The organism is Caulobacter sp. P1_D6 (assembly GCF_056406095.1).
Window position 1 is genome coordinate 1 of record NZ_JBFUAW010000006.1, and the last position, 55,231, is coordinate 55,231.

Below are 55,231 nucleotides of genomic sequence, written 5' to 3' on the forward strand. Positions count from 1 at the left end.
GCGCCGACACCTCCCCCACAGGGGGAGGACCTTGGCGGCACGCTTCGCCGCCTCACGCAGGAAACCCGCTGAGCTGAATGGGAAGGGTGCGAAGCGCCCGGGCCTCGCCCGGATGATTTGCAGTTTGAGTACCGTTTCGACGAAGTTCAGGCGCTTCGCGCGGCCGTTATCCGGAAGCCTTCGGATCGCGGATTTTTAACCCGCTCCGATGGAGGCCCCCGACGGGCGGAGCATTGGCTTGCTCCGGACCGCACGGGCGATTTCAGCCCGTGCCTGCCGCACTCGCCGATCCCTCGCCGCCAGGGCTTCGTCCCGTGTTTCAGGGAACCTGCCCAGGACGCCCGAAGCGTCACTCAAGACCATCGACGAACGCTTCCCGCTCGACCACCCCCGAAAGCCGCATCGGTCGCCGTACGTGCGCCCTTCCCGTGCTTTCAGGTGAGATCAGGATACGGGCGGTCCGGGAGGGTGAGGACCAAAACGGGTCGAGAAAGTTCAGGGCGTTGAAATCGTGGTGGTTTGTTCGCTATCCGCAGAGCGTAGACGCCTCTTGAACCCTCCCTCATGGAGAGAGGGCTCAAGAAGGCGCCCTTTCCGCCATCACCCCTGACGTCATCCACCAAGGCTTTAAGGCGTGGCCCCATCCGGGGCGGATGGGGCTCACCTACGAGTGGACGTTCCGAACGTCTGACATGGGTGGTTGTCGGACAGCGGGGTGATACCTTCACCATATCGCAACTGGAGGTATGAGTGGCCTACGCAACGATCGACGCCGTGATCCAAGAATGGTCCGAGCGGCATAGCCTAGTGCTCAGCACAGAGTTTGGCGGCCGAGAACGTCGCTTTTGCTATGTCTCAGGCGGCCCACAAGAATGCTTTCAGGTGTCCATCGAACCTCCTGAAGCAGCAAAGGTTCTCGTGAACGCTTGGTCGATCGAGACGATTGATGACGCAGAGTTGCACGCGTCTTGGACAGTTGACGCTCATGATCTTCCACAGGCATTGGACGCAGCTTTGAGGCAGGTCCGTGCTTGGGACGCACGGCCTAAAGGTGCAGCCACATGGCACCCGCCTGCAAGCTGGGAAAAGACCGACTAGGGTCGAAGGTGCGATCAAGGCGCCCCCAATTCTCATTGGGAGCGCCCGGCCGTATCCCTCGGGGGGCGAAGCCGTAGTAACGCCCGTTTCAGGCAACGACATTCCCCAATAGCAGACCTATCGAAACGGCGTAGATGGGTCGAAAGCCGACTTCGGCGCCCGGCCCCAAGCCCCCTACCGCGCCACGCTGGCCCGCGCCCGCTTCAGGCCCGGACGCGTGTTCGGCGCCCCCGCCTCGTTCTGCTCCAGCGCCGCCAGCAGGTCGGCCTTCAGCGCCGTGACCTTCTTGGCGTCGGCCACCTTCCCGCCCTCGGACGTCTGGACATAGAAGGCGTCGACCGCCCGCTCGCCGTAGCCGTCGATGTGGGCCGACTGGATGGACAGGCCGTTGTCGGCCAGGGTGCGGGCCAGGGCCTGCAGCAGGCCCGGACGGTCGCGGCCCGAGGCCTCGACCACCGTGGCCTCGTTGGAGGCCTCGTTGTCGATCACCACCGTGGGCGCGATCGAGAAGGCGGCGGTGCGCGACAGCTCCGCGCCGCGCCGGGGCTCGACGGCGATCGGCTCGCCGCGGCCGGCGGCCTCCAGGGCGTCGGCCAGGCGGCGCAGGGCGCGCGGGTTCTCGCAGCCCAGGGCCGCGCCGGTCACGTCCTGCACATGGAAGACGTCCAGGGCCTGGCCCTGGCGCGAGGTGAAGACGCGGGCCCCGACCACGTTGCCTCCCAAGGAGGAGATGGCGAGAGCCAGGTCGGCGAACAGGCCGCGACGGTCCTTGGCGGCGATCACGATCTCGGCGGCGTTGGCGCCGACCGGCACCCGGCCCTCGGCGGCGGCCCCGCCCTGGATCGCCGCGCGGCGGGCCAGTTCGGCGTGGGCCTTGAGGTCGTCCTGCGAGAAGGCGCCGAAATAGGCGGCCTCCATGGCCTGGGCCCAGCCCTTGGCGGCGGGGTCGGCCTGGACCAGGGCCTCGCGCGCGGCCTCGGCGGCGGCTTCCTGATGGCGCTGGACGCTGGCGGCGGCGTCGCTGCCGCGCCCACCCCGGAACACCGCCTCGGTGGCGTTGTAGAGCTCGCGCAGCAGCTGGCCCTTCCAGCCGTTCCAGACGCCCGGACCGACGGCCCGGATGTCGGCCACGGTGATCACCAGCAGCAGGCGCAAGCGCTCGGGATTCTCGACGATGCGGGCGAAGGCGGCGACGGTGCTGGGATCGGCCACGTCGCGCTTCTGGGCGAAGTCGCTCATGACCAGGTGGTTCTCGACCAGCCAGGCCACCAGCTCGACCTTCAGCCGGTCGACGCCCAGCCGTTCGCAGGCGCTGCGGGCGCTGCGGGCCCCGGCCTTTTCCTGGCCTCCCACCCCGCCCTTGCCGGTGTCGTGCAGCAGCATGGCCAGGAACAGGGCTTCGCGGTCCTCGATCAGCGGCATGATCGACACGGCCAGCGGGTGATCGTCGACCAGCCGTCCGGCGGCCATGTCGCCGATGATGCCGACCGCCCGCAGGGTGTGCTCGTCCACCGTGTACGAGTGGTACATGTTGAACTGCATCTGGGCGACGATGCGGCCAAATTCCGGGATGAACCGTCCCAGCACCCCGGCGTCGTTCATCAGGGTCAGGGTGCGGTAGGACCGCTTGCCCCGGGCCAGCAGGTCCAGGAACGCCCCGGTCGCCTGCGGGTCGCGGCGGACCTTGGACGTGATCAGGTGCAGGTTGCGGGTCACCGCGGTGAAGGCGTCCGGATGCAGGTCCAGGTCCCGCTCGTCGGCGGTCCTGAACAGCCGGATCAGGTTGACCGGATCGGTCTCGAACACCTGCGGGCCGTCGATGTTCAGCCGGCCGCCGTCCTCGTAGAAGCCGGCCACGTCCAGCGCCTTGCGCTTGGGTCGGCCGCCCCCCGGCAGGAAGCGGGAGATGCCCTTGGGCTCGTGCTTGAAGTGCTCGGCCTCCAGCTTGGCCGAGAAGGCGCGGGTCAGGGCCCCGACCTCCTTGGCCACCAGGAAGTAGCGGCGCATGAAGCGCTCCACCGCCGGGGCGTCGCCGCGGTCGCCGTAACCCATGCGGCGGGCGATCTCGGGCTGCAGGTCGAAGGTCAGGCGCTCTTCCGGACGGCCGGTGGCGAAGTGCAGGTGGGCGCGCACGGCGTGCAGGAAGTCGAAGGCGCGGATGAAGCCCTTGGCCTCGCGGCGGTCGAACACCTCCAGCTTGAACACGTCTTCCGGCCGGTCGACCGGATGCAGGTACTCGGCGATCCACATCAGGGTGTGCAGGTCGCGAAGACCGCCCTTCCCTTCCTTGACGTTGGGTTCGACCATGTAGCGGCTGGCGCCGGCCCGGGCCTGGCGGTCGTCGCGTTCCTTGAGCTTGGCGGCGACGAAGGCCGCGCCGGTGCCCTTCATGACATCGTCGCGGAACCGCTTCTTCAGCTCCTCGCCCAGGCGCTCGTCGCCGGTCAGCCGGCGGGCCTCCAGGATCGAGGTGCGGATCGTGTAGTCTTCCTTCGAGAGCCGCACGCACTCCTCGATGGTCCGCGAGGCGTGGCCGACCTTGAAGCCCAGGTCCCACAGCGCATACAGCATGAACTCGATCACGCTCTCGGCGTGCGGCGTCTGCTTGTAGGGCCGCAGGAACAGCAGATCGATGTCGGAGAACGGCGCCAGGGTGCGCCGACCGTAGCCGCCCACCGCCAGAAGGCACAGGCGCTCGCCCTCGGTCGGGTTGCGGGCCCGGAACACGTGGACGGTGGTGAAGTCGTAGAGGGCGGTGATCACCTCGTCGGTGACGCCGCTGAGCAGGCGGGCCGTCTCCAGGCCGCCGGCCCCGTTCTCCAGCCGCTCCTTGGCGATCATCCGGCCGCGAAACAGCGCCTGTTTCAGGATCTCGATGGCGCGAGCCCGCTGGCCGGCCTCGTCGCCGATCAGGTCGAGGGCGGCGGCCGACAGCCGGGCGCGCAGGGCGTGGCCGTCGACGACGTGTTCAAGAGGCGTGGGGCGAAGGCGGCGGGGCATGACGGCTATATGGTGTTCCAAAGCGTGTTCGCCGAACGGTTAGGCGACCCGCGCGCCCTCTCTATAGGATCTCAGGTCTTGAGCAGAGCTTTAAGGCGATAGAGCGCGTCCAGGGCCTCGCGGGGGCTCATGCCGTCGACATCCAGCTCGTCCAGCGCCGCGTCGGTGCGGCTGGGCGCCGCCATGACGGGCGCCGAGACAGGCGCGGAGGCGGCGAACAGCGGCAATTCGTCCAGCTTGGCCGGCGACTCGGTCTTGCTCTCCAGGCGGTCCAGCACCTCCTTGGCGCGGGCCACCACCTGGGGCGGCACGCCGGCCAGCTTGGCCACCTGCACCCCGTACGAGCGGTCGGCCGGTCCGGCGGCGGCCTCGTGCAGGAAGACCAGGTCGCCGTTCCACTCCTTGGCGCGCAGGCTGAGATTCGAGACGTGGGCCAGGCGCGTCTCCAGCGTGGCCAGCTCGTGATAGTGGGTGGCGAACAGGGCGCGGCAGCGATTGACGTCGTGCAGGGCCTCGGCGCAGGCCCAGGCGATGGCCAGGCCGTCATAGGTGGCCGTGCCCCGGCCGATCTCGTCCAGGATGACCAGGCTGCGCGGGCTGGCCTGGGTCAGGATGGCGGCGGTCTCGACCATCTCCATCATGAAGGTCGAACGGCCCCGAGCCAGGTCGTCGCCGGCCCCGACGCGGCTGAACAGGCGGTCCACGACACCCAGGCGCAGGGACTTGGCCGGCACGTAGCAGCCCGACTGGGCCAGGATCGCCAGCAGGGCGTTCTGGCGCAGGAAGGTCGACTTGCCGGCCATGTTCGGGCCGGTGACGATCGACAGCCGCGCCCCGGCCTCGCCGGCCGCGTCCAGGCGGCAGTCGTTGGGGGTGTAGGGGTCGCCGGCCCGCTTGACCGCGGCCTCGACCACCGGGTGGCGGGCGGCGCGGGCGTCGAAGGCCAGGGACTTGTCGACGGTGGGGCGCACGGCCCCGGCGTCCTCGGCCCACTCGGCCAGGGCGGCGGCGACGTCCAGCTTGGCCAGGGCTTCGGCCGCCAGCTGGATCGGCTCGGCCAGGGCGACCGCTTCGGCGCGCCAGTCCTCGAAGGCCGCGACCTCCATGGCCAGGGCCCGCTCGGCGGCCTGGGCGATGCGGGCGTCCAGGTCGGCCAGCTCGACGGTGGTGAACCGCACCTGGTTGGCCAGGGTCTGGCGGTGGATGAAGACAGCGTTCAGCGGCGGCTGGAACAGCGGGTCGGCCTTGCCGGCCGTGGCCTCGACGAAATAGCCGAGCACGCCGTTGTGGCGGATCTTCAGCGGCACGCCGCTTTCCTGGCACAGACGGGTTTCCAGGGCGATGACCACCCGGCGGCTGTCGTCGCGCAGGGCGCGGGCCTGGTCCAGCTCGGGACGCACCCCGGCGGCCACGTAGCCGCCGTCGCGGGCCAGGGCCGGCAGGTCGGGACCCAGGCCGACTTCCAGCTGGGCCAGCAGGCGCGACAGACCCTCCTGCAGCGACGGCGTCAGGGCCTTCAGGGCGCTTTCCAGCTCGGCGGGCGGCGGCGACAGCGGGTCGCCCGAACCGCCGACCATGCCGGCCAGCTTCTCGCCGGTCTTCAGGCCGTCCTTGATGCAGCCCAGGTCGCGCGGACCGCCCCGGCCCAGGGCGAGGCGCGACAGAGCGCGGGCCATGTCGCCGGCGCCTTTGAGCACCTCGCGCAGGCGTTCGCGCAGGGTCCGGTGGTCGACGAACCATTCCACCGCGTCCAGGCGGGCGTCGATGGCGTGGGGGTCCAGCAGCGGCCGGGCCAGGCGCGAGGCCAGCATCCGGGCGCCGCCGGCGGTGACCGTGCGGTCGATGACGGCCAGCAGCGAGCCGTTGCGGTCGCCCCCTTGGGTGCGGTCGATCTCCAGGCTGGAGCGAGTGGCAGGGTCGATGGCCATCACGTCGGCCTCGGCGGCGCGGCGCGGCGCGCGCAGGGCCGGCAGCTTGCCGGCCTGGGTCATTTCCAGGTGGGCGGCGATCAGGCCCAGGGCCCCGATCTCGGCCGACGAGAGACCGCCGAACCCGTCCAGGGTGTCGACGCCGTAGAGCCGCTTCACCCGGGTCTCGGACGCCTGGGGCTCGGACAGGGCCGACGGCATGGGCTGGATCAGCCCGCCGCAGATCTTCAGGGTCTGGGAGAGGTGCTCGTCGGACAGCAGGCGGTCGGCGACCAGGGTCTCGGACGGGGCCAGGGCCGCCAGAATCGCCGCCACGGCGTCCTTGGCGACCAGGAAGCACTCCACCTCGCCGGTGGACAGCTCGACGGCCGCCACGGCCGCCTGGCCGGCCCGCATGGCCACGGCGGCCAGGCGGTTGGCGCCCCGGGCGTCCAGCAGGCCGTCCTCGGTGAGAGTGCCGGGCGTGACGACGCGGACGATGTCGCGACGGACCACCGACTTGGAGCCGCGCTTCTTGGCCTCGGCCGGATCTTCCATCTGCTCGCAGACGGCGACCTTGAAGCCCATGCGGATCAGCTTGGACAGATAGGCCTCGGCCGCGTGCTGCGGCACGCCGGCCATCGGGATCGGCTGGCCGTTGTGGGTGCCCCGGAAGGTCTGCGAGATGCCCAGGGCGGCGGCGGCCTTGTAGGCGTCGTCGAAGAACAGCTCGTAGAAGTCGCCCATCCGGAAGAAGATCAGGGCGTCGGGCTGCCGCGTCTTCATCTCGAAGAACTGCTGCATCACCGGGGTCGCGCCGGTGGCGTCATAGGTCTGGACGGTGGGGGAGGCGGGGGCGTTCATCCGGCCGGAAACTACAGTGCGTCGGGCGCCGCGTTAAGAGAAAGCGACATTGCCACGACGCCAAAGAGCCGCTTAGTTCCACTCAAGCTTGATCGGGGGATTGAATGGCGGCGCAGACGTTGCAGAAAGCGGACGCGGACGTCGAACCGGCCCCGCGCTACAAGCCCGACTGGCTGCGCAAGCCGTCCAGCGAGGACATGGCGTGGGCCTATCCCAATCGGGCGCAGCGGGAAGAGGTCGGCGGCAAGGCCGTGCTCCATTGCCTGGTGGCGCCGGACGGCGGGCTGATGCGCTGCGAGGTGGCCAGCGAGGCGCCGGCCGACTACGGCTTCGGCGCCGCCGCCCTGGCCCTGGCGCCGCAATTCCAGATGACGCGGCCGCCCAGCGACGCCAGGAACCCCTCGGAAGTCACCATTCCGATCAGTTTTCTGACGCCCGGCTCCAGGTCGTCGGCGCCGGATTCCGATGCGGCGCCGCCGCGCCCCGCGACGCCTTCGCCGCTGGGCGTGGTCGTCTCGCGCGGATGGGATTGGGTCGCCGATCACGCCAAGGCGCAGTCGGGTCCGCTCATGGCGATCGCCGGCGTGGTGATCCTGGTCGTTCTGGTCGGCGTCGCCCTTCGCCGCTGGTCGCGGCGCGCCGACGGCAGGGATCTTTCGGGACCCAACAGCGAACGCCGCTAGACGCCGGAAACGAACAAGGGCCCGGAGCGACGCCGCTCCGGGCCCTTGCCATGTCTCGCGAGCGTCGCCGCCTAGCTGCCGGTGACTTCTTCCCAGAAGCGCTTGGCCTTGCCGACGAAGTTGGCCGACTTGGGGTTCTGCTTCTCGCTGCACAGGCCGGCCAGCTCCTGGAGGAGCTCTTTTTGCCGTGCGGAGAGGTGGGTCGGGGTTTCCACGAACAGCTCGACCACCAGGTCGCCGCGCTGGCGGCTGCGCAGGGACGGCATGCCGCGGCCTTTCAGGCGGACGGTCTTGCCGGTCTGCGAGCCTTCCGGGACCTTGACGGTCTGGCGGTTGGAGCCGTCGCAGTTCTCGCCGCCCAGCAGGCAGGGGGCCTCGATCTCTCCGCCCAGGGCGGCCACGGTCATCGGCACCGGCACGGTGCACAGCAGGTCCAGGCCGTCGCGCTCGAACAGCTCGTGCGGGATCACCGACAGGAACAGGTAGAGGTCGCCGCGCGGGCCGCCGCGGGCTCCGGCGTCGCCTTCGCCGGCCAGGCGGATGCGGGCGCCGTCATCGACGCCGGCCGGGATGCGCACCGACAGGATGCGCTCGCGGCGCACCTGGCCGTGGCCATGGCAGGTGGTGCAGGGGTCGAGCACCAGGCGGCCCGTGCCGCTGCAGCGGGGGCAGGCGCGCTCGACCGCGAAGAAACCTTGGGTGGCCCGCACGCGGCCGGCGCCGCCGCAGGTGCCGCAGACCGTCGGGCTGGTGCCGGGCTTGGCGCCCGAGCCGTCGCAGACCTCGCAGGTGATGGCGGCGGGAACCTTGATCTCGACCTCGGCGCCGGCATAGGCCTGCTCGAGGGTGATCTCCAGGTCGTAGCGCAGGTCCTGGCCGCGCTGGGGACCGTTCGACTGGCGACGGCCGCCGCCGAACATCTCGCCGAACACGTCGCCAAAGACGTCGTTGAAGATGTCGCCGGCGTCGGCCCCGCCGAAACCGCCCGGTCCGCCCTGCTGACCGTTCACCCCGGCATGGCCGAAGCGGTCGTAGGCGGCGCGCTTCTGGGCGTCGGACAGCACCGAATAGGCTTCGTTGATTTCCTTGAAGCGCGAGGAGGCGTTCTCGCAACCGCCATTGCGGTCGGGATGGTGCTCCATCGCCATCTTGCGGAACGCGGCCTTGAGGGCGGCGTCATCGCAGCCTCGGGCGACGCCCAGGACTTCGTAATAGTCGCGCATCGTCAGGGTCGATCACTAGCCATGTTGGATAAGGAGGTGGGAGCGCTCCCGCCCAGCCGCAAGCGGCGGGCAGGAGCCTTGTTCCCGAAAGGCGGCGTGGGCGAAACAGCCGTTAAGGGTTTCGCCCCGCGACCCATGGTCACGCCGACGGCTTGGAGTCGTCGACTTCTTCGAATTCGGCGTCGACGACGCCGTCATCGGCGGCGGCTTCGTCGCCGCCTTCAGCGCCTTGCTGGGCGCTGTACATCGCTTCGCCGAGCTTCATCGACGCCTGGATCAGGGCCTGGGTCTTGGCCTGGATGGCCTCGACGTCCTCGCCTTCCAGCGCCGACTTCAGGTCGGTCAGGCCGGTCTCGATCGCTTCCTTCTCGGGAGCGCCGACCTTGTCGCCGTGCTCGGCCAGGGCCTTCTCGGTCGAGTGCACGATGGCCTCGCCCTGGTTCTTGGCCTCGACCAGCGCCTTCTTCTTCTCGTCCGAAGCCTTGTTGGCCTCGGCTTCCTTGACCATGCGCTCGATGTCCGCGTCGGAGAGGCCGCCGTTGGCCTGGATGCGGATCGAGTGCTCCTTGTTGGTCGCCTTGTCCTTGGCGTGGACGTTGACGATGCCGTTGGCGTCGATGTCGAAGGTGACCTCGATCTGCGGCACGCCGCGCGGCGCCGGCGGAATGCCCTGCAGGTCGAACTGACCCAGGAACTTGTTGTCGACGGCCATCGGGCGTTCGCCCTGGAAGGCGCGGATCGTCACGGCCGACTGGTTGTCGTCGGCGGTCGAGAAGGTCTGCGAGCGCTTGGTCGGGATGGTGGTGTTGCGCTCGATCAGCGGGGTGAACACGCCGCCCAGGGTTTCGATGCCCAGGGTCAGCGGGGTCACGTCCAGCAGCAGCACGTCCTTGACGTCGCCTTGCAGGACGCCGGCCTGAACGGCGGCGCCCAGGGCGACGACTTCATCGGGGTTCACGCCCTTGTGGGGTTCGCGGCCGAAGAAGTCCTGCACGGCTTGCTGGACCTTGGGCATGCGGCTCATGCCGCCGACCAGGATCACCTCGTCGATGTCGCTCTTCTTCAGGCCGGCGTCCTTGAGGGCCTGTTCGCACGGACCGATGGTCCGGGTGATCAGGTCTTCCACCAGGGCTTCGAGCTTGGAGCGCGACAGCTTGATGTTCAGGTGCAGCGGGCCCGACGCGTTCATCGAGATGAAGGGCAGGTTCACTTCGTACTGAGCCGTCGAGGACAGCTCCTTCTTGGCCTTTTCGGCCTCTTCGCGCAGACGCTGGAGGGCCAGCTTGTCCTTGCGCAGGTCGACGCCCTGCTCCTTCTTGAACTCGTCGGCCAGGTAGTCGACGATCCGAAGGTCGAAGTCCTCGCCGCCCAGGAAGGTGTCGCCGTTGGTCGACTTCACTTCGAAGACGCCGTCGCCGATTTCCAGGACCGAGACGTCGAACGTGCCGCCGCCCAGGTCGTAGACGGCGATCTTCTTGCCTTCGTTCATCTCCAGGCCGTAGGCCAGGGCGGCCGCGGTCGGCTCGTTGATGATGCGCAGGACTTCCAGGCCGGCGATCTTGCCGGCGTCCTTGGTCGCCTGACGCTGGGCGTCGTTGAAGTAGGCCGGAACGGTGATGACCGCCTTGGTCACCGGCTCGCCCAGATGGCTCTCGGCGGCTTCCTTCATCTTCTGAAGGATGAAGGCGGAGACTTCCTGCGGGCTGTAGTCCTTGCCGTGGGCCTTGACCCAGGCGTCGCCGGTCGAACCCTTGACGATCTCGTAGGGGACCATGGCCTTGTCCTTGGCCACGACGGGATCGGCGAAGTTGCGGCCGATCAGGCGCTTGATCGCGAAAAGGGTGTTGGTCGGGTTGGTGACGGCCTGGCGCTTGGCGGGTTGGCCGACAAGGCGCTCGCCGTCCTCGAGGAAGGCGACGACCGAGGGGGTGGTGCGAGCGCCTTCGGCGTTCTCGATCACCTTCGGGGTCTTACCGTCCATGATGGCCACGCACGAGTTCGTGGTGCCAAGGTCGATACCGATAATCTTGCTCATGTTGAGACCTGCAGCTCCTGATTGGCGGACGGCGGTGACAAGGGCCTTAAGGCAAGCGCCCCGGTTTTTCTCGAGCCGTCCCCGTCTGGTCGCGTTCTAAACGGTTGATCCAAATCCTCACCCTCCAAACGACGTTCAGAGGGAAAGCGTTCGTTCAATCGAAGTTGACGAGCCCGTCAACCCCGCTTCGATGCCCGATATGGGGGATGGGCGCCAGCCTGCAAGCCCAATCCCGCATGGAATGAAGGGGAATCGTGACCTGCGACGAAATAGGCCGCGCTCGAAAAAGCGCGGCCCTTCCGTCAGATAGGCGGCGAGAGCGGCCCGAAAGCCTCAACTCGCGTTCGCTGAATCCACTCAGAGAGCGGGTTTTGCGAGCGGTTTTGCGAACGTGTCCGCCCTAGCCCTTTTTAGCGACCCAGGCCGAGATCTGCGGCAGCGCGGCCTTGCGGGACTTGATGCGGTCGGTGATCGAGGCCACCGATTTGTCGGCCTCGCCGCGCGAACCGGCCGGCAGGCTGGCGGCGGCGTAGGCCGTCACCTTGCCGATCATCGCCGGATCGGCCGAGGCCTTGGCCAGACCCGGGATGAACTTGGTGCTCGAGGCCGCGTCGACCTTGCCGTTCACCGCGTCCTTGTGGGCGACGGCGAAGTCGAAGGCCAGGTCGGGGTGCAGCTTGGCCACCGTCGAGATCATGTTGGCCGACAGGGTTTCGCCCGGCTCGTCGGTCAGGGCCAGGTCCAGGGCCTTGGCGGCCAGGGCCGGATCCTCGGCCGAGGCCAGCTGGGTGTACAGCTGGTCGTGGATCAGCGGGGTCTTCTCGGCCTTGGCCTGGGCGCGCAGGGCGTCCCAGGCGGCCGCGTCGGCATGGCGGCCGACCGAGGCCAGGATCGCCTTGCGCAGCGGGCCGGGCACGGCGGTCGGATCGGTCTTGTCGGCGGCGTAGCGGCGCTTGGCCTCGGCGATCACCGCGGGATCACCCAGGGTGCTGAGCGCGCCGATCAGGCTGGCGCGCAGGGTGGCGACGGGGCCCGTCTCGCCGGCCTTGGCGGTCCAGCCCACTTGCTGGAACACCGGCGACAGGCGGGCGACGGCCAGCTTGCGGAACGCGGCCTGCTCGGCCGGCGCGCCGTCGTACATGCCGTCGACGGTGGTCAGGACGGTGGCGACCTTGCCCCAGACCTGCGGATCGGCGTCGGCCGGGGTGGCCATGACCAGGTCCAGGGCGTCGGTGACGGCCTGCTGGCCGTTCAGGCCCAGGGCCCAGGCGTCGGAGATCACGCCCAGCTGGTCGATGGCCGGCAGCTTGGCGAAGCCGGCCGACACGCCGGCGAAGGCCTTGGGCGTGTAGAGGGTGCGGAAATAGCCGGCCTGGCCGGCGTTGACGACCACCGGGCCGCAGCCGTCGACGCTGAGCGAACCCTTGCCGCCGACCACCAGGGTCTTGGCGACGCTGCTGGAGCCGGCGACCTGGGCCGAGACCGGCACGCGCCAGGCCAGGGGGGTCTTGGTCGGCTTGTCGCGGCTGAACTCGCCCTGGGTCAGGGTGACGGGGGTCTTGCCGGCCCCATTCGTGCTTGGCGTGCAGGCGCCGGTGTCGACCGTGATCAGCGGGATGCCCGGCTGCAGGGTGAAGTCGTGGGCGATGGCGGTGATCGGCTTGCCGGCGGCCTTCTCGACCTCGCGCCACAGGTCGTCGGTCTGGGTGCTGCCGTGGGCGTTGGCCTTGATGTAGGACCGCACGCCGGTGCGCCAGGCCTCATGACCGACATAGGCCTCGAGCATGCGGATGACCGCCTCGCCCTTCTGGTACGTGATGGCGTCGAAGGCCTGGCTGGCCTGGTCGACGGTCTCGACGTGCTGGACCACCGGGTGGGTCGTGGCCAGCGAGTCCAGGCCCATGGCGTATTCGCGATTGCCGACGGCGCTCAGCTGGCTGTTCCACTCGGGGTGGAAGTGCTCGGTGGCCCGGCCCTCCATCCACGAGGCGAAGCCTTCGTTGAGCCACAGGTCGTCCCACCACGACATGGTGACCAGGTCGCCGAACCACTGGTGGGCCATTTCGTGGGCCACGGTGGTGTAGATGTTCTCGCGGTCGTTCTGGGTGGAGATCGCCGGGTCGTCCAGCAGGGCGTATTCGAAGTAGAAGATCGCGCCCCAGTTCTCCATGGCGCTGAAGAACTGGCTCTGGCCGGGAGCGGCGATGTGGTCCAGCTTCGGCAGCGGGTAGGGGGCGCCGAAATAGTCGTTGTACCACTCCAGGATCGGGCCCGAGGACTTCAGGGCGAAGTCGGCCTTGGCCAGGTCGCCCTTCTTGGTGATCACGCCCATCTCGACGTCGCCGACCTTGGCGGTGGCGCGGTCGAAATCGCCCAGGCCGAAGAACAGCAGGTAGGTCGACATCTTGGGCGAGGTGGCGAAGGTCACCTTGGACTTGCCGCCGCCGAGGTCCTCGGTCTTGGCGATCGGCATGTTGCCGATGGCCATCTGGCCGGTCGGGACGGTCACCTGGACGTCGTAGGTGGCCTTGAAGAACGGCTCGTCCCACGAGGGGATGAAGCGGCGGGCGTCGCTGTTCTCGAACTGGGTGTAGAGCGCGCGCTTCTTGCCCTGGTCGGTGTCGTAGTCGAGCGCGAACAGGCCGGCGGCCTGCTTGTAGATCTTGCCGCTGTAATCGAGGGCCAGGACGTGCGCGCCCTTGGCGACCGGCTTGTCGAAAGTGAAGGTGGCGGTCTGGGCCTCGGCGTCGACCGTGATCTTGGCCGCGCCCTCCTTGGCGCCGCCTGGGCCGACCATCTCGGCCTTGGCGAACGCCAGGTCGGCGGCCTGCAGGGTGATGGTGTTGGTCGGGGCGGCGACGTCGATGGCGATCTTCACCGAGGCGGTGAAGGTCAGCTTGTCGGCGTCGGGCGTGAAGGCCAGATCATAGTGGGTCGGGACCACGCCGCGCGGCAGCTGGGTCGTGACGGTGGCGGCGGTGATCGCGGACTTGGCGGGGGCGGCTGGCGCGGCCAGGGCGGAACCGGCGGCAAAAACGAGCACGGCGGCAGCCGCGGAAGAGAGAAGTCGACGCATGAACGGCCCTGGATTTGCAAGATTTGTTCGCCGGAAGGTCCGGCGGGCGCAAACCAACACTGTCGCAACGCGTCTGGCGCATTAAATCTCCGTAATGATTAAACCGATCAGTGTTCTGCCAGGTTTCGACCTATGGCCCGGATTGCTGGACCCCAAGGCCCAGAACGATTTGACGCGCCTGACCCTGGCCGCCTTAGAGACCGCGCCCCCCGCGAATTACGAGACCGCCTATGGCAAGGCGATGAGCGTGGCCATGACCAGCTTCGGCCCGTTGGGCTGGACCAGCGACAAGACCGGCTATCGCTACGCCGACCGCCATCCCGGGACCGGCGAACCCTGGCCGGAGATGCCCCAGGCCCTGCTCGATCTCTGGGCGGAACTGGGCGATCCGGAGACCCCGCCGGACTCGGCCCTGATCAACCTCTATCGCGGCGACGCCCGCATGGGCCTGCACCAGGACCGCGACGAGGCCGATCCGCGCTTTCCGGTGCTGTCGATCTCGCTGGGCGACACCGCGGTGTTCCGGATCGGCGGAACCTCGCGCAAGGACCCGACGAAGTCGCTGAAGCTGTCGTCGGGCGACGTCTGCCGGCTGTCGGGACCGGCGCGGCTGGCGTTCCACGGGGTGGACCGGATACTGGCGGGGTCGTCGGGGCTCGTGCCGGGGGGAGGGCGGATCAACATCACCCTTAGGCGAGCCCGCGCCGCCTAAGGCCCTCCCCCTGTGGGGGAGGCGATCGCGAAGCGATCGGTGGGGGGATATTGAGCGGGCGGACCACTCCCCCCTCCGTCGGCTCCGCCGACACCTCCCCGACAGGGGGAGGACCTAACGAAAAAGGGCCGCCCCACCGGGACGGCCCTTCATCATCTCAAAACCCCGAAACCCCTACCCGCGCAGCTTGCGGGTGATCGTCTCCAGGTCCTGGCTCAGGACCGGATCCTCGGCGCGCAGGGCCTCGATGCGGCGCACGGCGTGCAGGACGGTGGTGTGGTCGCGGCCGCCGAAGCGCCGGCCGATGTCGGGCAGCGAGCGGGTGGTCAGTTGCTTGGCCAGCCACATGGCCGCCTGGCGCGGACGGGCGATGGCGCGGTTGCGGCGCTCGCTCAGCAGGTCGGCCTGTTTCATGCCGTAGTGCTCGGACGTCGCCTTCTGGATGTCGTCGATGGTGATGCGCTTCTCGCCGGCCCGCAGGTGCGGACGCAGGATCGCCTGCACCTCGTCCAGGGTCAGGCGCGAGACGCCTTCGCCGGCCCGGGCCGACAGGGTGTTCAGCGCGCCTTCCAGCTCGCGGACGCTGTCGGTGAAGCGGTCGGCCAGGAAGTGCAGGACCTCGGTGCGCAGGGTCGGCTCGAAGCCGTGCTGGCGCGACAGGGCCTGCAGCTTGCGGTCCAGGATGCCCAGGCGCAGGGCGCGGTCGGCCGGCTCCAGGCCGCAGACCAGGCCCGCCGACAGGTGCGAGCGCAGGCGGGCGTCCATCTCGGTCATCGCCGCGGGGGCGCGGTCCGAGGAGAACACCACCCGGCGGCCGTCCTCGACGAGGGCGGTCAGGGTGTGGAACAGTTCTTCCTGGCTCGACTGCTTGCCGGCGATGAAGTGCACGTCGTCGATGATCAGCAGGTCGGCGCCGCGCAGCTCTTCCTTGAAGGCCGCGGTCTGGCGATCCATGACCGCCCGCACGAAGGTCGACAGGAAACGCTCGGCGGTCAGATAGACCACCCGCTTGGTCGGGGCCTGGCGCATGGCCTCCCAGGCCAGGGCGTTCAGCAGGTGGGTCTTGCCGAAGCCGTAGGGGCCGTGGAACAGCACCGGGTTGAAGTGTCCGTCGGCCCAGCTCGCCACGCGGCGCGCCACGGCGTGGGCGAATTCGTTGGCCGGACCCGGCACGAAGGTGTCGAACGTGAAGCGTTCCTGCAGACCCTGGACGGGCGAGGGCTTGGCGCCGTTGGTCGGGGCTAGGGCCGGGACGTCGCTGGACACCGGCAGCACGATCTCGATCGGCTCGGCCTTGGCGTCATGGCCGGCGGTCACGCCGCCCGAAACGCCATTGGCGGCTTCGAATTCCAGACGCGACTTGAGATCCAGTCGGCGCGAGGTCGGATCGTTGGCCGTCCACAGCTCGCTGACGCGACGCCAGGCGCTGCGACGAATCCAGTCGCGCGCGATGCCGGTCGGCGTCACCACCACCACATCGCCGGCCTGGCCTTCACGCAGCACGGCGGGCGCGATCCACGATCCGAAAGCGGCGTCGCCCAGCTCGCGTTTCAGCACCGTGCAGACCTTGCCCCAGACGACGCCCGCAGGCTCGCAGGCAACCGTCGAGAACGCAGCCGAAAACTCTTGGGTCACTACCCCGCCTTTGGTCGTCATCGGTCACCGCCTCGATATGTCGTGTCATCCCCGATCGCCGCCCCCCATGGCGCACGACCGTGCCTCAAGCCTTCTCTGTCCAGCAGACACAGGGGGTTGATCGGCGAACGCAAGGGTTCGACCGCCGCCAGTGATCTCCATGGACTGGAAGAGCGTTGAGACGCTTAAACTAGCCAGCGGCCCCCGCCGGTCAAACGGAAAACTTGCGTCCGTCGGCGGATATTTCTGTTGACTCGACAGACGTCCTCGCCCGCCAAGGGAATGCTATTTCGGAGCCCCACGTTCACCCACCAGAATGTCCTGAGGACAATCTTGAGTTTGAAAAAAGGCAATAGAAAAAGCCGGCCGAGTTTCCTCGACCGGCTTTTCTAAGTCTTTGATTTCGCTAGCCGAACGGCGTTCGGCGAGAATCTTGATTTAGGCAGCAGCCTGATCAAGCTTCTTCAAGCGAGCCGCCAGGCGCGAAACCTTGCGCGAGCCGGTGTTGGGGTGGACGACGCCCTTGGAGACGGCGCGCATCAGTTCCGATTGCGCTTCGATGAAAGCGGCCTTGGCGACGGCGGCGTCGCCGGCGGCCAGGGCGTCTTCAAACTTGCGCAGGAAGGTGCGCACGCGCGAGCGGCGAGCGGTGTTCACTTCGGTGCGGCGAGCGATCTTGCGGATCGCTTTCTTGGCGCCGGGATTATTGGCCATTAGTTCGGACCTTCAAACGGACAGCCGCGCGGGCGGCCGCGAAGCAGGAGAAATCAAGAGCGCGCGGATATACGGGAACGACCGCCCGGGGTCAATCCACCGAGGCGCCAGAATCTCTCCCGCCATCCCGCGTCCTTGGCAAACGGCCGTTCACGACCCCTTGAACGCCGGTTTGCGCTTCTCGACGAAGGCCGCCATGCCTTCCTTCTGGTCGTCGAAGGCGAACAGCGAGTGGAACAAGCGCCGTTCCAGCTGCACGCCCGTGCTGAGCGTGGTCTCGTAGGCGGCGTTGACCAGCTCCTTGTTCATCGCCGTGGCCAGCGGCGACTGGGCGGCGATCTTGGCCGCCACCGCCAGGGCCTCGTCGACCAGGGTGTCGGCCGGGAAGATCCGCGACGCCAGGCCCGCGCGCTCGGCTTCCTCGGCGCCCATCATCCGGCCGGTCAGGATCATGTCCATGGCCTTGGACTTGCCCACCAGGCGCGTCAGACGCTGGGTGCCGCCGATGCCGGGGGCGACGCCGAGATTGATCTCGGGCTGACCGAACTTGGCGGTGTCGGCGGCCAGGATGAAGTCGCACATCATCGCCAGCTCGCAGCCGCCGCCCAGGGCGTAGCCGGCCACCGCGGCGATGATCGGCTTGCGGGTCCCCTCGATGGCCCGGGCTCCGGCGGCGAAGAAGTCGTCCTTGAACATCTGGGCGTAGGACTTGTCCGACATCTCCTTGATGTCGGCCCCGGCCGCGAAGGCCTTGGCCGAGCCGGTGATCACGATGCAGCCGATCGCGTCATCGGCCTGGGCCGCCGCCAGGGCCTGACCCAGCTCGGTCAGCAAGGCGGTGTTCAGCGCGTTCAGCGCCTCGGGCCGGTTCAGCCGGATCAGGGTCACGCCGGGCGCGGCCTCGGGGGTCTCGACGATCAGGGTCTGGTACGCGGCCATCGGCGGGTCTCCTGTTGAGCGCCGCCGTTATAGAGGGCCAGGCGAGGTTGGGGAGCCCCCCGGGGAGCGGGCGTCGCCTCGGCCGTTCCTTACATCGCGATGAACGCGGCCAACTCGTGCGGTTCGCCGGTGGGGAAGGCGGCCTTGAGGTGCTCGAGAAAGGCCGAGACCCGCGCGCTGAGCAGGCGGCGCGACGGGTAGAGCGTCCACAGGTGGATTTCCGGCCCGTCGACGTCGCCCCAATGGGCCAGGCGACCCGCCGCCAGGTCGTGGCTGACCAGCGACACCGGAAGCCGCGCGACGCCGACGCCGGTCCGGACCGCATCGCGGACCATGATCATCGACGACAGGCCCAGGACGGGATCGACCATCAGGGTCGAACGTCCAGTCGCGCTCGCCACCCTCCAGGCCTCGGTTCCAGACCCTGTCCCGCGGACGACGGCGGGGACGGCCGAGCCGTCCGCGGGCCGGACAAGGTCGGGGCTGGCCACCACCACCAGGCGGTCGCGCATGAAGGCCCGTCCGACCAGGGTCTCGTCGGGATGCGGATTCACGCGGATCACCAGGTCGTAGCCTTCCTCGACCATGTCGACGGCCCGGTCCTCCGTCGACACCTCCAGGCGGACCTCCGGATATTTGAGGGCGAATTCGGCGGCCAGCCGTCCCATCGCCATCTGCGAGAACAGCAACGGCGCGCTGACCCGGAGCAAGCCGCGCGGGGTGTTGCCGCCGGACGCGATCCCGGCCGCGGTCTCGTCGAGTTCCGTGAGCAGGGCGGCGGTTCGCTCATGGAGCGTCCGTCCCTCCTGGGTGAGCTTCAGCGTCCGGCCGCCACGCTCGAACAGGCGCAGGCCGAGGCTGGCCTCGAGCTCCGCGACCCGGCGCGACAAGGTCGCCTTGGGGCGTCCGGCGGCGCGAGCGGCGCGGCCGACCCCGCCATGCCGGGCGACCAGGTTGAAATCGGCGAGAGCCAGCCAGTCCATGTGTTCCACCTGTGGGACGGAGTGTCCAAATCTAACGGCTATTGGGCCAACTGTGGATCACTAATTTGCCGGGTGTCACTTGAACCCCGGAGATTTTCCCATGACCATCCTCGTTACCGGCGCCACCGGCCGTGTCGGCGGCCACGTCGTCCAGCAACTCGTCCAGCGCGGCGCGGACGTCCGCGTGCTCGTCCGCGATCCCTCGAAGGCCAGCTTCCCGGCCGGCGTGCAGGTCGTGCAAGGCGACCTGCTCGACATCGACGCGGTGCGCGCCGCCTTCAGCGGCGTCCGCACGCTGTTCCTGCTGAACGCGGTCGCGGCGGACGAATTCACCCAGGCGCTGATCGCCCTGAACATCGCCCGCGAGTCCGGCGTCGAGCGCGTCGTCTACCTGTCGGTGATCCACGCCGACCGCTTCGTGAACGTGCCGCACTTCGCGGTGAAGTCGGGCGCCGAGCGGATGATCCAGCAGATGGGCTTTTCCGCCACGATCCTGCGCCCGGCCTACTTCATCGACAACGAACTGACGATCAAGGACGTGGTCCTGAACCACGGCCTCTATCCGATGCCGATCGGCGGCAAGGGCCTGGCCATGGTCGACGCCCGCGACATCGCCGAGGTCGCCGCGATCGAGCTGATCCGTCGCGACCAAGCGCCCGGCAAGCTGCCGACCGAGACCCTCAACCTGGTGGGCCCCGACACCCTGACCGGGTCGGACGTGGCGACGATCTGGTCCGACGTCCTGGGCCGTCCGGTCGCCTATGACGGCGACGATCCCACGGGGTTCGAGCACAACCTGGCCAACTTCATGCCCAAGTGGATGGCCTATGAGATGCGCCTGATGGCCGAGCGCTTCGTCGGCGACGGCATGATCCCCGAGGCCGGCGACGTCGAGCGTCTGACCGAGATCCTGGGCCGCCCGCTGCACACCTATCGCGAGTTCGCGGCCCAGGTCGCCGCGACCGCCGCCAAGCCGGCCTGACCGCCCGGCGCGCCCCCTAAAGGATGACGACCATGATCTATTCGACCGCCACCGTTCCGGTGAACCCGGAAGGCGAGACCAGGCTGACCCGCGCGCAGGCGTGGGCGGGCCTGGAGCTCAAGGCCCGCGACGCCCGCCTGTTCCTGCCGCCGGGCCTCTGCACCCGCTGCGACGTCGTCGAGGAAAGCGCGAGCCATTTCGTCCGTGACGCCACGATCGGCGGCGTCGACCTGCGGGAGATCGTCACCCTGGAACCGCGGAGCAAGGTCACCTTCTTCCAGGCCGCGGGACCGCGCGAAGGCGCCATCGTCAACGAACTCTTCGAGGACGAGGCCGGGGCGCTGCAGCTGCGCTTCTACTGCTATCTCGGCCTGCGCGACAAAACGCCGAACGGTCCGGAGGAGCAGGCCGAACAGGCGCAGTTCGACGGCGACACGGGCTACCGGGCCGCGCTGCTGTCGACGCTGAAGCGCACCCGCGAACTGCTCGCGGCGGGCCAGCTCCAGGCTTGAGGACCTAGGGGCGGGACCGTCTCCCTGGAGGCGGTCCCGCCTAGACCTGGCAGACCGGGCAGAAGAAGGTCGAGCGGCCGGCCTGGACCTCGCGGGCGATCACGCCCTTGCAGCCGGGAGTGGGGCAGGGCTGGCCTTCGCGGTCGTAGACCCGGAAGCGGTGCTGGAAATAGCCCAGGGCCCCGTCGGCCGCGGCGAAGTCCTTCAGGGACGAACCGCCCACCTCGACGGCCTCGGCCAGCACCTCCTTGATCGCCGTGGTCAGGGGCCCCAGCCGCTTGCCGGCGATCATCCCCGCCGGCTTGAACGGCGAGATGTGCGCCCGGTGCAGGGCCTCGCACACATAGATGTTGCCCAGGCCCGCGACGGTCTTCTGGTCCAGCAGCAGGGTCTTGGGCCCCTGCTTGCGGCCGTTGAACCCCGCGACCAGGGTCTCGGCGTCGAAGGCGTCGCTGAGCGGCTCCGGCCCCATGGTCGCGAACCAGGGGTGGCGGTCGAGGCGGTCGGTGGCGATCAGGTCCATGAAGCCGAACCGGCGCGGGTCGTAATAGGTGACGACGGCGCCGGGTTCGGTCTCGAAGACCACGTGGGCGTGCTTGTCGTCGGGCGTGACCTCGCGGGCGAAGTCGCCCGGGCGCGTCGAGCGCGCGCCCTGTTCGGAGGGGGGAGCGGCGATCTCGAAACGCCCGGTCATGCCCAGGTGCATCACCAGGGTGTCGCCGCGGTCGAGCGGGGCCAGCAGGTACTTGGCCCGGCGGTCCAGCCGCAGGATCTTCGCGCCCGTCAGCCGCTGGACGAAGCCGTCGGGCAGGGGGAAGCGCAGGTCGGGACGGTTGGCGCGCACGCGGGCCAGGCGCGCGCCGCTCAGCACCGGCTCCAGGCCGCGGCGCACGGTCTCGACTTCAGGCAGTTCGGGCAAGGCGGACCTCGGAGAATGGCGGGTCGCCAGATATCGGGCATACCGCGCGCCGTTCCTAGAGCGGGACACGCAAAACCGGTGACGGACAAGCACGGGCAGTTATAAGAGCCCCATACCCTATCGGGCGCCACGGGCTGGCCCCGGATGATTTCGAGCGCCAAATTCGAGCAATGACATGACCAAGGCCTCCGCCACCTTCGGATTCAAGGACGTCGACGCCTCGGCCAAGGCCGGCCTGGTGCGCGGCGTGTTCGACCGGGTCGCCAAGAACTACGACCTGATGAACGACGTGATGAGCGGCGGCGTGCACCGGCTCTGGAAGGACGCGGTCGCCGCGCGCCTGAACCCGCAGCCGGGCGAGATCATCATCGACTGCGCCGGCGGCACCGGCGACATGGCCCGCCGTTTCGCCAAGATGACCCGGGCGGCCCAGGAGCGGCGCGGCGGTCCCGACGCCGTGATCAACATCATCGACTACAACGCCGAAATGATCGGCGCGGGGATCGAGAAGGGCGGCGCGCCGGAGATCACCTGGACGGTCGGCGACGCCCAGCGCCTGCCGCTGCCCGACGCCTATGCCGACGCCTATGTGATCTCGTTCGGCATCCGCAACGTCACCGACATCGACGCGGCCCTGCGCGAGGCGCGCCGGGTGCTGAAGCCGGGCGGCCGCTTCATCTGCCTGGAGTTCTCCAAGCCGGTGACCGAGGCCCTGTCCAAGGCCTACGACGCCTATTCCTTCAAGCTGATCCCGCAGTTCGGCGAGTGGCTGGCCAAGGATCGCGACGCCTACCAGTACCTGGTCGAGAGCATCCGCCGCTTCCCCGACCAGAAGACCTTCGCGGGGATGATGGAGAACGCCGGCTTCAAGCGGGTGACGATCACCAACTTCACCGGCGGCGTCGCGGCGATGCACCAGGGCTGGGCGCTGTAAGGTTCGGGTCGATCCGACGCCAGCCGGTGGTTTGCGAGGTAAAGCCTGGACGCCTAGCTCGCGGACTTCGTCAGGGCGTAGCAGTCGCTCGGCCCGGCGATCTCGTCGAGCTGAGGGCGCGTCTCCCAGTTGGCCAGCGCAGCTTCGTGGCGAAGTCCGGCCTTGCGCAGGACCGCGGCGGACGCCGTGTTGTTCGGGTGGCATGTCGCCCACACGCGAAAGATCGAGGGCTGGGCGATCGCCCACGCCACCACGGCCGACGCGGCCTCGGTGGCGAAGCCGCGACCCCAGAACGGCTCTCCAAGGATGTAGCCGAAATCTGCCTTGGGTGGCGACAGTCGAACACCCAGAAACTGGCCAGAAGACGTCTCGGTGACAGCCCACGGGAAGGCCGAGCCTGACTGCCAGCAACTTTCACAGCGCTCCGCGAAGGCGACGCTGTCCGCGATGTCGCGGTGGCGTTCGAAAGGCATGAAGCGCGTCGGCGAAGGCTCGCCGGCGTAGGTTCGGAAGATTTCCGCGGCGTCCGACCGCACGACCGGACGGAGATGCAATCGATCGGTTTGAAAAGCTTCCGGCGCCCGCATTCGCCGATGATGCCCTCAGGACGGGAATGTCCGCAACGGGTGGCGGCCTGTCAGCTTCGCCACGGAAGGACAGGCCGCCGTCCGGAAGCGCTATTTGAGCGGCAGGAAGAGTTCGACGACCACTTCGTGCACCGACGCGTTCGGCGGGAACGAAAAGTGTCGTTGGCAATAGACCGGGAAGTCTCGGGCTTCCTCGCCGCTGGCCGGAAGCCAGTCGCGATAAAGGTAGAGCGCGGCCGGCTCCAGATTATGGGTGTCGTGCACGACGCGCAGCACCGCGCAGCGCCCGCCGGGGATCACGCCGGCCTTCATCACCTCGTCGTCAGGCGCGATCGGCCGGTCGGTCCCGATGCACAGGTCCATGCTGTAGTCGGCGGGGTTTTCGGGACTCCGCTCGGACCGGAAGATGTTGAAGGTCGAGCTGGTCTCGGGCGACAGGCCGGCGTCCTTGCGCCAGGCGATGAACCGCTCGATGGTGGCGCCGAGCGTCGCCCGGTCGCCACGATGCTCGAGGATCGCCACCGGCGTTGGAGCGACGTCGCGGATCATCACGTCGTTATGGTCGTAGGTAATCGGCATGAGCTTGCTCCTGGCGTTGTCCAAAGGCCCGAAGGCCGCAAGCCACGGCGCCCAGTCGGGCGATTTGCGGAACGATGAAGGCGATTGGCCGAACCTTTGCCGAAAGGCGCGGGCGAAGGCGTCGGGTGCGTCGTAGCCGGCCTCCATCGCGATTTCCGTGACGCTCTGAGCGTCCCGCGAGGCAAGCCGGTGCGACGCGCGCTTCAACCGGGCAAGCTGGACATAGCGATGCACGGACAACCCGAAGGTCGCCATGAACTGCCGGTGGAAATGGAACTTGGAGAAGGCCGCCACGCGGCTGACCGTTTCCAGGTCCAGATCACCGTCGAGATGCTGGTCGACATGGTCCAGCACCCGCTGCATCCGGGCGTGATAGTTTCTAAGCGCCGCCTTCATCGTCACCGTCTCCGTGGCGCCGCCAGCTAGTCGCTCGCCTGATCGTGCTCGACCGATCTTGCGGTTTAGCGTCAACGGGGCCGACTTTCCGCGCCCCCTGGCCGGTGAGCATCGACGATCGCGGAACCACCGCAACCGCTCGGAGGCGGATTTCCGTTCTGCTGGGAAGGTTTCCGCATGCCGCTTTTCGCGGCTCGCGGCGGGTCGGCGACGAAAGCAGCCTTGACCGGAGCGCGCGGAGCGGGCTTTCAGGCCGGGACATGAACGTTCTCAAGCCTGCCCGTCGTTCGCCGATCGAGACCCTCGCCGCATGAGCCGGGTCGCCGCGTGCCTGCGCCTGATCGCCACCGGCTGGGCCTTGGTCCGGGCCGACGCCCTGGTTCCGCGCGAGCTGGAGCCGGTCCTTCCGCCGTCGGCGCTCTGGGCGGGTCGCGCCCTGCGGCTGTTCGCCGGCGGCGCCGCGCGCAAGGGCCGGCCCGGCGAGCGTCTGGCGCGGGTGCTGGAGCATGAGGGTCCCGCCGCGATCAAGATGGGCCAGTTCCTGTCGACCCGGGCCGACATCTTCGGAAGCCAGTTCGCCGAGGACCTGTCGCACCTGAAGGATCGCCTGCCCGCCTTCCCGCTGGAGATCGCCAAGGCCGAGATCGAGCGCGGCCTGGGCCGGCCGCTCGACACGCTCTACGCCAGTTTCGAGACCTCGATCGCCGCCGCCTCGCTGGCCCAGGCCCATTCGGCGACCTTGCTGGACGGGACCCGGGTGGCGGTGAAGGTCCTGCGGCCGGGCATCGAGCGCCAAGTCGTCCGGGACAGCGCCGCCCTGCGCCTGGCCGCCGACCTGGCCCAGCGTCTGGTTCCCGCCGCCCGCCGCCTGCGGCCGCGCGAGTTCGTCGAGGTGGTGATCCGGGCCCTGGACCTGGAGCTGGACCTGCGCTTCGAGGCCGCCGGCTGCGCCGAGTTGGGCGAGGCCATGAAGCTGGACCCCTACATGCGCGCGCCTCAGGTGGTGTGGGACGGGGTCGGCAAGCGGTTCCTGACCCTGACCTGGGCCACGGGCCTGGCCCTGTCGGACCCCGCCGCCCTGGAGCAGCCGGGCCTGAACCGCAAGGCCCTGGCCGAGGCCGTGACGCGTGGCTTCCTGGCCCAGGCCCTGGACCACGGCCTGTTCCACGCCGACCTGCACGAAGGCAACCTGTTCGTCAGCGCCCCGGCCTCGATCGTGGCGGTCGACTACGGCATCCTGGGCCGCCTGGGCCAAGCCGAGCGCAAGTACCTGGCCGAGATCCTGTACGGCTTCCTCAATCGCGACTATCCGCGCGTGGCGGCGGTGCATTTCGACGCCGGCTACGTGCCCGCCCACCAGGATCGCGACGCCTTCGCCCAGGCCCTGCGGGCGGTGGGCGAGCCGGTGTTCGGCCGCGACGCCCAAGGCGTCTCGATGGGCAAGCTCTTGGCCCAGCTGTTCGAGATCACCGCCTTGTTCGACATGGCCCTGCGCCCGGAACTGGTGCTGCTGCAGAAGACCATGGTCACGGTCGAGGGCGTGGCCCGCCGCATCGACCCGACCCACGACCTGTGGGCCGCCGCCGACCCGGTGGTGCGCCGCTGGATCGCCCGCGAGCTGTCGCCGACCGCCAAGGTCCGCGACTTCGCCGACGAGGCCGTGCGGGCGATCCGCGCCCTGGCCCGCCTGGCCGAGACGCCGACCGTTCCGGCCGTCGTGGTCGAGCAGCGCCCTGCCCGGCCGCTGCTGTGGTTCCTGGCCGGCGCCGCGGTGGCGGGCCTGGCGTTCGCCGCGGGGGCTTGGCTGGTTTAGAGGGGGAGACCCGCGCGCCTGTCGCGCCCTCACCGCCCCAATGTCGCCAGCCGCTCGCGGAGACCGCTCTGCCGGCACGCCGTAAGGCGCCTTCACCCCTCACCCTCCCATTGCTTCGCAACGGCCCCCCTCTCCCCTCCGGGAGAGGGTTTGGATCGCGCTCTGGACTTCAATCAAGCCCAGGGGCGGCGTGGCCGCCGCCCCTGGGTCCCGGTCGCCCGCCAGGCGAGCCGGGAAACGAAGGGAAGGCGCGGTGGGGCCGCTCGCCTTCCCTTCGGCGCCTCCCCCTGGGCGCGCTGGAACGGCGGCTTAGCTGTCGCCGGCGACGGAGGTCCGATCGCGGGACGCGGTGGTTCGCCGGCCCTGACCCGCCTTCTGCGTCGCCCAATAGACCGCGCCGTCGTCGGGCTTGAACATGGTGCGCGGCGCCCCCGCCTTGGTGACCACCGCGAAGACGTTGTCCTTGGGGTCGTAGATCAGGGTGTCGCCATTGGCGCGCTTCAGGGTTTCGGCGCCGGCCGGCGGGTGGCCGACGAAAGCGTGGGTCTTGCGGACATAGTCGTCGACATCGGCGGCGGCGAACTCGGCGCCGTAGCGCTCGAAGCCCCGCTGGGCGTTCTCCTCGGCCGTGCGCGTGCGGTTGGCCGCCCACATCGGCTTGCCCGCCACCTTGCGCACCGGCGCGTCGCGGGGATCGGGCCGGGTGGGCGCGCTGTCATACGACGGCGCGTCGCGATCGGACGCCGGTTCGGCCGCCGAAGCGACGTCGCCGGCCTTGGGCGCCTTCACCGCTGAAGCGCCGCCGTCGCAGGCCCCGACGCTCAAGGCCACGCCGACAATCGCGAACGCGGAAAGCCAGGACGCGCACCGTACCGTCATGATCGATCTCCAGGTGTTTTCTCTACTTTTACGATTAAGAACGAAGAAAGAACGGATGTCGAGTCCCTGTTAAGGTTTTTGCGCGAGGGGGCTTACGCTGGACGCCGCGTCGCTCTATGCGCCTGAGGGCGCCCCCTTGGAGGCGAGACCCGCCGGAGGCCGATGACATGACCGAGAAGCGAGTTCTTCTGATCGTCGGCGGCGGCATCGCCGCCTACAAGGCGCTGGAGCTGACCCGGCTGCTGCGCAAGGCCGGGGTCGGCGTGCGGCCGATCCTGACCAAGTCGGGCGCCGAGTTCGTCACCCCCCTCTCCCTTTCCGCCCTCGCCGAGGACAAGGTCTATAGCGAGCTGTTCTCGCTGACCGACGAGGCCGAGATGGGCCATATCGAGCTGTCGCGCTCGGCCGACTTAGTGGTGGTGGCCCCAGCGACCGCCGACCTGATCGCCAAGGCCGCCAACGGCCTGGCCGGAGACCTGGCCTCCACGACCCTGCTGGCCACCGACAAGCCGGTGCTGATGGCCCCGGCCATGAACGTGCGGATGTGGCTGCACCCGGCGACCCAGCGCAACCTGGCGACCCTGAAGGCCGACGGCGTGACGTTCGTCGGCCCCGACGAAGGCGCCATGGCCTGCGGCGAGTTCGGCCCCGGCCGTCTGGCCGAGCCGCCGGTGATCTTCGAGGCGATCATGGCCGCGCTCGCCGGGCCCGCCGCCCGGCCGCTGGTCGGCAAGCACGCCCTGGTCACCGCCGGCCCGACCTTCGAGCCGATCGACCCGGTGCGCGGCATCACCAACCGCTCCAGCGGCCGGCAGGGCTACGCCATCGCCGGCGCCCTGGCCAAGCTGGGCGCGCGGGTGACGCTGGTCAGCGGGCCGGTCGCCCTGCCCACCCCGCTGGGCGTCGACCGCGTCGACGTCGAGACCGCGCGCGACATGCTGGCCGCCTGCCAGGCCGCCCTGCCCGCCGACGTCGGGGTGTTCGTGGCCGCCGTGGCCGACTGGCGGATCGACGAGGTGTTCGGCGTCAAGCTGAAGAAGGACAAGGGCGGCCCGCCCGCCCTGACCTTCGTCGAGAACCCCGACATCCTGGCGACGCTTTCGGCCTCCGGACCGAAGCGCCCGAAGCTGGTGATCGGCTTCGCGGCCGAGACCAACGATGTCGAGATGCACGCCCGCGCCAAGCTGGCGCGCAAGGGCTGCGACTGGATCATCGCCAACGACGTCACCGAGCCCGGCGTGATGGGCGGCGACGAGAACGCCGTCCTGCTGATCTCCAAGGACAAGACCGAACGCTGGACGCGGGCCGCCAAGGACTCCGTGGCCCACGACCTCGCCCAACGCATAGCCCAATCCCTGGAAACGAGCCTTTCATGACCACCCCGCACATCCCCGTCGTCCAACTGGCCCACGCCGAGGGCCTGCCCCTGCCCGCCTATGAGACCAACGGCGCGGCCGGCATGGACCTGCGGGCCGCGGTGGACGAGGACGCGCCGCTGGTGCTGAAGCCGGGCGCGCGCTTCATGGTCCCCACGGGCCTGGCCTTCGCCGTGCCGCTGGGCTTCGAGGCCCAGGTGCGGCCGCGCTCGGGCCTGGCCGCCAAGGCCGGCGTCACCTGCCTGAACACCCCCGGCACCATCGACAGCGACTATCGCGGCGAGGTGAAGGTGATCCTGATCAATCTGGGGGAAGAGGACTTCACCATCCGCCGGGGCGACCGCATCGCCCAGCTGGTGATCGCGCCCGTGGTCCAGGCCTCGTGGGGCCTGACGACCAGCCTGGACGAGACGGCGCGCGGCGCGGGCGGCTTCGGCTCGACCGGCGGGCGCTAAACTCCGGAGCGGCGGCGACCAGCCGCCGCGTCCTCAACCCCCGTGCAGGGCGGGCGACATCGCCAGATAGCCGCCGAACCCCGCCGCGAAGGCGGCGGCCGCCAGCCACAGGACGGGGCGGAACATCGAGAGCGGGCCGCTTCGGGCGTTCATCGGGGCGTTCATGGGCGCTTCCTGGGCGACAGCACGGAACGAACAGCTCCGTCCTTGGAAATACGCGCGCACAGCTCCCCCGGTTGCCGACGCTCGAAGATTAATGGGTGATTCGCCCGCAGCGAGAAAGTGCGCTGAAGACACGCTCCGGCACTATGCGAACGCGCCGGATCACACCGTTCGCGCGACGTGACGACGCAGGCTTGAGCTTTCGCTCCGGACCCGGTTGATTTTTGGACGGGTGCGTCCATTTATCCCTTGCCCGGGACGTAGGTCCGATATATCGCCCCGGTCCATCGGGTTGTTTTCAGGATCGTCACGTCCATGGCCGCCGCGTCCAACAAGAAGCTTGTTCCCCTGATCGTCGGCGGCGTGGCCGTCGTGGCGCTGGTCGTCGGGGGCGGACTGTGGTTCGTCGACAAGCAGCGCTACGAGACCACCGACAACGCCTTCGTCCAGGCCGACACCGTGCAGGTCAGCCCGCAGGTCTCGGGCTATGTCGCCGAGGTGCTGGTGGCCGACAACCAGCGGGTCGAGGCCGGCCAGGTGGTCGCGCGCATCGACCCCGCGCCCCTGCAGGCCAAGCTGGACCAGGCCATCGCCAACGCCCAGGCCCTGGAAGCCGCCATCAAGGGCGTCGACGACAAGGCCGCCCTCGAACAGGCGATGATCGCCCAGCGCGCCGCCGGCGTCGCCAGCGCCCAGGCCGACCAGGGCCGCGCCAAGGCCGACCTGGTGCGTTACGACGCCCTGGCCAAGCAGGGCTGGGTGTCCACCCAGAAGGTCCAGACCACTCAAGCCAGCGCCGCCCAGTCGGCCGCCGCCGTGCAGAGCGCTCAAGCCGCCCTGGAAGCCGAACGCCGCACGGCGGAGTCGCTGGGCTCGGCCCGCGCCCAGACCGTGGCCCAGGCCGCCGCCGCCCGCGCCGCCGTCGAGCAGGCCCGCATCGACCTGGATCGCACCGTGATCCGCGCGCCCGCCTCCGGCGTGGTCGGGGCCCGCGCCGTACGCCCCGGCCAGCTGGTCTCGCCGGGCGTGGCCCTGATGTCGATCGTGCCGGTCGGCCAGGGCTACATCGTCGCCAATTTCAAGGAGACCCAGGTCGCCCGCCTGCGCGTGGGCCAGCCGGTCGAGATCAAGGCCGACGCCTTCGGCAAGAGCGTGATCCACGGCAAGCTGGACAGCTTCGCCCCGGCCACCGGCCAGGAGTTCGCCCTGATCCCGGTCGAGAACGCCGTGGGCAACTTCACCAAGATCACCCAGCGCCTGCCGGTGAAGATCGTCGTCGAGAAGTCGGAACTGGGCTCGGCCCTGCGCCCCGGCCTGTCGGTCGACGTCAAGGTCGACGTGCGCGACCGCTCGGGCCCCTCGTTCGCCGAGGCCGGCCAGCCGAACGCGCCGCAACTGGCCCAGCGCGGCGTGGCGCGCTAGGCGCGTCAGGCCAGGAGCCCGGTCATGACCGACGCCGCCCTCCCCGCCCAGGCCGCGCCCAAGCCGGCCGCGCCGGCCCAGGAGATCGACTGGGGCCGGCTGATGCTCGGCTTCGGGGCCATGGTCATCGGCCAGTTCATGGCCATCCTCGACATCCAGATCGTGGCGGCCTCGCTGCCGCAGATCCAGGCCGGGGTGGGCGCCAGCGCCGACCAGGTCAGCTGGATCCAGACCGCCTACCTGATCCCCGAGGTCGTGATGATCCCGCTGTCGGGATATCTGTCGCGGCTGTGGGGGACGCAGCGCGTCTACCTGATGTCGTGCACCGGCTTCATCGTCATGAGCGTGCTGACGGGCCTCAGCTCGTCGATCGACATGATGATCATCACCCGGGCCCTGCAGGGCTTCATTGGCGGGGCGATGATCCCGACGGTGTTCGCCGTGGCCTTCACCGCCTTCCCGCCCGAGCGGCGCGTGACGGCCAGCGTGATCATGGGCCTGATCGTCACCCTGGCCCCGACGGTCGGCCCCACCCTGGGCGGCCACCTGACCGAGTGGCTCAGCTGGCGCTGGCTGTTCTTCATCAACGTGCCGACCGGCATCGTGGTGCTGTTCGGCGTGGCCCGCTGGGGCCAGTTCGACAAGGGCGACCCCAGCCTGGCTAAGGGCTTCGACTGGTTCGGCCTGGCGGTCATGGCGATCTTCCTGATGAGCATGCAGTTCGTGCTGGAGGAAGGCTCCAAGGACGGCTGGTTCGAGGACAGCGGCATCCTGGCCCTGACCGTGACGGCCGTCGTCACCGGCGTGGTCTTCGTCTGGCGCTCGCTGAGCTATCGCAACCCGATCGTCGAGCTGCGGGCCTTCGCCAACCGCAACTTCAGCATCGGCGTGATGATGACGGCCGTGTCGGGAGCCAGCCTGTTCGGCGGCACCTTCCTGCTGCCGCAGTTCCTGGGCCGCGTTCGGCACTATTCGGCCTCGGAAGTCGGCACCACCATGGTGGTCTCGGGCCTGTCGATGTTCGCCACCGGACCGATCGCCGGCCGCCTGGTGCGCCAGATGGACCCGCGCATCCCGATGTTCATCGGCTTCCTGCTGGCGGGCTGGGGCATGTACATGGCCCACGGCGTGACCAAGGACTGGGGCTTCTGGGAGTTCGCCGGGGTCCAGGCTTGCCGGGGCGTGGGGGTGATGATCGCCATGATCGCCACCCAGCAGGTGACGATGAGCACCCTGCCCCAGCACATGGTCAAGAACGCCTCGGGCCTGGTGAACCTGGCCCGCAACACCGGCGGCGCGATCGGCCTGGCCCTGCTGGCCACGGCGATCACCAACCAGACGGCGCTGTACTACATGGGCCTGTCGGACGAGATGGGTCAGGGCGACGCCCGGATCGCCAGCATGATGACCGGCCTCGCCGCGCGCATGCAGCAGCTGGGCGTGGCCGATCCGGACGGCGCGGCGCGCAAGGCGATCAGCGGCATGTTGAGCCAGCAGGCCACGGTGCTGGCCTTCGGCGACAGCTTCACCTTGCTGGCCTACGGCTGCTTCATCGCCGCCGCCGTCTCGCTGCTGGCCAAGCCGGCCAGGAATGCTCCTCCTCCCCCTTCGGACGCGCACTGACATGCCTAGAGTCGCTGGCCAGATCGATGTCGCCAAGACCGAAGCCATCCTCGACGCCGCCGTCGAGGTGATCGGCCAGCGCGGCCTGGGCGCGCCGATGGAGGCCATCGCCAAGCGGGCGGGCGTCTCCAAGCAGACCGTCTACAACCACTACGGCTCCAAGGCCGAGCTGATGCGGGCCCTGATGCAGCGGCGCGTGGAATCCATCACCGCTCCGCTGCGCGATCCCGGGGCCGTCGACAATCCGACGCAGACCCTGGAGGCCTACGCGCTCTCGCTGCTGGAGACCCTGATCACCAACAAGAGCTACTCGATGATGCGGGTGATCATGCTGGGCGCGGGCGAGATGCCCGATGTCGCCCAGGAGGTCTACGAGGCCGGCCCCCTGAGCGCCCGTCGTCAGCTGGCCGCCTTCCTGAAGGCCGAGACCGAGCTGGGCCGCATGAAGGTCGAGGACTTCGACCAGGCCGCGGAACTGTTCTCCGGCATGGTCATGGGCCAGAGCCAGATGCGCTCGCTGCTGCGCCTGCCGTCCGACAAGACGCCGGAAGAGTACCGCCGCCTCGCGCGCGAAGCCGCCGAGCGCTTCATGCGCGCCTACGCCCCATAGAAAAAGGCCCCCGCCGCGAGGCGAGGGCCCTGTCTCTTTCGCGATGTCGCCGAGCCCTAGGCTTCGGCTTCGTCGGGCATGCCCATCATGTGGAAGCCCGCGTCGACGTGGACGACCTCGCCGGTGGTCGAGCGGCCCAGGTCCGAAACCAGCCACAGGGCCGCGCCGGCGACGCCTTCCATCGAGGTGTCTTCCTTCATGGCGCTGAACGCCCGGCCCTGGGCGATCATGCCGCGGCCGCCGGCGATGCCGGCCAGGGCCAGGGTGCGCATGGCGCCGGCCGAGATGGCGTTGCAGCGGATGCCCTTGGGGCCCAGGTCGCGGGCGATGTAGCGGGTCGCCGCTTCCAGGGCGGCCTTGGCCACGCCCATGGTGTTGTAGTTCGGAATGGTCCGCTCCGATCCCAGATAGGTCATGGTGATCAGCGAACCACCGTTCGGCATGATCTTCGCGGCGCGCTTGGCGACGTCCACGAAGCTGAAGGCCGAGATGTTCATGGCCAGCAGGAAGCCGTCACGGGTGGTGTTGTCGACGAACGAGCCCTTCAGCTCGTCCTTGTTGGCGAAGGCCACCGAGTGGACCACGAAGTCGATCGTCCCGAACTTCTCCTCGATCGCGACGAAAGCCGCGTCCATCGAGGCGTCGTCGGTGACGTCGGCCGGGACCAGGGTGGTGACGCCGATGCTCTCGGCCAGCGGCCGCACGCGGCGCTCGAGCGCTTCGCCCTGGTAGGTGAAGATCATCTCGGCGCCCTGGGCGGCGAGCTGCGAAGCGATGCCCCAGGCGATCGAATTATGGTTCGCGACGCCCATGACGAGGCCCTTCTTGCCTCGCATCAGCTCGCCCTTGGGGAATGCGTAATCGTCGGCCATGGCTTGGCTCTCCTGGAATCCTTGAGCGCTAGCTAGCAGGCGCTCGTTGTTCGCGGAACCCTTCAGACGGGATCAATGTCGAGGCCTGCGGGCGACAGGTCGGCCCGAGCGCGGGTGTGGAGGGCCTGGAACGCCGCTTCCAGATGCCGGGCGAAGGCGACGGGGTCGAACACCGACGAGGTCCGCAAAGACTTGTCCAGGCGGGTTTTCAGCGCTTGGAGCGCCGCTCGATCCGAGGCCAGGCGCACGGCGGCGGCGACATAGGCCTGGACGTCCGGCGCGATCAGTTCGGGCAGGCCCAGCGCGGTCAGCAGGCTGGCGCCGACCCGGCTGGCGAAGCTCTTGCCTGGAAGGGTCAGCAGCGGAACCCCCATCCGCAGGGCGTCGCTGGCCGTGGTGTGGGCGCCGTAGGGCCAGGTGTCGAGCACCAGGTCGGCCAGGCCCTGGCGCGCCAGATGGTCGGCGTGCGGGGCGGGCGCGGCGAAGATCAGGCGCTCGGGATCGATCCCCGCCTCCTCCGCCCGAGCCCGCAGGTTGGCGGCGACGCCGGGCGAGCCTTCGTAGAGCCACAGCACCGCGCCGGGCGCGCCCTCCAGGATGGCCATCCACGCCACGAAGGTCTCGGGCGTGATCTTGGCCGGATTGTTCAGGCAGGCGAACACGAGGGCGTCGTCCGGCAGTCCGGCGTCGGCGCGGCTGGCGGTCGCTTCGGGCGCGGCCAGGGCGTCATTGGGCTGGTAGAGCGGCAGGCGGACCACCGCCTCGCTCCAATCGCCTTCCGCCCCCGGCGGCAGCACCACCGCGTCGGCGACCGCGTAGTCGACATAGGGGGCCGCCAAGGTTCCGGGATAGCCCAGCCAGCTGACCTGAACCGGCGCGGCGCGATGGGCCAGGATCCCCGGCCGGCCGTCCTGGGTGTAGCCCTTCAGGTCCACCACGATGTCGACGCCCAACTCGCGGGCCAGAGACGCCACGGCGGCGTCGGACATCCGGCGCACATCGATCCGGCGCTCGAACGTCGCGTCGATCCGCTCGCGCAGGGCGCCGCCCAGGTCGGGACCGTAGGACAGGGCGATAATCTCGAACCGCTCGCGATCGTGGGCCTCCAGCAGGCCGGCCATGAGCCGGGCGGTGGCGTGGTCGTGCAGGTCGGCCGACAGATAGGCGACGCGGATCCGGTCGCCCGGCGGGCGCGGCGGCCAGACGGGGGTCGGCGCGGCGGTCGGCGCGGCCAGGCCGGCGACGACACGATGCAGGGCCGGGTCGTCGAACGCCGACAGGGCCGCGAACGGGCCGACGGCCGCCCGCCCCGCCTCCAGCTCGGCTCGGATGGCCGCCAACAGGGCCGCGTCGTCCCGCCAGTCGCAGACCAGGCGGCGCGCATGCAACAGGTCGCCGACGGCGCGGGGATGGCGGGGGTCCAGGGCGACCACCCGCTCCAGGTCCAGAGCCGCCTCGGCGGGTCGCCCGAGCAGCATCAGCAAGGCGGCGCGGTTGGCCAGGGGTTGGGAATGATTGGGCGCGGCGGCGCAGGCCTGGTCGTGGGCCGCCAGGGCCTGGTCGAACCGGCCGAGGTCCGACAGCGCCCCGCCGCGATTGCACAGGGCGTCCACGAAGCCCGGCGACAGCGCCAGGGCGCGGTCGTAGGCCGTCAGGGCCTCTTCCGGCCGGCCGAGGCGGCGCAGGGCCACGCCCTGGGCGTTCAGGACCATCGGATTGGCGGGATCGGCCGCCAGGGCGGCGGCGCTGGCGGACAGGCCCTCCTCGAACCGCTCAAGCGAGACCAGGGCGGCGGCGCGCGCCGTCAGCACGCCGGCCCGGGCGGGATCCAGCGCCAGGGCGCGGTCGAGGGCGTCCAGGGCCTCCGCCGTTCGTCCCAGCGCCAGCCGCGACACCCCCAGCATGTGCCAGGCGGCCGTCGCGCCGGGATCGTCGCGGACCAGGCGCTCGCACAGCGCCGCCGCCTCGGCGGCACGGCCGGTCTGGTAGAGGTCGAAGGCTTGGCGCGCGGTCATGGCCTGAACCGCCCGCCCCGCCGGATCAGTCGGCCTTGCTGAAGATCAGCGTGCCGTTGGTGCCGCCGAAGCCGAAGCTGTTGGACATCACCGTGGTCAGCGGCTTGTCCGAACGCTCCAGCAGGATCGGCAGGTCGGCGAACTCGGGATCGAGGTTTTCGATGTTGGCGCTCTTGGCGGCGAAGCCGTTGTCGAGCATCAGGATCGAGTAGATCGCCTCCTGCGCCCCGGCCGCGCCCAGGCTGTGCCCGGTCAGCGACTTGGTTGAGGAGATCAGCGGGGCCTTGTCGCCGAACACGTCGCGGACCGCGCCCATCTCCTTGCTGTCGCCGACCGGCGTGGAGGTGCCGTGCGGGTTCAGGTAGTCGATGGTCCGGCCGCCGGCCTCGGCCATGGCGATCTTCATGCAGCGCGCAGCGCCCTCGCCGGACGGGGCGACCATGTCGAAACCGTCCGAATTGGCCGCGTAGCCGACCACTTCGCCGTAGATCTTGGCCCCGCGCGCCTTGGCGTGTTCGTATTCTTCCAGCACCACGATGCCGGCGCCGCCGGCGATCACGAAGCCGTCGCGGTCCTTGTCGTAGGCGCGGCTGGCCACGGCCGGACGGTCGTTGAAGTTGCTGCTCATCGCGCCCATGGCGTCGAACAGGTTGGACAGGGTCCAGTCCAGTTCCTCGCAGCCGCCGGCGAAGACGATGTCCTGCTTGCCCATCTGGATTTGCTCGGCGCCCGCGCCGATGCAGTGGGCGCTGGTCGCGCAGGCCGAGCTGATCGAATAGTTGATGCCGCGGATCTTGAACCAGGTCGACAGCACGGCCGACGGGCCCGAGCTCATGGCCTTGGGCACCGCGAACGGACCGATCCGCTTGGGGCCCTTTTCCTTGGTGGTGGCCGCCGCCTCGACGATCACCCGCGTGGACGGACCGCCCGAACCGACGATCAGCCCCGTGCGCTCGTTGGAGACCTCGGTCTCCTCCAGGCCGGCGTCGGCGATCGCCTGTTCCATGGCGATGTGCGCATAGGCCGTGCCGGGCGCCAGGAAGCGCGCGGCGCGGCGATCGACCAGGGCTTCCCAGCTGTCCAGCTTGACGCTGGCGTGAACCTGGCAGCGGAAGCCCAACTCGGCGTACTCCGGCGCGAAAACCACGCCGGACTTGGCTTCACGCAGTGAGGCGAGCACCTCATTGGCGTTGTTGCCGATGGACGAGACGATCCCCAGTCCGGTGACGACGACGCGACGCATGAATAATCCTCTTTTCTTCCCCCGATCCAGAAGGGGTCGACTCTAGAGCGGCCGACCCTGCGACTGGATCAAGACGCCATCTGCTCGGCGGTGAACAGGCCGACCTTCAGGTCCTTGGTTTCGTAGATGACCTTGCCGTCGGCTTCCAATACGCCGTCCGCGATGCCCATCACCAGCTTGCGCATGATGACGCGCTTCAGGTCGATCTTGTAGACGACCTTCTTGATGTCCGGCGTGACCTGGCCGGTGAACTTCACCTCGCCCACGCCCAGGGCGCGGCCGCGGCCGGGACCGCCGGACCAGCCCAGGAAGAAGCCGACCAACTGCCACAGGGCGTCCAGGCCCAGGCAACCGGGCATGACCGGGTCGCCGATGAAGTGGCAGGCGAAGAACCACAGGTCCGGATTGATGTCGAACTCGGCCTCGACGTAACCCTTGCCGTACTTGCCGCCTTCGGACTCGATGCGGACGATGCGATCGAACATCAGCATCGGCGGCGCCGGCAGCTGGGCGTTGCCGGGGCCGAACAGTTCGCCTCGGCCGCAGGCCAGGAGCTCGTCGAAGGTGTAGGAACTTTGTTGCATGGCCTCGCCCTAGCACGGCGGCGGGCCGCGCCTCAATGTTACTTTCGGTAACGCGTGTGATCGCCAATCGCTGCCCAAGGGCTGAAACGGGGCGAAAACGTCCTATTCCTTGCACTGCACCTGAGGCGCGGCTCCCCAGATTTCACTTTGCGGCGCCCAGCCCGACTCGCCGTCGGCCTTCAGCTTGCACCAGCCCTTTTCGCAACGGTCGAGACCGGCGGTCGAGCGGCCGGCCAGATAAGCGCTGATCCGCGCGTCGGCCTTGGGCTGGGCCCGCAGCGCCAGGGGCGTGGGCTGGACGCGCATGGCGGTGCGGCGGCCGTCGGTGGTGCGCTTGTGCACCCAGGCCAGGTTGCCCTCGGGATCGCAGATCCTGCGCCACTCGCGGGTTTCGGCCACCACCTGCACCGGCATGCCCTTGGCCTTGTAGATCCACAGCAGGCGGTGCGCCTCGTCCGGCCCGACGCGCGCGTTCACCTCGCCGTACTTCAGCGACACGTAGCGCGGCACCTCCATGCCCGACGGCGTGACCTTGGGGCCTTGCGCCCAGGCGGCGCCCGCTCCGAGCACGGCCAGTCCGGCCGCGACGAGCGTCAAGGCGCCGAGCGAACGATGTTTGCAATTCGTCGGCATGTTGCTTGGCCGCACCCGGCCCCTTTGCTACTGATTTCAAACACCCGCCCGGCGCCCCATTTGGGAAACGCCCAATTGGGGAAGGCTTTTCGAACCGCTCATGTCAGCTCGCAAGCTCAAAGTCATCGTCACCCGCAAACTCCCCGATCCGGTGGAGACGCGGATGTGCGAGCTGTTCGACACCCAGCTGAACGTCACCGACAAACCCTTGACGGCCGATGAACTGGTCGAGGCCATGAACCAGGCCGACGTGCTGGTGCCCACCATCACCGACCGCATCGACAGCCGCCTTCTGTCGCGATCCGGCGACCGGCTCAAGCTGATCGCCAATTTCGGGGCGGGCGTGGACAATATCGACGTCGCCACGGCCAACGCCCGGGGCATCATCGTCACCAACACCCCCGGCGTGCTGACCGAGGACACCGCCGACCTGACCATGACCCTGATCATGGCCGCCTCGCGCCGGATCGTCGAGGGCGCGGAGGTGGTCAAGGCCGGCGGCTTCCACGGCTGGTCGCCGACCTGGATGCTGGGCCGCCGCCTGTGGGGCAAGCGCCTGGGCATCATCGGCATGGGCCGCATCGGCCAGGCCGTGGCCCGCCGCGCCAAGGCCTTCGGCATGCAGGTGCACTATCACAACCGCAAGCCCGTCAGCCCGCGCATCGCCGAGGAACTGGGCTGCACCTATTGGGAAAGCCTGGACCAGATGCTGGCCCGGATGGACTTCATCTCGGTCAACTGCCCGCACACCCCGGCGACCTACCATCTGCTGTCGGCCCGCCGGCTCAAGCTGCTGCGGCCCCACGCGATCGTCGTCAACACAGCCCGCGGCGAGGTGATCGACGAAGGGGCCCTGGCCAACATGCTGGCGCGCGGCGAGATCGCCGGGGCGGGCCTGGACGTCTACGAGCACGAGCCGGCCATCAACCCCAAGCTCCTGAAGCTGCCCAATGTCGTGCTGCTGCCCCACATGGGCTCGGCCACCGTCGAGGGCCGCGTCGACATGGGCGAGAAGGTCATCGTCAACGTGAAGACCTTCATGGACGGCCACCGCCCGCCGGACCGCGTCATCCCGTCGATGCTCTGATCCGACAAGCTTGACCGTGTAAGCCAAACACGCTCCTGTCGCCGGGGTTGCATTCGGGGGCTTACATGATTTCTCGGCGTGGGGTGTTGGCCGGCGGCGCCGTCGCGCCGGCGGTGCTGGGCGCGGCCGTGGCGGTTCCGGCCGCCCAGATCCCTCCGACCCTCGACGAGCTTCTGGCGCCATCCACCCTGCTGGGCGCGGCGCTCTCGCCGAACGGGACCCAGCTGGCGGTGCTGCGGGTGGAGCACGAGCGCGAGCAGCTCAAGGCCTACGTCCTGCTGCAGCACGCCGACCAGCCCAAGGTCGCGCCGACGGTGGTGCTGATCGGGAACTACGACGTCCAGCGGATCGAATGGGCCAACGACGAGCGGCTGCTGATCTGGGTCGACGTGCACAAGGAGCTGGACGGCAGGCCCACCCGCGTCCGCTACGGCGACCTCTATTTCGACGTGCCCAAGAGCCGCATCCTGTCGATGAACCTGGACGGTTCGGAGTCCGCCCTGCTTTTCGGCCAGGAGGAGCGGCTCCTGCGCGAGTTCGACCTGGCCACGGTCGTCGACACCCTGTCCGACGATCCCAACCAGGTCCTGATGCAGGCCTGGGACAGCCAGAAGCTCTGCTACGTCCTCTACAAGGTCGACGTGCGGACCGGGGCGGCGACCTTCTTCGAGCGCGGGTCGCAGGCGACCTATGGCTGGTTCACCCAGAACGGCGTGCCCGTCGTGCGCTTTGATTCCAACCGTCGGGGCACGGTGGTGTCGATGTTCACCCGCGCCCCGGGGGCGCCGGACTGGACCCTGTATCGCAAGTTGCGCCGTGACGAGATGCGCAAGTTTTCCGATCTGGAGGTCGTCGGTTCGACGCCGGACGTCGGCGTCCTGCTGGTCGCCTCGGAACGCGACGGCGACGACGGCAAGGTGCTGCGGCGGTTCGACCTCAACAAGCTGGAGCTCGGCGACGCGGTGGTGGCCAAGCCGGGCCGCGACATCACCGGCGTGTTCATCGACGAACGCAGCCGCCTGATCGCCGCCTCGTTCACCGAGGACCGCAACGACTACCTGTTCTTCGAACCTGGTCTGAAGACCCAGTTCGACCAGCTGTCGGCGGTGTTCCGCAACGACGTCAATGTCGGCTTCGTCGACGTCAGCCTCGACCACAAGCGCTTCGTGCTGAGCACCACCAACCCGACGGATCCCGGCTCGCTGTGGTTCTACGACGCGGCGGGGTCGTTGAGCCTGCTGGGCCAGACCAAGCCCTGGCTGAACGGACGCCTGGCGCCGATGAGCGTGCTGAAGCTGAAGAGCCGAGACGGCCTGGACCTGACGGCCTACCTGACCCTGCCCATCGGCGAGGCGACCGGGCCGCGTCCCCTGGTCGTCGTCCCGCACGGCGGGCCGGAGATGCGGGACGACTACAGCTTCGACAACTTCGTCCAGGCCTTCGCGGCCAAGGGCTGGGCCGTCCTGCAGGTCAATTTCCGGGGTTCGGGCGGCTATGGCCGCGCCTTCGCCGACGCGGGCCGCAAGCGCTGGGGCGTCGAGATGCAGAACGACGTCGAGGACGCCCTGGCGGCGGCGCTGGCCACGGGCAAGCTCGACACCCGCCGCGTGGCCATCTGCGGGGCCAGCTACGGCGGCTACGCGGCCCTGATGGGCGCGGTGAAGACCCCGGACGCCTATCGCGCCGTGGTCTCGATCGCCGGGGTCAGCCACCTCGACGATTTCCTGGCCAACGCCCGCGACGAGGACGGCGCGGATTCGCCGACCTACCAGTACTGGGTCAAGACGATCGGCGATCCCGTGGCCGACAAGGCCCTGCTGGCCGCCAGCTCGCCCGCCCTCCGCGCCCGCGAGATCAAGGCGCCGGTGCTGCTGATCCACGGAAACCTGGATTCGATCGTGCCGGTCGAACAGTCCAAGACCATGAACAGGGCGCTGAAGACCGCCGGCGCCTCGGTCAAATACGTCCAGCTGGCCTGGGTCGGCCACCGTGGGTGGGACCGGTTCACCACCCGCAATATCCTCAACCAGGCGATCGAGCACATCGCCAAGGCGTTCGACCAGGCCTAGCCGCCGCAGCTGGGACAGGCCGGGTCGGCGCCGATCCGGACCGTGCGGGTCTCGGCGGCCAGGGCGTCGTAGATCAGCAGGCGGCCGGCCAGGCTCTGGCCTGCGCCGGTGATCACCTTCACGGCCTCCAGGGCCATCATCGAGCCGACCACCCCGGCCAGGGCCCCGACCACGCCGACCATCGCGCAGGTCTCCGCGTCGGGCGGGGTCTCGGGCACCAGGCAGCGGTAGCAGGGTCGGCCCTGGAACACCCCGACCTGGCCCGTCCAGCGGCCCAGGGCGCCGCTGACCAGGGTCTTGCCCTCGGCCAGGCAGGCGTCGCTGACGGCGAAGCGGGTGGCGAAGTCGTCCGTGCCGTCCAGCACCAGGTCATACCGGGAAATCAGGTCGCGGGCGTTGGCCTCACCCAGCCATACCTGATGGGTCTCGACGCTCAGATGCGGATTCAGGGCGGTCAGGTGTTCGGCGGCCGCCTCGACCTTCGGCCGGCCCGTGTCGGCGGTGGCGAACAGCACCTGGCGCTGCAGATTGGACAACGCGACGGTGTCTGCGTCGACCAGGCCCAGGGTCCCCACCCCGGCGGCGGCCAGATAGAGGGCGGCCGGGGCGCCCAGGCCCCCGGCCCCGACCACCAGCACCCGCGCCGCCTTCAGCTTCTGCTGACCCGGTCCGCCGATCTCGCGCAGCACCAGGTGGCGGGCGTAGCGTTCGACTTCGGCCGGCGAAAAGCTCATGGCGCTTGATATCCGTGCTGAGCCTCGCCAGATGCGAGACATGCAAAACAGCAATTCCTTCCCCGACTGGCATGGCACCACCATTCTAGCGGTGCGCAAGAACGGTCAGACCGTGATCGCCGGCGACGGACAGGTCTCCATGGGCCCAACCGTCGTCAAGGGCAACGCCCGCAAGGTGCGCCGCCTGGCCGGCGGCAAGGTGGTGGCCGGCTTCGCCGGGGCCACGGCCGACGCCTTCACCCTGATCGAGCGGCTGGAAGCCAAGCTCGAGCAGTATCCCGACCAGCTGGCCCGGGCCTGCGTCGACCTGGCCAAGGACTGGCGCACCGACCGCTACCTACGCCGTCTGGAGGCCATGCTGCTGGTGGCCGACGCGACCTCGATCTACACGGTCACGGGCGTCGGCGACGTGCTGGAGCCGGGCGAAAGCCAGGGCGGCGGCTCCGTCGCGGCCATCGGCTCGGGCGGCAACTACGCCCTGGCCGCGGCCAAGGCCCTGATCGACCAGGACCTGACGGCGGAGGAGATCGCGCGCCGCGCCATGGCCATCGCCGCCGAGATCTGCGTCTACACCAACGGCAACCTGACGGTTGAAACCCTCTGATTTCGCGGCGTTACGCGGAATTCACGAGCCACCGACCGCGCGCGGCGCTTAGCTGCGGGCGGGAGGGACCCCGATGCTCAAGACCGTTCTGATCGCCTCGCTGCTGCTGGCCGCCGCCCCGGCCCTGGCCGCCGAACCTTCGCCCGCCGAGATCGAGAAGGCCGAGCGCGCCTTCGCGGCCGACGGCCTGGCCCTGGGAATCCGGGACTCGTTCCTCAGGCACATGGCCGACGACGCCATCATGTTCCGACCAGGCCCGGCCAGCGCCAAGGCGCTCTACGAGAAGCGTCCGTCCAGCAAGACGCCCAAGCTGGAATGGTGGCCGCAGAAGGTGGTGATCGCCCGCTCGGGGGATCTGGGCCTGTCGGCCGGACCCTCGGCGGTGAACGGCAAGCGCGGCGGCTACTACGCCACGATCTGGCGCAGGGGCCCCGACGGCCAGTGGAAGTGGATCTACGACGGCGGGGCCGAGGCCGACGCCGCGAGCGCGCCCGACGCCTCGACCCCGGCGATCCAGGGTCCGACGGCCACGAAGGGCTCCAGATCGCCCGCCGAAGCCTTGACCGCCGTCCGTTCGGCCGAGACAGATCTGGCCAAGGCCGCGAGCGTCGACGCTCCCAAGGCCTATCGCGCCGCCCTGTCGTCCGACGCCTGGCTGACCGGCCCGGGCGGAACCGAAGCTCTCGCGCCCGCCGACCTCGCCGCTCGGATCGGCCTGCGCCCAGCACGGATGACGATCAGGATGGACGGCGGCGGCGCCTCGGCGGCCGGCGACTTCGTCTGGACCCACGGGACGGCCAGTTGGACCGGCCCTTCTGAAACCCCGATCGACACGCACTATATGCATGTCTGGCAAAAGCGCCCCGAAGGGTGGCGCCTGATCTTCGAGACCTTGAACACCGACACATGACCGAATTCTCCCCCCGCGAAATCGTCTCCGAACTCGACCGCTACATCGTCGGCCATACCGACGCGAAAAAGGCCGTCGCCGTGGCCCTGCGCAACCGCTGGCGTCGCCGTCGCGTGCCGGCCGACCTGCGTGACGAGGTCACCCCCAAGAACATCCTGCTGATCGGCCCCACGGGCGTGGGCAAGACCGAGATCGCCCGCCGGCTGGCCAAGCTGGCCCAGGCGCCGTTCCTCAAGGTCGAGGCCACCAAGTTCACCGAGGTCGGCTATGTCGGCCGCGACGTCGACCAGATCGTCCGCGACCTGGTGGAGAGCGCCCTGTCCATGGTCCGCGACAAGCGCCGCTCCGGCGTGCGGGCCAAGGCCGAGGCGGCGGCCGAGGAGCGCATCCTCGACGCCCTGACCGGTCCCGGCGCGACCGCCGCCCGCGACAGCTTCCGCAAGAAGCTGCGGGCCGGCGAGCTGGACGACAAGGAAGTGGAGCTGCAGCTGGCCGATACGGGCGGCGGCGGCATGTTCGAGATCCCCGGCCAGCCGGGCGCCTCGGTGCTGAATCTTTCGGAAATGATGAAGTCGTTCGGCGGCGGCGGCCGCACCAAGACCCACAAGACCACCGTCACCGGCGCCTGGGCCCCGCTGATCGCCGAGGAAAGCGACAAGCTGCTGGACCAGGAGGCCCTGACCCAGGAAGCCCTGGAGCTGGCCGAGAACCACGGCATCGTCTTCCTGGACGAGATCGACAAGGTCGCGTCCTCAAGCCAGCGCGGCGGCGCCGACGTCTCCCGCGAGGGCGTGCAACGCGATCTGCTGCCGCTGATCGAGGGCACGACGGTCTCGACCAAGTACGGGCCGGTGAAGACCGACCACATCCTGTTCATCGCCTCGGGCGCCTTCCACGTGGCCAAGCCGTCGGACCTGCTGCCCGAGCTGCAGGGCCGCCTGCCGATCCGCGTGGAGCTGAAGGGCCTGTCGCGCGACGACCTGCGCCGCATCCTGACCGAGCCGGAAGCCAATCTGATCCGCCAGCACCAGGCGTTGCTGCTGACCGAGGGCGTCACCCTGGTGTTCTCGGAAGAGGCCATCGACGCCGTCGCCGACGCGGCCGTGGCGGTCAACGCCTCGGTCGAGAACATCGGCGCCCGCCGGCTGCAGACCATCCTGGAGAAGGTGGTCGAGGAGATCAGCTTCTCGGCTGCGGATCGTTCGGGCGAAACGATCACGATCGACGCGGATTATGTGCAGTCGCGGATCGGCGCGCTGGCGGCGAACGCCGATCTGAGCCGGTTCATCCTCTAGTCGAACGCCGCCTGATCCGCCTCGACCTGGCGCGCGGCCCCCCTGGCGTGGTCGCGCAGCCAGTCGGGCGGCAGGCCTCGCAGGTGCGCGCCTAGCGCCTGAGCGCGCTCGCCGTCCCCCGCGTGGCAGGCGGCGATCTCGCGGCCCATGGCGATCAGCATGTCGGGCGACAGCAGGTCTTCGGCGGAGCCCTTGGCTTCGATCTTGCGGCTGTTGGGCGACAAGCGGCGGACCACCAGGCCGTCCGCGACGCGGTAGTGCGGATCGACGGCCCGGAACCCGCCCTCGGCCACTTCGCCGGCGCGGATCGCCGGATCGCCGCCGTGCCGCAGCGTCCAGGCCGAGACGACCACCGCCTTGACCTCGCGCAGCACCGGACCGCCCCGCCAGTCGGCACGGGCGACGAACCGCGGCCGGCCCAGGCTGCCAACCCCGGCCGTGCGCGGGAAAGTCTCGAACTCGCAAGCCGGATCCGGCAAGGCCGCACGCAGGGCCTGGCGGTAGCGCGGCGGGATCGGACGCGACGGAGGCGCGGCGAACCTGTTCCAATAGGCCGCCCGCTCGGGCTCGGGCAGCACCACCGCCTTGCGCAGCCACTTGTGATCGCGCTCCAGGATGAAGGGCCGGGGGTCGGCCAGGCCGGCGGCGTAGCCCGCCAGGATCGCCTCGCAGATCTCGCGCGACCCGGCGTCCTCGTCGTTGCGGGCCAGCAGCGCGCTGGCGGCCAGGCGGACCAGGTCCAGCGGATACGGCATGACCGCCGCGTCGTCGAAATCGTTGGCGCCCCAGACCAGCCGCCCCTCGGCGTCGCGCCAGCAGCCGAAGTTCTCGACGTGGGTGTCGCCGATCGCCAGGACCGGCGGGGCCGAGGCTAGGTCCGGGCAGGTCTCGAAGATCGTCTCCGCCCAGCGCCAGTAGGTCGCCCGCAGGAACGGGAACGAGCCCTTGCGCATCTTGTCGTGCTTCTCGGCCAGGTCGGCCTCGACAAGGTCGCCGCCCAGGGCCGCGCCCAGCCAGGCCTCGTAGGCCTTCGCCGAAGCCTTGATCGAGGCGGTCATGCGTGTTCCCGGGTGATGGTCATCGTCCGGAGACTAGGCCCTGGAACGTCAGGCCGAAAGCCGTCCGCCGGCCTCCACCGCTTCCATGCCTAGCATCGCCGCCTTGCGGCCCAGGCCCCAGTGATAGCCCGTCAGCCGCCCGTCCTTGGCGATGGCCCGGTGGCAGGGGATCAGCAGCGAGATCGGATTGGCCCCGATCGCTCCACCGGTGGCCTGGTAGGCGCGCGGGCTGCCGGCCCAGGCGGCGATCTCGCCATAACTAGAGGTCCGGCCTGGTGGAATGCGCAGCAGGGCCTTCCAGACCTGGACGTTGAACGGCGAGCCGATCAGCACCACCGGCAAGGGCTGGTCGCCGCCGGCGAAGGCGTGGATCGCGGTCTGGGCCGCCGCCTCGTCATCGCGACGCCAGTCGGCCGCGGGAAACCTTCGATGCATGTCGTCGAAAGTCGCCTCGTCGTCGCCGTCCGAAAAGGCCAGGCCCGCCAAGCCGCGCGGGGCCATGACGAACAGGCCCTTGCCGTAGGGCGTCGGCGCCCAGCCCCAGGTCAGGTTGATCCCCTCGCCGCGCCGGCGCACGTCGCCCGGGGTGACGGCCTCCTGGGCGATGAACAGGTCGTGCAGGCGCGACGGGCCCGACAGCCCGGCGTCATAGGCCGCGTCGAGCACGCTGGCCCCCTCCTCCAGCGACTTGCGCGCCTCGGCGTGGGCGATGGCGGCGACGAAGGTCTTGGGGCTGACCCCGGCCCAGCGGCTGAACACCCGCTGGAAGTGGAACGGCGACAGGCCGACGGCCTGGGCGGCTTCGTCCAGCGACGGGCGCTCCTGCCAGCGGTCGGCCAGCCAGGCCAGGGCCTTGGCCATGCGGTCGTAGTCGGCCGACCGCTCGGACAGATGGGCGAAGGCTTGCGAAGGGGAGATATCGAGGGCCATGGACAGAAGATACTGCGTCGGGAGAACGCCGTCCGCCCGGTTCTTGCGGCTTCCGCCCGGACGCCGTCCTCGTCCTTCGACAAGCTCAGGATGAGGACGACTGAGAGACCCGTTCAGTAGAAAACCTCATCCTGAGCCTGTCGAAGGACGAGGTTTTCGGCCCCTCAGCCGTGCCGCTCGGCCCGAGCCTTCAGGATCGCCCGCTCCAGCGCCCGGGCGAAGTCCACCCGCTCGGGCGGGCTGAGCGCCCGGCCCAGGGTCAGGCGCTTGCGCGACATCATCAGCCGCACCCGGGTCTCGTGCTCGCCCGGCTGGTCGACTCCCACGCGGGTGAAGGCGGTCGGCGAGGTCCAGATCACCCGCGCGCCCTTCTCGTCCTCGCGGCTGACCGTGACGGCCTCGGCGGTGACCCGCACCCGCTCGGACCGCTCGGCGGCCCGGAAGCTGGCGCGCAGGGCCAGGCCGACGGCCAGGACGTCCAGCCCCAGGAACGGCAGCACCGGCGGCGCGCCGACCACCAGCAGGAACACCGCCACCATCAGGTTGAAGGCGATCATCACGCCCAGGACGACATAGAGCCCCCGCCGGCTCATCGAGCGGTTCGGCTTGATCACGGCGTCCATATACAGCGGCTGAGCCATGACGGCTGATTTAGGCTCGGCGCGACGGCTTGGCGAGGGGCGCGCATCACGGCATGGTCGCCGCCCATGGCCAAATCCCTCACGAAGAAACGCCCCGTCGCAAAGCGCGTCTCGCCGGCCGAGCGCGAGCGGGTCGAGGTGCTGTTCTCGCGGTTCGAGAGCCTGGAGGATCATCCCAAGACCGAGCTGCACTATTCCAACCCCTACACCCTGGTGACCGCCGTGGCCCTGTCGGCCCAGGCCACCGACGTCCAGGTCAACAAGGCCACCGGCCCGCTGTTCCAGGTCGCCGACAGCGCCGCCAAGATGCTGGAGCTGGGGGAAGCGGAGTTGACGCGATACATCGCCTCGATCGGCCTCTACCGGACCAAGGCCAAGAACGTCATCGCGGCCGCCCACATCCTGGTCGACCGCTACGGCGGCGAAGTGCCGCTGAACCGCCAGGCGCTGGAAAGCCTGCCCGGCGTGGGCCGCAAGACGGCCAGCGTGGTGCTCAACGAGCTCGACATCGAACCGGCCATCGCCGTCGACACCCACGTGTTCCGCGTCTCGCACCGCCTGAAGCTGTCGGCCGGCAAGACCCCGGACGCGGTGGAGGACGACCTGATGCGGATCGTGCCCGACCGCTACAAGACCCGGGCCCACCACTGGCTGATCCTGCACGGGCGGTATGTGTGCGTGGCGAGGAAGCCGAAGTGCGAGGTGTGCAAGATTTCGGATCTGTGTCCGTCTCGGGAGCTTTTTCTCGGCGCCTAGGCGGCGAACACTTGCCCCCCAACGGATCGCTTCGCGATCGTCTTCCCCCACAGGGGGAAGAGGGCGGCCTCCGCCCCCTACGGGGGCGGACAGGCGGCGAAGCCGCCAGGTGGGGGCAAGTGGGAGAGCTACAGCGCTCTCATGACGGCATCGGCGAACGCCGCCCCGTCGTCGTGCACGTGCTCCAGGAACAGGTCCGGCTCGATGACCTCCAGCTCCATCAGCTGCGGCGCCCCGTCCAGGCCCCGGATCAGGTCGACCCGGGCGTAGGTCAGGGGCGCGCCGGCCGCCTTCAGCACCATCTCGGCCGCGTGCAGGGCCTCGGGCTCGGGCGCGACGCCGCTGACCTGGCCGCCGAACTGCGGCTGGACGCGGAAATCGCCGGCCACGGCCACCTTGGTCACCGCGTGGCTGAACGCGCCGTCGAAATAGAACAGCGACAGCTCGCCCTCCTCGCCCACGGCGGGCAGGAAAGGCTGGATCAGGGCCGGGCCCGCCGTGCAGCCCTTCAGGCCGTCGGCGTGGCGCAGCTTGACGGTGTCCTGCGAGCCGCCCGAGATCTGCGGCTTGGTCACCAGGGTGTCGACGCCGAACACGTCGCGCGCGTGGTCGAGGGCCTCCTGGGTCAACCGGTCGACCGCATGGGTCGGCACAACCGGCGCGCCCTTGGCGGCAAGGTCGGCCAGATAGGTCTTGGTCGTGTTCCAGCGCAGCACCGAAACGGGATTGGCCAGGCGCGCGCCGGCCGTCTCCAAGGCGTCGAGGCGGGCGAACCATTCGTCGGATCGCAGGTGATAACCCCAGCTGAGCAGCGGCAGCACAACGCGCGCGCCAGCCGTGTCGGCGTCGACCCAGCTGGCGGCCTCGACGGTCAAACCTCGCGCCCGCAGCGGCGTCGCCAGACGCTCGAACAGACGCGACCAGCTGTTGGCGAAGCGGGGTTCGTCGGGCGCGGGGGTGAGAATAAGGACGTCGGTCATACTCTTGGCGGTAGAACGCCGTGCTCCTCCGGGCAAGGCTCGCGTTGCCTTGCGGCCTTCGATCCGGTACTTCGCGCGCGTCGCTCTTTCGAAAAAGGCCTTTCATGACCGCCCTCTACGACGTCGCCGCCATCGGCAACGCCATCGTCGACGTCATCGCCCAGTGCGACGACGCCTTCCTGGAGCGGGAGGGTCTGGTGAAAGGTTCGATGGCCCTGATCGACCCGGCGCGCGCCGCCAGCCTGTACGAAGTGATGGCCGCGGGCATCGAGGCCTCGGGCGGTTCGGCCGCCAACACCGCCGCCGGCGTCGCCAGCTTCGGCGGCAAGGTCGCCTTCATCGGCAAGGTCGCCGACGACCAGCTGGGCAACGTGTTCCGCCACGACATGAAGGCCATCGGCTGCGACTTCACCACCCCGTCGCTGGCGGAAGGCCCCGCCACGGCCCAGAGCCTGATCAACGTCACCGCCGACGCCCAGCGCACCATGTCGACCTATCTGGGCGCCTGCGTCGAGCTGAACCCGGCCGACGTCGACCCGGCGATCATCGAGGCCGCGCAGTTCTCGTATCTCGAGGGCTACCTGTTCGACCCGCCCGAAGCCCGCCGCGCCTTCGCCAAGGCCGCCGCTCTGAGCCACGGCGCGGGCCGCAAGATCTCCATGACCCTGAGCGACAGCTTCATGGTCGACCGCCACCGCGGCGCCCTGCTGGGCTTCATCGAAACCCAGTGCGACATCGTCTTCGCCAACGCCGACGAAGTCTGCTCGCTGTTCGAGACCACCGACTTCGACGCCGCCGTGCAGGCCTTGGCCGCCCGCTGCGAGATCGCCGCCATCACCCGCAGCGAAAAGGGCTCGGTCGTGGCCTCCAACGGGCAGCTTCACGAAATCTCGGCCTATCCGGTGGAAAAAGTCGTGGACACGACCGGCGCGGGCGACCAATACGCCGCTGGTTTCCTCTACGGCCTGTCCCAGGGCCGCCCGCTGCCGGTCTGCGGCCAGCTGGGCTCCCTGGCGGCCGCCGAGGTGATCGACCACTACGGTCCGCGTCCGCAGGTCAGCCTGCGGGAACTGGCCGCGAAGAACGGCCTCTAAGGTCAGAACGGACTCTAAGGAAGCCCATGGCCCGCACCGCTGAAGTGGTCCGCGAGACGAAGGAGACCCAGATCCGGGTCTGGATCGATCTCGACGGGACCGGCGCCTCGACGATCTCCACCGGCATCGGTTTCTACGACCATATGCTGGAGAGCTTCGCGCGCCACGGCGGCTTCGACCTGAAGGTCGAGACCAAGGGCGACCTGCACATCGACATGCACCACACGGTCGAGGACACCGGCATCGTGCTGGGCCTGGCGATCAACAAGGCGCTGGACGGCTTCAAGGGCATCCGGCGCTTCGGCCACGCCTACATCCCGATGGACGAGACGTTGACGCGCTGCGCCATCGACCTGTCCAATCGGCCCTATCTGATCTGGAAGGTTGACTTCAAGCGGCCCAAGGTCGGCGAGATGGACACTGAGCTCTTCAAGGAGTTCCACCACGCGTTCGCCATGAACTGCGGGGCCTGCGTCCATCTGGAGACCCTCTACGGCGACAACACCCACCACGTCGCCGAGAGCGGGTTCAAGGCCCTGGCCCGGGCGCTGCGTCAGGCGGTCGAGATCGACCCCAAGACCGGCGGCCATGCCCCCTCCACCAAGGGCGTGCTGTAGGGAATCTGATTTCATGCAGACCGTCGCCCTGATCGATTACGGGTCGGGCAACCTGCGCTCGGCCGAAAAAGCCCTGCGCGAGGCGGCCCGCCGCCACGCGATCGACGCTGACATCGTTGTCACCGCCGACCCCGGGATCGTGGCCGCCGCCCATCGCGTCGTCCTGCCCGGCGTGGGGGCTTTCGCCTCGTGCCGCGCCGGCCTGGACGCCTCGGGCGTATACGAGGCCATGAACGAGGCCGTGCACGCCAAGGGCGCGCCGTTCCTGGGCATCTGCGTGGGCCACCAGCTCCTGGCCACCGAGGGCCTGGAGTTCGGCGTCACCCCGGGCCTCGACTGGATCGGCGGCCAGGTGAAGAAGCTGGAGCCCCGCGATCCCGCCCTGACCATTCCGCACATGGGCTGGAACGCGATCGCCTTCGCCCGCGACCACGCCCTGTTCAAGGGCGTCGAGACCGGCGCCCACATGTACTACGCCAACTCCTTCGCCCTGACGCCGACCGATCCGGCCGACGTGCTGGCCACGACCGATCACGGCGGTCCTTTCACGGCCGCTGTGGCCAAGGGCAACGTGGCGGGCGTACAGTTCCACCCCGAAAAATCCCAAGCCGCGGGGCTCGCCCTGCTCGCCAACTTCCTGGAATGGCGCCCATGATCCTCTATCCCGCCATCGACCTGAAGGACGGCCAGTGCGTGCGCCTGCTGCACGGCGACATGGAAAAGGCCACGGTCTTCAACACCAGCCCGGCCGACCAGGCCGAGCGGTTCGTCAAGGACGGCTTCTCCTGGCTGCACGTGGTCGACCTGAACGGCGCCATCGAGGGCAAGTCGGTCAACACCGCCGCCGTGCAGTCGATCCTGGAGTCGATCTCGATCCCGGTGCAGCTGGGCGGCGGCATCCGCACCCTGGCGGGCATCGAGAGCTGGATCGAGGCCGGCGTGTCGCGCGTGATCCTGGGCACCATCGCCGTCCATGACCCCGAACTGGTCCGCAAGGCCGCCCGCCTGTGGCCCGAGCAGATCGCCGTGGCCGTCGACGTGCGCGACGGCAAGGTGGCGGTCGACGGCTGGACCGGCCTGTCGGACCTGGACGCCATCACCCTGGGCAAGCGCTTCGAGGATGTGGGCGTGGCCGCCCTGATCGTCACCGACATCAGCCGCGACGGCGCCCTGACCGGCGTCAATGTCGAGGGCGTGGGCGAGCTGGCCGACGCGGTCTCGATCCCGGTCATCGCCTCGGGCGGCGTGGCCTCGGTGGCCGACATCGAGCGGCTGAAGGCCCGCGAGGGCGTCGAGATCGCCGGCGCCATCCTGGGCCGCTCGCTCTACGCCGGCACCATCCGCCCGGCCGAAGCCCTGACCATAGCGGCCGCCTGATGCTGAAGACCCGGATCATTCCTTGCCTGGACGTCAAGGACGGCCGGGTGGTCAAGGGGGTCAACTTCGTGGCCCTGCGCGACGCCGGCGACCCGGTGGAGCAGGCCCGCGCCTATGACGCGGCCGGCGCCGACGAACTGATGTTCCTGGACATCACCGCCTCCAGCGAAGGCCGCGGCCTGATCCTCGACGTGATCGCCCGCACCGCCGAGGTCTGCTTCATGCCGGTCTCGGTCGGCGGCGGCGTGCGCCAGGTGAGCGACATGCGCCGCCTGCTCCTGGCCGGCGCCGACAAGGTCTCGGTCAACACCGCCGCCGTCGAGAACCCCGACCTGGTGGCCGCCGGCGCCGACGCGTTCGGGGCCCAGTGCGTGGTGGTGGCCATCGACGCCAAGGCGCGCGAGGACGGTTCGGGCTGGAACGTCTGGACCTATGGCGGCCGCAAGGACACCGGCATCGACGTGGTCGAGTGGGCCGCCAAGGTGGTCGAGCGCGGCGCGGGCGAGATCCTGCTGACCTCGATGGACCGCGACGGGGCCAAGATCGGCTACGACATCCCGCTGCTGAAGGCCGTGACCGGCGCCGTGACCGTGCCGGTGATCGCCTCGGGCGGCGCGGGCAAGACCGACCACCTGGTCGAGGCCGCCCGCGACGGCCATGCCGCCGCCGTTCTGGCCGCCTCGATCTTCCACTTCGGCGAGATCAGCATCGGCGAGGCCAAGCGGGCCATGGCCGACGCCGGCATCCCCGTGCGCCTGGACGATCTGAAGGGGGCTGCGTGAGCAAGCTGTTCGAGGTTCTGGAGCGCCTGGCCGCGACGATCGAAGCCCGCAAGGGCGGCGATCCGGCCACGTCCTACACCGCCAAGCTGCTGAACGACCCCGCCCTTGCCGCCAAGAAGCTGGGCGAGGAAGCCGTCGAGACGGTGATCGCCGCGGTGGCCCAGGGGCCTGACGCCCTGGCCAGCGAAAGCGCCGACTTGCTGTACCACTGGCTGGCCCTGATGGCGGCTTCGGGCGTCTCGCTGGACGCGGTGGCGGAGAAGCTTGAGGCCCGCGAGGGGACCTCGGGGATCGCCGAGAAGGCTTCGCGCCCCTCTTAGGCCCTCCCCCTATGGGGGAGGCGATCGCGAAGCGATCGGTGGGGGGATATCGCCGAGGTGGGACTACTCCCCCCCTTCGGCCCATTCGGGCCGCCTCCCCCACAGGGGGAGGACCTAAATCAAACTTTCGGCGGCCGACGCTTCAGCGCCACGTACAGCGCCCCGTCGCCGCCGTGCCGCTTCTCGGCCGGCGACACCCCCGCCACGATGTCCCGCAGCGCCGGGCCGGCCAGCCATTCGGGCGTGCGGGCCTTCAGCACCCCGACCCCCAGCTTGCCCTTGCCGGTGACCACCAGGGCGGCGCGGTGGCCGTCCTCCCAGGCGCGGCGCAGGAAGGCCTCCAGCACCGGCCGGGCGCGGTCCTGGTCCAGGCCGTGCAGGTCCAGCCGGGCGTCCAGCGGCGTGTGCTCGCGGGCGATCTTGCGCTTGCGGTTGGGCTCTATGCCCTCCAGCGGGCCGGGCACGCGCTTGGCGCCGGCCGGCTTGATCGTCTTGGGATCGACCAGCAGCGGAGCCATCGGCTGCAGCGTGGTGGGTTGGATCGGCGACTTCTCGGCCTTGGGCGCCCAGCCGGCCGCCTTCTGGGTCGACTTGGCCTTCACCGTGGCCGTGACCATGCCCCACAGGCGCAGCTCTTCCTGGCGCGGGGGGCGCTTCACGACCTCTAGCCTCGGGGAACCAGACGGTAGAGGCGCAGCGCGTGGCGCACGCGCCCCGCCTCGGCCCCGGCCGCCGCGCCCGTGCCGGTGTAGAGGTCGGCCCGCACGTCGCCCTTGATCGCCCCGCCGACGTCCAGCGCCACCGCCAGGCGGCGATAGGTCGGGAAGGCGCCCGTCAGCTTCGGCGCGCTGGCGTCCAGCCAGTAGAGCTCGCCCAGGGCGTGCTTGCTGGCGTCCACGGCGATGGCCCGGCCGGCCGGCAACGGGATCCCCGCCGCGCCCACCGCCTGCTTGCCGTCGTCGGGCAGGGTCTGGAAGAACACGTAGCGCGGGTTCAGCTGCATGATCGCATCGGCCTCGGGACCGCGATGGTCGGCCAGCCAAGTGCGGATGGCGTCGCCCGAGGTGTTGTTGTCGGGCAGCAGGCCCTTGTCGCGCATCGGCGTGGCGATGCCGACGAACGGGCGGCCGTTATGGGCCGCGAACGCCGCGCGCACCCGCCGGCCATCCGGCATCACCAGGATGCCCGAGCCCTGGATCTGCAGGAAGAACAGGTCCTCCGGCCGCATCCAGGCCAGGGGGCGGGTCTCGGGCGTGGCCTCGATGGCCGCGCGGTCGGGATAGGGCAGCACCTGGCCGCCTTCGATCTCGCCGGCGACCTTCTTGCCCGTCAGGCCCGGATCGAACTGGGCCAGGTCCAGGGTGACCAGATCGGCCGGCTTGCCGCGCATCGGCGCGCTGAACTCGGCCGAGCGCGACATCCGCGCCTCGTACTCCGGAGCGAAATAGGCGGTCAGCAGGCCCTGGCCAGGGACGGCCTCGGGTCGGAAATTGGCTTCGAGGAACCGGCGGGCGTCGTCATCACCGCCTGGACGCTCGGCGCGAGCCTTGCGGCAGATCTCGACCATGGCCAGATCCTTGGCCACGCCGCAGCCTTGGCGGAAGGCGTCCAAGGCGCCGAGGTGATCTTCCTGCGACCAGCCGGCCAGGTCGTTGAACGACAAGGCGCCGGGGCCCGTGGGCGTAACGGGCGGGTTGGTCGGACCGGGACCCGGCGTCACCGGTCCCGTCGGCGTAACCGGCGCGGTCGTACAGGCCGCCAGCGCCAGAAGGGCGAAGGCGGCGGCGACGAAACCTTGGCGCATCACGCCTCCGCGACGTCGACGCGGACCAGGGTCCAGTTCGGGTTCTTGCTCTTCAGGTCGCGCTGGAAGGTCCACAGGTCGGCGGTGCGGCGGTCGTCGACCGCATCGCCCTCGGCGCTGGTCGAGCGCGTGCGGATCTCGGCCAGGATGCGGACCACCGCCTTGGCGACGTCGCCCTCGACCGTGATCGAATCCAGGTCGGTGCGCGGCGTGACCAGGAATTCGGCCTTCTCGGTGCGGTTCTGGGCCTCGCGGGCCGCGATGGCGGCCTCGAAATTGGCCATGACGTCCGGCGCCAGCAGCGGCTTCAGCGTCTCGCGCTCGCCGGCGGCGAAGGCCTTGACGATCATCTCGTAGGCCTGGCGGGCGCCGCTCAGGAAGTGGCCGATGTCGAAGTCCGCCTGACGCGCGCGCAGAGCGGCCAGGCCCGACAGGGCTTCCGGCGGCGCTTCGGGCGCCTTCAGGTCACGCGTCGGGGCGTTGGCGGGAACCACCGCGGGGGCGTCCTCCGGCTGACGTCCGACCCGGCGACCCAGGGTGGCGTAGAGCTGGTAGAGGATGACCGCGGCCAGGGCCGCCAGGATAATCCATTCAAACACGATATTTTCCGCTCACTCGGCCAAGGCGCCGCCCATTGCCTATATAGGCGATAACGGGCTCGCGCGTCAGGCGCCTGGCGTTGCGCGCCAGCCGCCCGCGTGTTAGCAG

General features: G+C 69.5%; 50 protein-coding genes and 1 pseudogene. 23 read left to right on the forward strand and 28 right to left on the reverse strand.

Annotation, left to right across the window (positions count from 1 at the left end; genetic code table 11):
- Window positions 1-1,272: 1,272 nt before the first annotated feature.
- Window positions 1,273-4,098, reverse strand: a complete 2,826-nt coding sequence (locus AC1DYP_RS03550) for a [protein-PII] uridylyltransferase (protein WP_477045166.1) — start codon at window positions 4,096-4,098, stop codon at window positions 1,273-1,275.
- Window positions 4,099-4,169: 71 nt separating this feature from the next.
- Window positions 4,170-6,869 carry a DNA mismatch repair protein MutS gene (gene mutS, locus AC1DYP_RS03555; protein ID WP_477045167.1) on the reverse strand — a complete coding sequence of 900 codons (2,700 nt, stop codon included), beginning with the start codon at window positions 6,867-6,869 and terminating at the stop codon, window positions 4,170-4,172.
- A 104-nt stretch (window positions 6,870-6,973) separates the two neighbouring features.
- On the opposite strand from mutS, the gene AC1DYP_RS03560 reads away from it, so the two are divergent.
- Window positions 6,974-7,552 carry a TonB family protein gene (locus AC1DYP_RS03560; RefSeq protein ID WP_477045168.1) on the forward strand — a complete coding sequence of 193 codons (579 nt, stop codon included), beginning with the start codon at window positions 6,974-6,976 and terminating at the stop codon, window positions 7,550-7,552.
- Window positions 7,553-7,623: 71 nt separating this feature from the next.
- Here AC1DYP_RS03560 and dnaJ read toward each other — a convergent pair whose 3' ends face one another.
- From dnaJ to AC1DYP_RS03575, 3 genes are all read right to left on the reverse strand, one after another.
- A complete protein-coding gene (dnaJ, locus tag AC1DYP_RS03565; protein WP_477034400.1) occupies window positions 7,624-8,775 on the reverse strand; it encodes a molecular chaperone DnaJ in 1,152 nt (383 codons plus the stop codon).
- Between the two features lie 139 nt (window positions 8,776-8,914).
- Window positions 8,915-10,810 (reverse strand): molecular chaperone DnaK, encoded by a 1,896-nt coding sequence (gene dnaK / locus AC1DYP_RS03570; RefSeq protein WP_477034401.1) that lies wholly within the window; start codon window positions 10,808-10,810, stop codon window positions 8,915-8,917.
- 400 nt (window positions 10,811-11,210) lie between these two features.
- Complete coding sequence (locus tag AC1DYP_RS03575; RefSeq protein ID WP_477045169.1) at window positions 11,211-13,853, reverse strand: M1 family metallopeptidase; 2,643 nt, start codon at window positions 13,851-13,853, stop codon at window positions 11,211-11,213.
- A gap of 127 nt (window positions 13,854-13,980) precedes the next feature.
- Here AC1DYP_RS03575 and AC1DYP_RS03580 point away from each other — a divergent pair, with 127 nt between their 5' ends.
- Window positions 13,981-14,598, forward strand: a complete 618-nt coding sequence (locus tag AC1DYP_RS03580) for an alpha-ketoglutarate-dependent dioxygenase AlkB (RefSeq protein ID WP_477045170.1) — start codon at window positions 13,981-13,983, stop codon at window positions 14,596-14,598.
- Window positions 14,599-14,772: 174 nt separating this feature from the next.
- Here AC1DYP_RS03580 and dnaA read toward each other — a convergent pair whose 3' ends face one another.
- The 4 genes from dnaA to AC1DYP_RS03600 all read right to left on the reverse strand — a co-directional run bounded on the left by dnaA (window position 14,773) and on the right by AC1DYP_RS03600 (window position 18,869).
- Window positions 14,773-16,254, reverse strand: coding sequence for a chromosomal replication initiator protein DnaA (gene dnaA, locus AC1DYP_RS03585; RefSeq protein WP_477045171.1), 1,482 nt, complete (start codon window positions 16,252-16,254; stop codon window positions 14,773-14,775).
- Window positions 16,255-16,671: 417 nt separating this feature from the next.
- A complete protein-coding gene (gene rpsT / locus AC1DYP_RS03590) occupies window positions 16,672-16,947 on the reverse strand; it encodes a 30S ribosomal protein S20 (protein ID WP_007664810.1) in 276 nt (91 codons plus the stop codon).
- Between the two features lie 150 nt (window positions 16,948-17,097).
- A complete protein-coding gene (locus tag AC1DYP_RS03595) occupies window positions 17,098-17,886 on the reverse strand; it encodes an enoyl-CoA hydratase (protein ID WP_477045172.1) in 789 nt (262 codons plus the stop codon).
- A gap of 89 nt (window positions 17,887-17,975) precedes the next feature.
- Entirely contained in the window at window positions 17,976-18,869 is an 894-nt protein-coding gene (locus AC1DYP_RS03600) for a LysR family transcriptional regulator (protein WP_477045173.1), read from the reverse strand.
- 100 nt (window positions 18,870-18,969) lie between these two features.
- Here AC1DYP_RS03600 and AC1DYP_RS03605 point away from each other — a divergent pair, with 100 nt between their 5' ends.
- A complete protein-coding gene (locus AC1DYP_RS03605) occupies window positions 18,970-19,851 on the forward strand; it encodes an SDR family oxidoreductase (protein WP_477045174.1) in 882 nt (293 codons plus the stop codon).
- Between the two features lie 32 nt (window positions 19,852-19,883).
- Window positions 19,884-20,363 (forward strand): SRPBCC family protein, encoded by a 480-nt coding sequence (locus tag AC1DYP_RS03610; RefSeq protein ID WP_477045175.1) that lies wholly within the window; start codon window positions 19,884-19,886, stop codon window positions 20,361-20,363.
- 40 nt (window positions 20,364-20,403) lie between these two features.
- On the opposite strand, the gene mutM is transcribed toward AC1DYP_RS03610, so the two are convergent.
- Window positions 20,404-21,282, reverse strand: coding sequence for a bifunctional DNA-formamidopyrimidine glycosylase/DNA-(apurinic or apyrimidinic site) lyase (gene mutM / locus AC1DYP_RS03615; RefSeq protein WP_477045176.1), 879 nt, complete (start codon window positions 21,280-21,282; stop codon window positions 20,404-20,406).
- A gap of 175 nt (window positions 21,283-21,457) precedes the next feature.
- On the opposite strand from mutM, the gene AC1DYP_RS03620 reads away from it, so the two are divergent.
- The gene (locus AC1DYP_RS03620; RefSeq protein WP_477045177.1) at window positions 21,458-22,216 is read left to right on the forward strand and encodes a class I SAM-dependent methyltransferase; all 759 of its coding nucleotides are present in this window, start codon (window positions 21,458-21,460) and stop codon (window positions 22,214-22,216) included.
- Between the two features lie 53 nt (window positions 22,217-22,269).
- Here the strand turns inward: AC1DYP_RS03620 and AC1DYP_RS03625 are convergent, their stop codons facing one another.
- The gene (locus tag AC1DYP_RS03625; RefSeq protein WP_477045178.1) at window positions 22,270-22,803 is read right to left on the reverse strand and encodes a GNAT family N-acetyltransferase; all 534 of its coding nucleotides are present in this window, start codon (window positions 22,801-22,803) and stop codon (window positions 22,270-22,272) included.
- A 90-nt stretch (window positions 22,804-22,893) separates the two neighbouring features.
- Entirely contained in the window at window positions 22,894-23,745 is an 852-nt protein-coding gene (locus AC1DYP_RS03630; RefSeq protein WP_477045179.1) for an AraC family transcriptional regulator, read from the reverse strand.
- A gap of 343 nt (window positions 23,746-24,088) precedes the next feature.
- Here AC1DYP_RS03630 and ubiB point away from each other — a divergent pair, with 343 nt between their 5' ends.
- Window positions 24,089-25,591 carry a 2-polyprenylphenol 6-hydroxylase gene (gene ubiB / locus AC1DYP_RS03635; RefSeq protein ID WP_477045180.1) on the forward strand — a complete coding sequence of 501 codons (1,503 nt, stop codon included), beginning with the start codon at window positions 24,089-24,091 and terminating at the stop codon, window positions 25,589-25,591.
- Between the two features lie 309 nt (window positions 25,592-25,900).
- On the opposite strand, the gene AC1DYP_RS03640 is transcribed toward ubiB, so the two are convergent.
- Window positions 25,901-26,470, reverse strand: a complete 570-nt coding sequence (locus AC1DYP_RS03640) for a hypothetical protein (protein WP_477045181.1) — start codon at window positions 26,468-26,470, stop codon at window positions 25,901-25,903.
- 167 nt (window positions 26,471-26,637) lie between these two features.
- Here AC1DYP_RS03640 and coaBC point away from each other — a divergent pair, with 167 nt between their 5' ends.
- Window positions 26,638-27,846, forward strand: a complete 1,209-nt coding sequence (gene coaBC, locus AC1DYP_RS03645) for a bifunctional phosphopantothenoylcysteine decarboxylase/phosphopantothenate--cysteine ligase CoaBC (protein WP_477045182.1) — start codon at window positions 26,638-26,640, stop codon at window positions 27,844-27,846.
- A complete protein-coding gene (gene dut / locus AC1DYP_RS03650) occupies window positions 27,843-28,301 on the forward strand; it encodes a dUTP diphosphatase (protein ID WP_477034415.1) in 459 nt (152 codons plus the stop codon). The genes coaBC and dut overlap by 4 nt, the downstream gene beginning before the upstream one ends.
- A 33-nt stretch (window positions 28,302-28,334) precedes the next feature.
- Here the strand turns inward: dut and AC1DYP_RS03655 are convergent, their stop codons facing one another.
- Window positions 28,335-28,466 carry a hypothetical protein gene (locus tag AC1DYP_RS03655; RefSeq protein WP_477034416.1) on the reverse strand — a complete coding sequence of 44 codons (132 nt, stop codon included), beginning with the start codon at window positions 28,464-28,466 and terminating at the stop codon, window positions 28,335-28,337.
- Window positions 28,467-28,778: 312 nt separating this feature from the next.
- Here AC1DYP_RS03655 and AC1DYP_RS03660 point away from each other — a divergent pair, with 312 nt between their 5' ends.
- Genes AC1DYP_RS03660 through AC1DYP_RS03670 form a run of 3 tightly spaced genes read left to right on the forward strand, consistent with a single transcriptional unit; the run spans window position 28,779 to window position 32,118 of the window.
- Window positions 28,779-29,885: an HlyD family secretion protein gene (locus tag AC1DYP_RS03660; protein WP_477034417.1), complete on the forward strand. Its 1,107-nt coding sequence runs from the start codon at window positions 28,779-28,781 to the stop codon at window positions 29,883-29,885.
- A 24-nt stretch (window positions 29,886-29,909) separates the two neighbouring features.
- The gene (locus AC1DYP_RS03665) at window positions 29,910-31,508 is read left to right on the forward strand and encodes a DHA2 family efflux MFS transporter permease subunit (RefSeq protein WP_477045183.1); all 1,599 of its coding nucleotides are present in this window, start codon (window positions 29,910-29,912) and stop codon (window positions 31,506-31,508) included.
- A 1-nt stretch (window position 31,509) separates the two neighbouring features.
- Window positions 31,510-32,118 (forward strand): TetR/AcrR family transcriptional regulator, encoded by a 609-nt coding sequence (locus tag AC1DYP_RS03670; RefSeq protein ID WP_477034419.1) that lies wholly within the window; start codon window positions 31,510-31,512, stop codon window positions 32,116-32,118.
- A 56-nt stretch (window positions 32,119-32,174) separates the two neighbouring features.
- Here the strand turns inward: AC1DYP_RS03670 and AC1DYP_RS03675 are convergent, their stop codons facing one another.
- From AC1DYP_RS03675 to AC1DYP_RS03695, 5 genes are all read right to left on the reverse strand, one after another.
- Window positions 32,175-32,990: an enoyl-ACP reductase FabI gene (locus AC1DYP_RS03675; RefSeq protein ID WP_477045184.1), complete on the reverse strand. Its 816-nt coding sequence runs from the start codon at window positions 32,988-32,990 to the stop codon at window positions 32,175-32,177.
- A gap of 62 nt (window positions 32,991-33,052) precedes the next feature.
- The gene (locus AC1DYP_RS03680; RefSeq protein WP_477045185.1) at window positions 33,053-35,005 is read right to left on the reverse strand and encodes an O-linked N-acetylglucosamine transferase, SPINDLY family protein; all 1,953 of its coding nucleotides are present in this window, start codon (window positions 35,003-35,005) and stop codon (window positions 33,053-33,055) included.
- A gap of 25 nt (window positions 35,006-35,030) precedes the next feature.
- Entirely contained in the window at window positions 35,031-36,248 is a 1,218-nt protein-coding gene (gene fabB, locus AC1DYP_RS03685; protein ID WP_477045186.1) for a beta-ketoacyl-ACP synthase I, read from the reverse strand.
- 68 nt (window positions 36,249-36,316) lie between these two features.
- Window positions 36,317-36,832 (reverse strand): 3-hydroxyacyl-[acyl-carrier-protein] dehydratase FabA, encoded by a 516-nt coding sequence (gene fabA / locus AC1DYP_RS03690; protein ID WP_477034423.1) that lies wholly within the window; start codon window positions 36,830-36,832, stop codon window positions 36,317-36,319.
- Window positions 36,833-36,934: 102 nt separating this feature from the next.
- A complete protein-coding gene (locus AC1DYP_RS03695; protein ID WP_477045187.1) occupies window positions 36,935-37,465 on the reverse strand; it encodes an SH3 domain-containing protein in 531 nt (176 codons plus the stop codon).
- 100 nt (window positions 37,466-37,565) lie between these two features.
- On the opposite strand from AC1DYP_RS03695, the gene AC1DYP_RS03700 reads away from it, so the two are divergent.
- Together AC1DYP_RS03700 and AC1DYP_RS03705 are read left to right on the forward strand one after the other, a co-directional pair.
- Window positions 37,566-38,552: a 2-hydroxyacid dehydrogenase gene (locus tag AC1DYP_RS03700; RefSeq protein ID WP_477034425.1), complete on the forward strand. Its 987-nt coding sequence runs from the start codon at window positions 37,566-37,568 to the stop codon at window positions 38,550-38,552.
- 65 nt (window positions 38,553-38,617) lie between these two features.
- A complete protein-coding gene (locus tag AC1DYP_RS03705) occupies window positions 38,618-40,621 on the forward strand; it encodes an alpha/beta hydrolase family protein (protein WP_477045188.1) in 2,004 nt (667 codons plus the stop codon).
- Here AC1DYP_RS03705 and AC1DYP_RS03710 read toward each other — a convergent pair.
- Window positions 40,618-41,355 carry a HesA/MoeB/ThiF family protein gene (locus AC1DYP_RS03710; protein ID WP_477045189.1) on the reverse strand — a complete coding sequence of 246 codons (738 nt, stop codon included), beginning with the start codon at window positions 41,353-41,355 and terminating at the stop codon, window positions 40,618-40,620. The two genes, AC1DYP_RS03705 and AC1DYP_RS03710, sit on opposite strands and share 4 nt — an antisense overlap.
- Before the next feature lie 31 nt (window positions 41,356-41,386).
- On the opposite strand from AC1DYP_RS03710, the gene hslV reads away from it, so the two are divergent.
- From hslV to hslU, 3 genes are all read left to right on the forward strand, one after another.
- A complete protein-coding gene (gene hslV, locus AC1DYP_RS03715) occupies window positions 41,387-41,959 on the forward strand; it encodes an ATP-dependent protease subunit HslV (protein ID WP_477034428.1) in 573 nt (190 codons plus the stop codon).
- 73 nt (window positions 41,960-42,032) lie between these two features.
- Window positions 42,033-42,869, forward strand: a complete 837-nt coding sequence (locus AC1DYP_RS03720) for a DUF4440 domain-containing protein (protein WP_477045190.1) — start codon at window positions 42,033-42,035, stop codon at window positions 42,867-42,869.
- Window positions 42,866-44,164, forward strand: a complete 1,299-nt coding sequence (hslU, locus tag AC1DYP_RS03725) for an ATP-dependent protease ATPase subunit HslU (RefSeq protein WP_477034430.1) — start codon at window positions 42,866-42,868, stop codon at window positions 44,162-44,164. The genes AC1DYP_RS03720 and hslU overlap by 4 nt, the downstream gene beginning before the upstream one ends.
- On the opposite strand, the gene AC1DYP_RS03730 is transcribed toward hslU, so the two are convergent.
- From AC1DYP_RS03730 to AC1DYP_RS03745, 4 genes and pseudogenes are all read right to left on the reverse strand, one after another.
- Window positions 44,161-45,222, reverse strand: a complete 1,062-nt coding sequence (locus AC1DYP_RS03730; protein ID WP_477045191.1) for a DUF2252 family protein — start codon at window positions 45,220-45,222, stop codon at window positions 44,161-44,163. The two genes, hslU and AC1DYP_RS03730, sit on opposite strands and share 4 nt — an antisense overlap.
- A 48-nt stretch (window positions 45,223-45,270) precedes the next feature.
- The gene (locus tag AC1DYP_RS03735) at window positions 45,271-46,152 is read right to left on the reverse strand and encodes a methylated-DNA--[protein]-cysteine S-methyltransferase (RefSeq protein WP_477045192.1); all 882 of its coding nucleotides are present in this window, start codon (window positions 46,150-46,152) and stop codon (window positions 45,271-45,273) included.
- A 63-nt stretch (window positions 46,153-46,215) separates the two neighbouring features.
- Window positions 46,216-46,310, reverse strand: a pseudogene (locus AC1DYP_RS03740) (hypothetical protein); the annotation flags it as partial.
- Window positions 46,311-46,316: 6 nt separating this feature from the next.
- Window positions 46,317-46,793 carry a DUF2244 domain-containing protein gene (locus tag AC1DYP_RS03745; RefSeq protein WP_477045193.1) on the reverse strand — a complete coding sequence of 159 codons (477 nt, stop codon included), beginning with the start codon at window positions 46,791-46,793 and terminating at the stop codon, window positions 46,317-46,319.
- A 66-nt stretch (window positions 46,794-46,859) separates the two neighbouring features.
- On the opposite strand from AC1DYP_RS03745, the gene nth reads away from it, so the two are divergent.
- On the forward strand, window positions 46,860-47,549 hold the full coding sequence (gene nth / locus AC1DYP_RS03750; RefSeq protein WP_477034434.1) for an endonuclease III: 690 nt from the start codon (window positions 46,860-46,862) through the stop codon (window positions 47,547-47,549).
- Window positions 47,550-47,677: 128 nt separating this feature from the next.
- On the opposite strand, the gene AC1DYP_RS03755 is transcribed toward nth, so the two are convergent.
- Window positions 47,678-48,529, reverse strand: coding sequence for an ATP-grasp domain-containing protein (locus tag AC1DYP_RS03755; protein WP_477045194.1), 852 nt, complete (start codon window positions 48,527-48,529; stop codon window positions 47,678-47,680).
- Between the two features lie 104 nt (window positions 48,530-48,633).
- Between AC1DYP_RS03755 and AC1DYP_RS03760 the strand changes: the two genes are divergently transcribed.
- Genes AC1DYP_RS03760 through AC1DYP_RS03785 form a run of 6 tightly spaced genes read left to right on the forward strand, consistent with a single transcriptional unit; the run spans window position 48,634 to window position 52,719 of the window.
- Window positions 48,634-49,623: an adenosine kinase gene (locus tag AC1DYP_RS03760; protein WP_477034436.1), complete on the forward strand. Its 990-nt coding sequence runs from the start codon at window positions 48,634-48,636 to the stop codon at window positions 49,621-49,623.
- 26 nt (window positions 49,624-49,649) lie between these two features.
- Window positions 49,650-50,240, forward strand: coding sequence for an imidazoleglycerol-phosphate dehydratase HisB (gene hisB, locus AC1DYP_RS03765; protein ID WP_477034437.1), 591 nt, complete (start codon window positions 49,650-49,652; stop codon window positions 50,238-50,240).
- A 13-nt stretch (window positions 50,241-50,253) separates the two neighbouring features.
- A complete protein-coding gene (gene hisH / locus AC1DYP_RS03770; protein ID WP_477045195.1) occupies window positions 50,254-50,895 on the forward strand; it encodes an imidazole glycerol phosphate synthase subunit HisH in 642 nt (213 codons plus the stop codon).
- Entirely contained in the window at window positions 50,883-51,617 is a 735-nt protein-coding gene (gene hisA, locus AC1DYP_RS03775; protein WP_477034439.1) for a 1-(5-phosphoribosyl)-5-[(5-phosphoribosylamino)methylideneamino]imidazole-4-carboxamide isomerase, read from the forward strand. Before hisH ends, hisA begins: the two co-directional genes overlap by 13 nt.
- Window positions 51,617-52,399, forward strand: a complete 783-nt coding sequence (hisF, locus tag AC1DYP_RS03780; protein ID WP_477045196.1) for an imidazole glycerol phosphate synthase subunit HisF — start codon at window positions 51,617-51,619, stop codon at window positions 52,397-52,399. The genes hisA and hisF overlap by 1 nt, the downstream gene beginning before the upstream one ends.
- Window positions 52,396-52,719 carry a phosphoribosyl-ATP diphosphatase gene (locus AC1DYP_RS03785; RefSeq protein ID WP_477045197.1) on the forward strand — a complete coding sequence of 108 codons (324 nt, stop codon included), beginning with the start codon at window positions 52,396-52,398 and terminating at the stop codon, window positions 52,717-52,719. Before hisF ends, AC1DYP_RS03785 begins: the two co-directional genes overlap by 4 nt.
- A 119-nt stretch (window positions 52,720-52,838) precedes the next feature.
- Here the strand turns inward: AC1DYP_RS03785 and AC1DYP_RS03790 are convergent, their stop codons facing one another.
- Genes AC1DYP_RS03790 through timA form a run of 3 tightly spaced genes read right to left on the reverse strand, consistent with a single transcriptional unit; the run spans window position 52,839 to window position 55,122 of the window.
- On the reverse strand, window positions 52,839-53,378 hold the full coding sequence (locus AC1DYP_RS03790; RefSeq protein ID WP_477045198.1) for a Smr/MutS family protein: 540 nt from the start codon (window positions 53,376-53,378) through the stop codon (window positions 52,839-52,841).
- Window positions 53,379-53,383: 5 nt separating this feature from the next.
- Window positions 53,384-54,526 (reverse strand): MltA domain-containing protein, encoded by a 1,143-nt coding sequence (locus AC1DYP_RS03795; protein ID WP_477045199.1) that lies wholly within the window; start codon window positions 54,524-54,526, stop codon window positions 53,384-53,386.
- On the reverse strand, window positions 54,523-55,122 hold the full coding sequence (gene timA, locus AC1DYP_RS03800) for a TIM44-related membrane protein TimA (RefSeq protein WP_477034444.1): 600 nt from the start codon (window positions 55,120-55,122) through the stop codon (window positions 54,523-54,525). The genes AC1DYP_RS03795 and timA overlap by 4 nt, the downstream gene beginning before the upstream one ends.
- Window positions 55,123-55,231 lie beyond the last annotated feature (109 nt).

Coding starts and splice junctions, on each gene's coding strand:
- AC1DYP_RS03640 (WP_477045181.1), bottom strand. CDS start 26,470: ATGACGGTACGGTGCGCGTCCTGGCTTTCCGCGTTCGCGATTGTCGGC.
- AC1DYP_RS03710 (WP_477045189.1), bottom strand. CDS start 41,355: ATGAGCTTTTCGCCGGCCGAAGTCGAACGCTACGCCCGCCACCTGGTG.
- AC1DYP_RS03595 (WP_477045172.1), bottom strand. CDS start 17,886: ATGGCCGCGTACCAGACCCTGATCGTCGAGACCCCCGAGGCCGCGCCC.
- fabB (WP_477045186.1), bottom strand. CDS start 36,248: ATGCGTCGCGTCGTCGTCACCGGACTGGGGATCGTCTCGTCCATCGGC.
- AC1DYP_RS03610 (WP_477045175.1), top strand. CDS start 19,884: ATGATCTATTCGACCGCCACCGTTCCGGTGAACCCGGAAGGCGAGACC.
- dnaJ (WP_477034400.1), bottom strand. CDS start 8,775: ATGCGCGACTATTACGAAGTCCTGGGCGTCGCCCGAGGCTGCGATGAC.
- hisA (WP_477034439.1), top strand. CDS start 50,883: ATGGCGCCCATGATCCTCTATCCCGCCATCGACCTGAAGGACGGCCAG.
- dut (WP_477034415.1), top strand. CDS start 27,843: ATGACCACCCCGCACATCCCCGTCGTCCAACTGGCCCACGCCGAGGGC.
- hslU (WP_477034430.1), top strand. CDS start 42,866: ATGACCGAATTCTCCCCCCGCGAAATCGTCTCCGAACTCGACCGCTAC.
- AC1DYP_RS03605 (WP_477045174.1), top strand. CDS start 18,970: ATGACCATCCTCGTTACCGGCGCCACCGGCCGTGTCGGCGGCCACGTC.
- AC1DYP_RS03760 (WP_477034436.1), top strand. CDS start 48,634: ATGACCGCCCTCTACGACGTCGCCGCCATCGGCAACGCCATCGTCGAC.
- AC1DYP_RS03630 (WP_477045179.1), bottom strand. CDS start 23,745: ATGCAGCGGGTGCTGGACCATGTCGACCAGCATCTCGACGGTGATCTG.
- hslV (WP_477034428.1), top strand. CDS start 41,387: ATGCGAGACATGCAAAACAGCAATTCCTTCCCCGACTGGCATGGCACC.
- AC1DYP_RS03695 (WP_477045187.1), bottom strand. CDS start 37,465: ATGCCGACGAATTGCAAACATCGTTCGCTCGGCGCCTTGACGCTCGTC.
- AC1DYP_RS03550 (WP_477045166.1), bottom strand. CDS start 4,098: ATGCCCCGCCGCCTTCGCCCCACGCCTCTTGAACACGTCGTCGACGGC.
- hisB (WP_477034437.1), top strand. CDS start 49,650: ATGGCCCGCACCGCTGAAGTGGTCCGCGAGACGAAGGAGACCCAGATC.
- AC1DYP_RS03675 (WP_477045184.1), bottom strand. CDS start 32,990: ATGGCCGACGATTACGCATTCCCCAAGGGCGAGCTGATGCGAGGCAAG.
- AC1DYP_RS03755 (WP_477045194.1), bottom strand. CDS start 48,529: ATGACCGACGTCCTTATTCTCACCCCCGCGCCCGACGAACCCCGCTTC.
- AC1DYP_RS03620 (WP_477045177.1), top strand. CDS start 21,458: ATGACCAAGGCCTCCGCCACCTTCGGATTCAAGGACGTCGACGCCTCG.
- AC1DYP_RS03720 (WP_477045190.1), top strand. CDS start 42,033: ATGCTCAAGACCGTTCTGATCGCCTCGCTGCTGCTGGCCGCCGCCCCG.
- AC1DYP_RS03660 (WP_477034417.1), top strand. CDS start 28,779: ATGGCCGCCGCGTCCAACAAGAAGCTTGTTCCCCTGATCGTCGGCGGC.
- AC1DYP_RS03665 (WP_477045183.1), top strand. CDS start 29,910: ATGACCGACGCCGCCCTCCCCGCCCAGGCCGCGCCCAAGCCGGCCGCG.
- nth (WP_477034434.1), top strand. CDS start 46,860: ATGGCCAAATCCCTCACGAAGAAACGCCCCGTCGCAAAGCGCGTCTCG.
- AC1DYP_RS03700 (WP_477034425.1), top strand. CDS start 37,566: ATGTCAGCTCGCAAGCTCAAAGTCATCGTCACCCGCAAACTCCCCGAT.
- dnaK (WP_477034401.1), bottom strand. CDS start 10,810: ATGAGCAAGATTATCGGTATCGACCTTGGCACCACGAACTCGTGCGTG.
- AC1DYP_RS03730 (WP_477045191.1), bottom strand. CDS start 45,222: ATGACCGCCTCGATCAAGGCTTCGGCGAAGGCCTACGAGGCCTGGCTG.
- hisH (WP_477045195.1), top strand. CDS start 50,254: ATGCAGACCGTCGCCCTGATCGATTACGGGTCGGGCAACCTGCGCTCG.
- AC1DYP_RS03735 (WP_477045192.1), bottom strand. CDS start 46,152: ATGGCCCTCGATATCTCCCCTTCGCAAGCCTTCGCCCATCTGTCCGAG.
- dnaA (WP_477045171.1), bottom strand. CDS start 16,254: ATGACGACCAAAGGCGGGGTAGTGACCCAAGAGTTTTCGGCTGCGTTC.
- AC1DYP_RS03670 (WP_477034419.1), top strand. CDS start 31,510: ATGCCTAGAGTCGCTGGCCAGATCGATGTCGCCAAGACCGAAGCCATC.
- hisF (WP_477045196.1), top strand. CDS start 51,617: ATGCTGAAGACCCGGATCATTCCTTGCCTGGACGTCAAGGACGGCCGG.
- AC1DYP_RS03705 (WP_477045188.1), top strand. CDS start 38,618: ATGATTTCTCGGCGTGGGGTGTTGGCCGGCGGCGCCGTCGCGCCGGCG.
- coaBC (WP_477045182.1), top strand. CDS start 26,638: ATGACCGAGAAGCGAGTTCTTCTGATCGTCGGCGGCGGCATCGCCGCC.
- ubiB (WP_477045180.1), top strand. CDS start 24,089: ATGAGCCGGGTCGCCGCGTGCCTGCGCCTGATCGCCACCGGCTGGGCC.
- mutS (WP_477045167.1), bottom strand. CDS start 6,869: ATGAACGCCCCCGCCTCCCCCACCGTCCAGACCTATGACGCCACCGGC.
- AC1DYP_RS03560 (WP_477045168.1), top strand. CDS start 6,974: ATGGCGGCGCAGACGTTGCAGAAAGCGGACGCGGACGTCGAACCGGCC.
- AC1DYP_RS03600 (WP_477045173.1), bottom strand. CDS start 18,869: ATGGACTGGCTGGCTCTCGCCGATTTCAACCTGGTCGCCCGGCATGGC.
- AC1DYP_RS03625 (WP_477045178.1), bottom strand. CDS start 22,803: ATGCGGGCGCCGGAAGCTTTTCAAACCGATCGATTGCATCTCCGTCCG.
- AC1DYP_RS03745 (WP_477045193.1), bottom strand. CDS start 46,793: ATGGCTCAGCCGCTGTATATGGACGCCGTGATCAAGCCGAACCGCTCG.
- fabA (WP_477034423.1), bottom strand. CDS start 36,832: ATGCAACAAAGTTCCTACACCTTCGACGAGCTCCTGGCCTGCGGCCGA.
- AC1DYP_RS03680 (WP_477045185.1), bottom strand. CDS start 35,005: ATGACCGCGCGCCAAGCCTTCGACCTCTACCAGACCGGCCGTGCCGCC.
- rpsT (WP_007664810.1), bottom strand. CDS start 16,947: ATGGCCAATAATCCCGGCGCCAAGAAAGCGATCCGCAAGATCGCTCGC.
- AC1DYP_RS03655 (WP_477034416.1), bottom strand. CDS start 28,466: ATGAACGCCCCGATGAACGCCCGAAGCGGCCCGCTCTCGATGTTCCGC.
- AC1DYP_RS03580 (WP_477045170.1), top strand. CDS start 13,981: ATGATTAAACCGATCAGTGTTCTGCCAGGTTTCGACCTATGGCCCGGA.